Annotated in this window: 49 protein-coding genes and 7 tRNA genes (2 of these 56 running past the window's edge); 21 read left to right on the plus strand and 35 right to left on the minus strand. The window is 63.9% G+C overall.

Annotation, left to right across the window (positions count from 1 at the left end; genetic code table 11):
- Positions 1-1,258, plus strand: partial view of an EAL and GGDEF domain-containing protein gene (locus GV002_RS01035; protein ID WP_160016670.1) — the 3' portion only. Its footprint begins 2,030 nt before the window's first position; the window shows 1,258 of its 3,288 coding nt (coding positions 2,031-3,288); its start codon lies off the left edge, out of view; it ends in the stop codon at positions 1,256-1,258.
- A gap of 118 nt (positions 1,259-1,376) precedes the next feature.
- On the opposite strand, the gene GV002_RS01040 is transcribed toward GV002_RS01035, so the two are convergent.
- Both GV002_RS01040 and GV002_RS01045 read right to left on the minus strand, forming a co-directional pair.
- Positions 1,377-1,826 carry an Hsp20 family protein gene (locus tag GV002_RS01040; RefSeq protein WP_160016671.1) on the minus strand — a complete coding sequence of 150 codons (450 nt, stop codon included), beginning with the start codon at positions 1,824-1,826 and terminating at the stop codon, positions 1,377-1,379.
- Positions 1,827-1,997: 171 nt separating this feature from the next.
- Entirely contained in the window at positions 1,998-2,945 is a 948-nt protein-coding gene (locus GV002_RS01045; RefSeq protein ID WP_160016672.1) for a tRNA dihydrouridine synthase, read from the minus strand.
- Positions 2,946-3,041: 96 nt separating this feature from the next.
- On the opposite strand from GV002_RS01045, the gene GV002_RS01050 reads away from it, so the two are divergent.
- On the plus strand, positions 3,042-3,437 hold the full coding sequence (locus tag GV002_RS01050) for a hypothetical protein (protein WP_160016673.1): 396 nt from the start codon (positions 3,042-3,044) through the stop codon (positions 3,435-3,437).
- Positions 3,438-3,443: 6 nt separating this feature from the next.
- Here the strand turns inward: GV002_RS01050 and GV002_RS01055 are convergent, their stop codons facing one another.
- Positions 3,444-3,893 carry an acyl-CoA thioesterase gene (locus GV002_RS01055; protein WP_160016674.1) on the minus strand — a complete coding sequence of 150 codons (450 nt, stop codon included), beginning with the start codon at positions 3,891-3,893 and terminating at the stop codon, positions 3,444-3,446.
- A gap of 203 nt (positions 3,894-4,096) precedes the next feature.
- Here GV002_RS01055 and GV002_RS01060 point away from each other — a divergent pair, with 203 nt between their 5' ends.
- Positions 4,097-5,959: a sensor domain-containing diguanylate cyclase gene (locus tag GV002_RS01060; RefSeq protein WP_256667010.1), complete on the plus strand. Its 1,863-nt coding sequence runs from the start codon at positions 4,097-4,099 to the stop codon at positions 5,957-5,959.
- Here GV002_RS01060 and GV002_RS01065 read toward each other — a convergent pair.
- The 10 genes from GV002_RS01065 to GV002_RS01110 all read right to left on the minus strand — a co-directional run bounded on the left by GV002_RS01065 (position 5,929) and on the right by GV002_RS01110 (position 10,860).
- Complete coding sequence (locus tag GV002_RS01065; RefSeq protein ID WP_160016675.1) at positions 5,929-6,768, minus strand: alpha/beta fold hydrolase; 840 nt, start codon at positions 6,766-6,768, stop codon at positions 5,929-5,931. The genes GV002_RS01060 and GV002_RS01065 overlap by 31 nt on opposite strands.
- Before the next feature lie 23 nt (positions 6,769-6,791).
- On the minus strand, positions 6,792-7,331 hold the full coding sequence (locus tag GV002_RS01070) for a TetR/AcrR family transcriptional regulator (RefSeq protein WP_160016676.1): 540 nt from the start codon (positions 7,329-7,331) through the stop codon (positions 6,792-6,794).
- 184 nt (positions 7,332-7,515) lie between these two features.
- Positions 7,516-7,591: transfer RNA gene (locus tag GV002_RS01075), tRNA-Glu, on the minus strand.
- A 48-nt stretch (positions 7,592-7,639) separates the two neighbouring features.
- Positions 7,640-7,715: transfer RNA gene (locus tag GV002_RS01080), tRNA-Ala, on the minus strand.
- Between the two features lie 47 nt (positions 7,716-7,762).
- A tRNA-Glu gene (locus GV002_RS01085) sits at positions 7,763-7,838 on the minus strand.
- 48 nt (positions 7,839-7,886) lie between these two features.
- Positions 7,887-7,962: transfer RNA gene (locus GV002_RS01090), tRNA-Ala, on the minus strand.
- Between the two features lie 49 nt (positions 7,963-8,011).
- Positions 8,012-8,087, minus strand: a tRNA-Glu gene (locus GV002_RS01095).
- A gap of 61 nt (positions 8,088-8,148) precedes the next feature.
- Positions 8,149-8,224 (minus strand) — tRNA-Ala (locus GV002_RS01100).
- Between the two features lie 200 nt (positions 8,225-8,424).
- Positions 8,425-9,906, minus strand: a complete 1,482-nt coding sequence (gene gltX, locus GV002_RS01105) for a glutamate--tRNA ligase (protein WP_160016677.1) — start codon at positions 9,904-9,906, stop codon at positions 8,425-8,427.
- 33 nt (positions 9,907-9,939) lie between these two features.
- Positions 9,940-10,860 carry a LysR family transcriptional regulator gene (locus GV002_RS01110; RefSeq protein WP_059391720.1) on the minus strand — a complete coding sequence of 307 codons (921 nt, stop codon included), beginning with the start codon at positions 10,858-10,860 and terminating at the stop codon, positions 9,940-9,942.
- A 107-nt stretch (positions 10,861-10,967) separates the two neighbouring features.
- Here GV002_RS01110 and GV002_RS01115 point away from each other — a divergent pair, with 107 nt between their 5' ends.
- Both GV002_RS01115 and GV002_RS01120 read left to right on the plus strand, forming a co-directional pair.
- Positions 10,968-12,017, plus strand: coding sequence for an HlyD family secretion protein (locus GV002_RS01115; protein ID WP_160016678.1), 1,050 nt, complete (start codon positions 10,968-10,970; stop codon positions 12,015-12,017).
- A gap of 49 nt (positions 12,018-12,066) precedes the next feature.
- Positions 12,067-13,560 (plus strand): MDR family MFS transporter, encoded by a 1,494-nt coding sequence (locus GV002_RS01120; RefSeq protein WP_178094572.1) that lies wholly within the window; start codon positions 12,067-12,069, stop codon positions 13,558-13,560.
- Positions 13,561-13,914: 354 nt separating this feature from the next.
- On the opposite strand, the gene uvrB is transcribed toward GV002_RS01120, so the two are convergent.
- Positions 13,915-15,930 (minus strand): excinuclease ABC subunit UvrB, encoded by a 2,016-nt coding sequence (uvrB, locus tag GV002_RS01125; protein WP_160016679.1) that lies wholly within the window; start codon positions 15,928-15,930, stop codon positions 13,915-13,917.
- Between the two features lie 245 nt (positions 15,931-16,175).
- Between uvrB and GV002_RS01130 the strand changes: the two genes are divergently transcribed.
- Positions 16,176-17,372, plus strand: coding sequence for an amino acid aminotransferase (locus tag GV002_RS01130; RefSeq protein WP_143509988.1), 1,197 nt, complete (start codon positions 16,176-16,178; stop codon positions 17,370-17,372).
- 215 nt (positions 17,373-17,587) lie between these two features.
- A tRNA-Asn gene (locus GV002_RS01135) sits at positions 17,588-17,663 on the plus strand.
- Positions 17,664-18,083: 420 nt separating this feature from the next.
- On the opposite strand, the gene GV002_RS01140 is transcribed toward GV002_RS01135, so the two are convergent.
- From GV002_RS01140 to GV002_RS01160, 5 genes are all read right to left on the minus strand, one after another.
- Complete coding sequence (locus GV002_RS01140) at positions 18,084-19,691, minus strand: malate:quinone oxidoreductase (RefSeq protein ID WP_160016680.1); 1,608 nt, start codon at positions 19,689-19,691, stop codon at positions 18,084-18,086.
- A 297-nt stretch (positions 19,692-19,988) separates the two neighbouring features.
- Positions 19,989-20,672 (minus strand): LrgB family protein, encoded by a 684-nt coding sequence (locus tag GV002_RS01145; RefSeq protein WP_160016681.1) that lies wholly within the window; start codon positions 20,670-20,672, stop codon positions 19,989-19,991.
- Entirely contained in the window at positions 20,669-21,022 is a 354-nt protein-coding gene (locus tag GV002_RS01150) for a CidA/LrgA family protein (protein ID WP_017674822.1), read from the minus strand. The genes GV002_RS01145 and GV002_RS01150 overlap by 4 nt, the downstream gene beginning before the upstream one ends.
- Complete coding sequence (locus tag GV002_RS01155) at positions 21,019-21,537, minus strand: DUF934 domain-containing protein (RefSeq protein ID WP_160016682.1); 519 nt, start codon at positions 21,535-21,537, stop codon at positions 21,019-21,021. Before GV002_RS01155 ends, GV002_RS01150 begins: the two co-directional genes overlap by 4 nt.
- Positions 21,534-23,201 (minus strand): nitrite/sulfite reductase, encoded by a 1,668-nt coding sequence (locus GV002_RS01160; protein ID WP_160016683.1) that lies wholly within the window; start codon positions 23,199-23,201, stop codon positions 21,534-21,536. The genes GV002_RS01155 and GV002_RS01160 overlap by 4 nt, the downstream gene beginning before the upstream one ends.
- Positions 23,202-23,541: 340 nt before the next feature.
- On the opposite strand from GV002_RS01160, the gene ccoG reads away from it, so the two are divergent.
- Together ccoG and mapR are read left to right on the plus strand one after the other, a co-directional pair.
- Positions 23,542-24,954, plus strand: a complete 1,413-nt coding sequence (gene ccoG / locus GV002_RS01165; RefSeq protein ID WP_160016684.1) for a cytochrome c oxidase accessory protein CcoG — start codon at positions 23,542-23,544, stop codon at positions 24,952-24,954.
- A 283-nt stretch (positions 24,955-25,237) separates the two neighbouring features.
- Positions 25,238-26,650, plus strand: coding sequence for a GntR family transcriptional regulator MpaR (mapR, locus tag GV002_RS01170; RefSeq protein ID WP_160016685.1), 1,413 nt, complete (start codon positions 25,238-25,240; stop codon positions 26,648-26,650).
- 94 nt (positions 26,651-26,744) lie between these two features.
- Here the strand turns inward: mapR and GV002_RS01175 are convergent, their stop codons facing one another.
- The 8 genes from GV002_RS01175 to GV002_RS01210 form a co-directional block, all read right to left on the minus strand.
- Entirely contained in the window at positions 26,745-28,019 is a 1,275-nt protein-coding gene (locus GV002_RS01175) for a maltoporin (RefSeq protein WP_256667011.1), read from the minus strand.
- Between the two features lie 142 nt (positions 28,020-28,161).
- Positions 28,162-29,322: an ABC transporter ATP-binding protein gene (locus tag GV002_RS01180; protein WP_160016686.1), complete on the minus strand. Its 1,161-nt coding sequence runs from the start codon at positions 29,320-29,322 to the stop codon at positions 28,162-28,164.
- A gap of 10 nt (positions 29,323-29,332) precedes the next feature.
- On the minus strand, positions 29,333-30,160 hold the full coding sequence (locus tag GV002_RS01185) for a carbohydrate ABC transporter permease (RefSeq protein WP_160016687.1): 828 nt from the start codon (positions 30,158-30,160) through the stop codon (positions 29,333-29,335).
- 70 nt (positions 30,161-30,230) lie between these two features.
- Positions 30,231-31,139: a carbohydrate ABC transporter permease gene (locus GV002_RS01190; RefSeq protein ID WP_160016688.1), complete on the minus strand. Its 909-nt coding sequence runs from the start codon at positions 31,137-31,139 to the stop codon at positions 30,231-30,233.
- Positions 31,140-31,401: 262 nt separating this feature from the next.
- Positions 31,402-32,655, minus strand: a complete 1,254-nt coding sequence (locus GV002_RS01195; RefSeq protein ID WP_160016689.1) for an ABC transporter substrate-binding protein — start codon at positions 32,653-32,655, stop codon at positions 31,402-31,404.
- 164 nt (positions 32,656-32,819) lie between these two features.
- A complete protein-coding gene (locus GV002_RS01200; protein ID WP_160016690.1) occupies positions 32,820-34,262 on the minus strand; it encodes an ATP-binding protein in 1,443 nt (480 codons plus the stop codon).
- Complete coding sequence (locus GV002_RS01205; protein WP_160016691.1) at positions 34,252-34,986, minus strand: response regulator; 735 nt, start codon at positions 34,984-34,986, stop codon at positions 34,252-34,254. The genes GV002_RS01200 and GV002_RS01205 overlap by 11 nt, the downstream gene beginning before the upstream one ends.
- A 55-nt stretch (positions 34,987-35,041) precedes the next feature.
- Positions 35,042-36,028 carry a glucokinase gene (locus GV002_RS01210; RefSeq protein ID WP_160016692.1) on the minus strand — a complete coding sequence of 329 codons (987 nt, stop codon included), beginning with the start codon at positions 36,026-36,028 and terminating at the stop codon, positions 35,042-35,044.
- Positions 36,029-36,357: 329 nt separating this feature from the next.
- Between GV002_RS01210 and ubiM the strand changes: the two genes are divergently transcribed.
- Complete coding sequence (gene ubiM / locus GV002_RS01215; protein WP_160016693.1) at positions 36,358-37,527, plus strand: 5-demethoxyubiquinol-8 5-hydroxylase UbiM; 1,170 nt, start codon at positions 36,358-36,360, stop codon at positions 37,525-37,527.
- 67 nt (positions 37,528-37,594) lie between these two features.
- On the opposite strand, the gene GV002_RS01220 is transcribed toward ubiM, so the two are convergent.
- The 3 genes from GV002_RS01220 to GV002_RS01230 form a co-directional block, all read right to left on the minus strand.
- Positions 37,595-38,251, minus strand: coding sequence for a TIGR04211 family SH3 domain-containing protein (locus tag GV002_RS01220; RefSeq protein WP_160016694.1), 657 nt, complete (start codon positions 38,249-38,251; stop codon positions 37,595-37,597).
- Positions 38,252-38,480: 229 nt separating this feature from the next.
- Complete coding sequence (locus tag GV002_RS01225) at positions 38,481-39,842, minus strand: putative bifunctional diguanylate cyclase/phosphodiesterase (RefSeq protein ID WP_160016695.1); 1,362 nt, start codon at positions 39,840-39,842, stop codon at positions 38,481-38,483.
- Positions 39,843-39,922: 80 nt separating this feature from the next.
- Positions 39,923-40,822, minus strand: a complete 900-nt coding sequence (locus GV002_RS01230) for a LysR family transcriptional regulator (protein WP_160016696.1) — start codon at positions 40,820-40,822, stop codon at positions 39,923-39,925.
- 102 nt (positions 40,823-40,924) lie between these two features.
- Here GV002_RS01230 and GV002_RS01235 point away from each other — a divergent pair, with 102 nt between their 5' ends.
- The 5 genes from GV002_RS01235 to GV002_RS01255 all read left to right on the plus strand — a co-directional run bounded on the left by GV002_RS01235 (position 40,925) and on the right by GV002_RS01255 (position 45,753).
- Positions 40,925-41,788: an MBL fold metallo-hydrolase gene (locus GV002_RS01235; RefSeq protein ID WP_160016697.1), complete on the plus strand. Its 864-nt coding sequence runs from the start codon at positions 40,925-40,927 to the stop codon at positions 41,786-41,788.
- Between the two features lie 273 nt (positions 41,789-42,061).
- Entirely contained in the window at positions 42,062-43,840 is a 1,779-nt protein-coding gene (locus tag GV002_RS01240; protein ID WP_160016698.1) for an acyl-CoA dehydrogenase C-terminal domain-containing protein, read from the plus strand.
- A 130-nt stretch (positions 43,841-43,970) separates the two neighbouring features.
- The gene (locus GV002_RS01245; protein WP_160016699.1) at positions 43,971-44,516 is read left to right on the plus strand and encodes a chalcone isomerase family protein; all 546 of its coding nucleotides are present in this window, start codon (positions 43,971-43,973) and stop codon (positions 44,514-44,516) included.
- An 8-nt stretch (positions 44,517-44,524) separates the two neighbouring features.
- Positions 44,525-45,058: a DUF3833 domain-containing protein gene (locus GV002_RS01250; protein WP_160016700.1), complete on the plus strand. Its 534-nt coding sequence runs from the start codon at positions 44,525-44,527 to the stop codon at positions 45,056-45,058.
- A complete protein-coding gene (locus GV002_RS01255) occupies positions 45,055-45,753 on the plus strand; it encodes an SDR family NAD(P)-dependent oxidoreductase (RefSeq protein ID WP_160016701.1) in 699 nt (232 codons plus the stop codon). The genes GV002_RS01250 and GV002_RS01255 overlap by 4 nt, the downstream gene beginning before the upstream one ends.
- A gap of 27 nt (positions 45,754-45,780) precedes the next feature.
- On the opposite strand, the gene GV002_RS01260 is transcribed toward GV002_RS01255, so the two are convergent.
- The gene (locus tag GV002_RS01260) at positions 45,781-46,332 is read right to left on the minus strand and encodes a TetR/AcrR family transcriptional regulator (RefSeq protein ID WP_160016702.1); all 552 of its coding nucleotides are present in this window, start codon (positions 46,330-46,332) and stop codon (positions 45,781-45,783) included.
- A 172-nt stretch (positions 46,333-46,504) separates the two neighbouring features.
- Between GV002_RS01260 and GV002_RS01265 the strand changes: the two genes are divergently transcribed.
- Genes GV002_RS01265 through GV002_RS01275 form a run of 3 tightly spaced genes read left to right on the plus strand, consistent with a single transcriptional unit; the run spans position 46,505 to position 52,232 of the window.
- A complete protein-coding gene (locus GV002_RS01265) occupies positions 46,505-47,677 on the plus strand; it encodes an efflux RND transporter periplasmic adaptor subunit (protein ID WP_160016703.1) in 1,173 nt (390 codons plus the stop codon).
- Between the two features lie 15 nt (positions 47,678-47,692).
- Positions 47,693-50,827 carry a multidrug efflux RND transporter permease subunit TMexD gene (tmexD, locus tag GV002_RS01270; protein WP_160016704.1) on the plus strand — a complete coding sequence of 1,045 codons (3,135 nt, stop codon included), beginning with the start codon at positions 47,693-47,695 and terminating at the stop codon, positions 50,825-50,827.
- 4 nt (positions 50,828-50,831) lie between these two features.
- On the plus strand, positions 50,832-52,232 hold the full coding sequence (locus tag GV002_RS01275) for an efflux transporter outer membrane subunit (protein ID WP_218580330.1): 1,401 nt from the start codon (positions 50,832-50,834) through the stop codon (positions 52,230-52,232).
- Between the two features lie 73 nt (positions 52,233-52,305).
- Here the strand turns inward: GV002_RS01275 and GV002_RS01280 are convergent, their stop codons facing one another.
- Positions 52,306-52,707 carry a hypothetical protein gene (locus tag GV002_RS01280; protein ID WP_160016705.1) on the minus strand — a complete coding sequence of 134 codons (402 nt, stop codon included), beginning with the start codon at positions 52,705-52,707 and terminating at the stop codon, positions 52,306-52,308.
- Positions 52,708-52,823: 116 nt separating this feature from the next.
- Here GV002_RS01280 and GV002_RS01285 point away from each other — a divergent pair, with 116 nt between their 5' ends.
- Positions 52,824-53,501: a DUF4197 domain-containing protein gene (locus tag GV002_RS01285; RefSeq protein WP_116618157.1), complete on the plus strand. Its 678-nt coding sequence runs from the start codon at positions 52,824-52,826 to the stop codon at positions 53,499-53,501.
- 33 nt (positions 53,502-53,534) lie between these two features.
- Here the strand turns inward: GV002_RS01285 and GV002_RS01290 are convergent, their stop codons facing one another.
- Both GV002_RS01290 and GV002_RS01295 read right to left on the minus strand, forming a co-directional pair.
- The gene (locus GV002_RS01290) at positions 53,535-54,890 is read right to left on the minus strand and encodes an ATP-binding protein (protein WP_160016706.1); all 1,356 of its coding nucleotides are present in this window, start codon (positions 54,888-54,890) and stop codon (positions 53,535-53,537) included.
- A complete protein-coding gene (locus tag GV002_RS01295; protein WP_160016707.1) occupies positions 54,887-55,600 on the minus strand; it encodes a response regulator in 714 nt (237 codons plus the stop codon). The genes GV002_RS01290 and GV002_RS01295 overlap by 4 nt, the downstream gene beginning before the upstream one ends.
- 167 nt (positions 55,601-55,767) lie before the next feature.
- Between GV002_RS01295 and GV002_RS01300 the strand changes: the two genes are divergently transcribed.
- Positions 55,768-56,568 carry a VacJ family lipoprotein gene (locus GV002_RS01300; protein ID WP_256667012.1) on the plus strand — a complete coding sequence of 267 codons (801 nt, stop codon included), beginning with the start codon at positions 55,768-55,770 and terminating at the stop codon, positions 56,566-56,568.
- Positions 56,555-56,815, plus strand: a complete 261-nt coding sequence (locus GV002_RS01305) for a hypothetical protein (RefSeq protein WP_160016708.1) — start codon at positions 56,555-56,557, stop codon at positions 56,813-56,815. Before GV002_RS01300 ends, GV002_RS01305 begins: the two co-directional genes overlap by 14 nt.
- 87 nt (positions 56,816-56,902) lie before the next feature.
- Here the strand turns inward: GV002_RS01305 and GV002_RS01310 are convergent, their stop codons facing one another.
- Positions 56,903-56,995: the 3' portion of an EAL domain-containing protein gene (locus GV002_RS01310; RefSeq protein ID WP_160016709.1), read on the minus strand. It continues 687 nt past the right edge of the window; 93 of the gene's 780 nt are visible here — the last part of the coding sequence; the start codon falls outside the window, past its right edge — the gene reads right to left on this strand; it ends in the stop codon at positions 56,903-56,905.

Raw genomic sequence — 56,995 nt, forward strand, 5'->3', positions numbered from 1 at the left:
CCTGACCCAGCAGATCGCCCTGCTCAAGCGCCATGATCTGCGCGGCGCCCTGCTGTTTCTCGACCTCGACCACTTCAAGCACATCAACGATTCACTCGGCCACCCCGTCGGCGACTCCGTGCTGCGTCTGGTCACCGCACGCCTGGAAGCCAGCGTGCGCCTCGAAGACACCGTGGCCCGCCTGGGCGGCGACGAATTCGTGGTGCTGCTCTCCGGCCTGGAGGGCAAGCGCTCGGAGGTCACCCGCCATGTCCGCCAGGTCGCCGACAAGCTGCGCCAGTTGCTCGCCGAACCGATGCTGCTGGACGGCCACCGCCTGCAGGTGACCCCGAGCATCGGCGTCGCCCTGATTCCCGATCACGGCAATACTCCGGCGGATCTGCTCAAGCGCGCCGATATCGCCCTCTACCGCGCCAAGGATTCCGGACGTAACGCCATCCAGCTGTTCCGCACCACCATGCAGGAAGCGGCCAGCGCACGTCTGCGTCTGGAGAACGATCTGCGCCTGGCCCTGGCACGCGGCGAATTCGAACTGCACTTCCAGCCCCAGGTGGACGCTCGTGATGGCCAGGTGGTCGGCGCCGAGGCACTGCTGCGCTGGCAGCATCCGCAACTGGGCCCCCAGTCGCCCGCGCAGTTCATCCAGGTGCTGGAAGAAAGCGGGCTGATCGTCGAAGTCGGTGGCTGGGTGCTGGCCGAGGCCTGCCATTTCTGCTCCCAGCTACTCGCGGGTGGCTTGATCGACAGCGAACGCTTCAGCCTGTGCGTCAATATCAGCCCTCGCCAGTTCCGCCAGCACGATTTCGTCGAACGGGTCGCGACCAGCCTGCGCGACAGCCAACTGCCCAACGCAATGCTCAAGCTGGAGATCACCGAAGGCATCGTCATTCAGAACATCGATGACACCGTCGGCAAGATGCTGCGCCTGAAGAAGCACGGCGTCAGCTTCGCCATGGACGATTTCGGCACGGGCTACAGTTCGCTGACCTATCTCAAGCGCCTGCCGGTGGACATGCTGAAGATCGACCAGTCCTTCGTGCGTGACGCCACCAACGACCCCAACGATGCCGAGATCATCCGAGCAATCGTCGCCATGGCGCGCAGCCTGGGCCTGGCGCTGATCGCTGAGGGCGTCGAGCAGCAAGATCAACTGGACTTCCTGCAGGCGCAAGACTGCCATCTCTATCAGGGCTATCTGTTCAGCAAACCATTGCCGCAGGAAGCCTTTCGTGAACTACTGGAAAGGCAGCGACCGTAACCGGACAGCACTCTCGGTGCGCACAGCGCATCTTACCGACGAAACAGCCGGAACCAGACTTTTGCCTGAAGTGAAAAAGGCGCCCCAAGGGGCGCCTTTTTCATCACCAGCTATCGACTCAGCTTTCCAGCGCCGGACGCTGGCTGCCGATAGGAATGCGCTTGGCCTTGGCCTCTTCCGGCACGATGCGCTCCAGCTCGACATGGAGCAGGCCATTGGCCAGGTTGGCGCCCTTGACCTCGATATGGTCAGCCAGGCGGAACGACAGCTTGAATGCACGCTGGGCGATGCCCTGATGCAGGTAGCTGATGCTCTCGGCGCTGCGGTCACGCTTGTTGCCGACCACGGTCAGCACGCCACGCTCGACCTGCAACTCCAGGTCGTCTTCCTCGAAGCCGGCAGCCGCGACCACGATGCGGTAGTGGTCCTCGCCATGCTTCTCGACGTTGTAGGGCGGGTAGGAACTGCCGGCGTCATTGCTGCGCAGGGCAGATTCGAAAAGATCGTTGAAACGGTCGAAACCGACAGACTGGCGAAACAGTGGGGCCAGAGACAGTACGTTGCTCATGAGTAATCTCCTGAAATTTCAGCAAGTGTCATATCGCGGAACCCGACTTCGGCATCCCGCAGTCACTTATCTGAGGTCACTCGGACATTTTTCAAGAGCTGGAAAATTGCTCACGACCAACAGGGCAAGAGGCACACATTCATGCCTGGCAGGCGGTGCGCACAGCGCACCCTACGGAGATGGCGCAAGCAGTTGATCGATACGCTCGCAATCCTGTTCGCGGCGCACCTCGGCGAACAGCGCGACAGCTTCCGGATAGGTACGGGTGAGCATTGCCAGCCACTGCTTCAGCCGCCCAGGCGCATAGCGTGGCGCCAGCTTGCGCCGCGCCTGCTGCCAGAAGTCGAGCAGCAGCGGCTGCAGCTCGACCCAGCTCATTTCCTCAGGCTCTTCGCCAGCTCTGACCGCCGCGATCTGCCGCGCCAGGCCTGGACGGGACACCAGGCCACGGCCCAGCATGATGTCATCCACGCCGCTGATCTCGCGGCAGCGGCGCCAGTCGTCCAGCGTCCACACCTCGCCATTGGCGAATACCGGTACGCCGACCACCTCCTGCACCCGCGCCACCCACTCCCAATGCGCTGGCGGCTTGTAACCCTCGACCTTGGTCCGTGCATGCACGACGATCTGGCTCGCCCCGCCCTCGGCAAGCGCTCGCGCGCAGTCCAGCGCACCCTCCTTGCCCTCGAAGCCCAAGCGCATCTTCGCCGTCACCGAAATCTCGGCCGGCACCGTGCGCCGCACTTCACGGACGATGGCGTGCAGCAACTCCGGCTCCTTGAGCAGCACCGCGCCGCCCCGCGACTTGTTCACCGTCTTGGCCGGGCAACCGAAATTGAGATCGATCACTGGCGCACCGAGCGTGCAGGCGAAGGCAGCGTTATCCGCCAGGCACTGCGGATCCGAGCCAAGAAACTGCACACGCATCGGCGTGCCGGCCAGGGTGCGCGCGCCGTTGAACAGCTCAGGCGCCAATTTGTGATAGGTGGCAGCCGGCAACAGCCGCTCGCTGACGCGAATGAACTCGGTGACGCACCAGTCGATACCGCCGACACGAGTCAGTACGTCGCGCAGAATCTCGTCGACCAGCCCCTCCATGGGCGCCAGGGCGATTTGCATGAGGTTGTCCGGAAAAAGGGGGCGCACAGTTTAAGGGGTCGCGCGCGGCGCGCAAGATGGGCGACACTGGTTCCTCGCCAAACAGGGAGGCTCGCCATGCGTTATCTCGCGCTGATCGTAGTGGGTATGTGCTCTTTGGGGACACAAGCCAACGAGGCTGTGCCCAGCGACATCGCCCCAATGCCTGCAGACCCGGTTGCCGATGCGCCAGCTCGCCTGATATTCAGTCGCGACAACAATGCGCCGAATGCCTGCGATGTAGAGCTCTACGTCAACCAGCAGGTAGTGGCGAAACTCGGCCCCGGCGAGCACACCAGCCTGGACCTGCCCAGCGGCGAACTGAGCGTCGCGGTGGCCATGTCGCCAGATGGCTATTGCGCTGGCCGCGGGCCGGATGTGTCGCAATCGGTACTGCTGCGCCCCGGTGAAACCCGCCAGTTCGAGGTCATGGTCGAGCCAGAGCAGGTATTTCTCGCACCAGTGATCGACTGAGCGGGCTTACAGCTCCAGCGGATAGGGCTGCATCAGCGCCTTGCCATAACCTTCGACGAACTCCGTTGGCATACGCTTGGGGCGACCGCTGGACAGTTCGATGCAGACAAAGGTGGTCTTGGCACGCAGCAAGGTCGCGCCATCTTCCGGGCGCACCAGCTGGAAGCGCCGATCCATCTTCAGACGCTGGTCGGACTCGACGATCCAGGTCGCCATCTGCAGATGCTGCCCGTCATAGGCACTGGCCAGATAATCGATCTCATGACGCACCACGGCCATGGCCCGGTCCAGGCGGCGATACTCGACCAGATCCAGCCCCAGGAACTGCGAATGCCGCCAGGCGCAGCGCTCCAGCCAACTGACGTACACCGCATTGTTGGCATGACCGAGGCCGTCGATGTCCTCGGCGCTCACTTCGATATCGATGACGAAGGGACTTGGTAGCTCCCAGTTCATGACTGTACCTCCAGGTTTGCAGCCAGCACGCGGCAAGCTGATCGATCCGATTCAAGAGCGTGGCCGCCAGCATCCCGGGCGACCGTTCGGCCAGGTGCCGCATGATACGCCGCGTAGCCTTTCCATGCAGCGCCGAGCTTTCATCGCATCATCGCCGCGCGCCATAATGCAGCGCACTCGCCTGAGAGCCCGAGAACGAGCAATTGACTGCCATCCTGCGCCTATTGATGCTTTTGCTGCTGCCAGCGCTGACCTGGGCAGAAAGCCTGCCGCTGCCGATCGGTCAGGCGCAGACACTGCCCGGTCCCTATATGCACGTCTGGGAGGACCCGGACGGCCAGGCCGACTTCATGGATGTCAGCGCACTCCCCGACTCCGCCTGGCAGGTCGTCGCCCGGCGCGATGCCAGCTTCGGCTACAGCGGCAACACCTATTGGCTGCGTCTGGATGTGCACAATCCGCACAACCGCTCGTTTGGCTGGGTCCTGCTGATCGGCAATCCCTTGCTGGATCAACTCGACGCCTACGGCCTGGACGGCAAGCGCATCTACCGCGCCGGCGACCAGCGCCCCTTTGACTGGCGCTGGGTCGCACACCGGCAACTGGTACTCCCCCTCACCCTGGAGTCTGGCGAGCAGCAGCGCATCTGGCTGCGCATGCAAACCGATGGCTCGGCGAACCTCAGCGCCAGCCTGATGACGCGCGAAGCCTTCGACCTCCAGGAACAGCGCAGCCTGTTGCTACAAGGCCTGTTCTTCGGCGCCCTGATCGCGATGCTGATCTATAACCTGAGCATTTTCTGCATCACTCGCGATCGCAACTACCTCTGGTACAGCCTGTTCGTCGCCAGCTTCAGCCTCTACCAGTTCATTCAACTCGGCTTCGCCCTGCAATGGCTGTGGCCCAACGCCCTGAGCTGGCATCAACTGAGCTTCCCGCTCAGCTCGGCACTGGCGACACTGTTCGGCATTCACTTCACCTACGGCGTGCTGGAACTGGACAAGGCCGCGCGGCCTTACCGCTGGGTCGCCAACACACTCAAGGCATTCGCCTGGTTGGTGCTGGGCATGGCGCTGTTTGGCCCCTACGCACCAGCCCTGATCGGCAGCTTCGTGCTGGTGGTCGCCTGCGCCGTGGCTGCCTTCATCATCACCCTGCTGCGCTGGCGGGGCGGTTACGCGGCCGCGCGCCTGTTCGCCCTGGGCTGGTTCGTGCTGATTGCTGCCAGCCTTGCCAGCATCCTCACCGGCACAGGGCTGCTGCCTTACTCGCTGCTGACCCTGCATGCCCAGCAGATCGGCGGCCTGATCGAGATGACAGTGTTCTCCATCGCCCTGGCCTCACGTATCCGCCACGCGCAGGAAGCAGAACGCCTGGCCCAGGCCAAACTGATCGACCAGGAACGCCGCCTGCGCACCGAGCAGACCAGGCACCTGGAACTGCAGACGCAGATCAGCGAAAGCCTGGAACAGCGCGTACAGGAGCGTACCGCGACCCTGCAGGACACCCTGCATCAACTGTCCAGCGCCAACCTGCGCCTGGCCGAACTGAATCGTCGCGACGGACTCACCGGCCTGTTCAATCGCCAGACACTCAGCGAAGAACTGGCACGCGCCTGCGCCCGCGCCGAGCGCAGCCGACAGTCGCTGGCGGTATTGATGCTGGATCTGGATCACTTCAAGCAGGTCAATGATCGCTACGGCCACCTGGCTGGCGATGCCTGCCTGCGTCATGCGGCCCAGCGCATTCAACAACGCCTGCGCAGCAGCGATCTGCTGGCACGCTTCGGCGGCGAAGAGTTCGCCGCCCTGCTCGACAGCACGGATCTGACCGGCGCACTCGATCTGGCCGAGCGACTGCGCGAGGACCTCGCGCAAAACCCTTGCATCTATCAACAAACGCCGATAGCGCTGAGTATGAGTATCGGCCTGTACGCCGGAGTACCGAGCGACCCCGGCTGCGGCGAGCAATGGCTGGAACTGGCAGACCGTGCCCTGTATAGCGCCAAGGCAAGCGGTCGCAACCGTGTAGTCAGTTACGAAGCCAGCGCCTTCAACGACGTCTGAGGCACCGTATCCAGCAACTCGAGCACGGCCTGCAGAAGCAACGGATCGCTCAGCAGACGCTGATGCCCACCCGCAGGCAGGCGCAGCAGCTGGCTGTCGAACCAGGCCTTGTGGATCAGATCGGCTTCGCTCGCCGGCACCACCTGATCATCCGCGGCATGCACGATCAGACCCGGCAGTTCCAGCTGATAACGCTGCACGTCGAGATGCGCGGCCGGGATGCCGGCGGTCTTTTCCACCTGATGCACGAAATGCGCACGCGCTTCGGCAGGCAACCCCATGAATCGAGCGAAGCCGCGCAACAGCCCCAGGATACGGCTCGGCGCGGCGATGGTCACCAGGGTCTCGCTGCGCAAGCCCATTTGCGTGGCCAGCAGCGCGCTGGCCCCTCCCATCGAGTGACCGATCACGGCGCGTAGCGGCGGCAACTCACTGGCCGCCTCGAGCAGCGCACGTGCGAACAGCACCACATTGGCCTCACGCCCCGGCGATTGACCATGGGCGGGCGCGTCCAGTGCGACGACACCATAACCCGCATCGACAAGGCCGCGAATCAGCAGCGCGAACTGGGTCGGGCGCCCCTCCCAGCCATGCATCAGCAACACTGTAGGGCCGCTGCCCCAACGCAACGCAGAGAGACCGAAACGCAGAGTAATGCGCTCTGAACTTGCCAGCAGCGGCAGCTCCCAATCTCGCGGCGACGAAGTGCGCGGCGTCATGAAACGTTCGCGCAAACGACTGGCGATCAGTTGCGGCGCCACTCTACCCAGCGTTGCATTGACACCACGGACCCAGGTCATCTGGTTCATCACCCTCTCCTTCACGCTTGATTTCACACAACTGCCGACTTGGCAGCACGCAACACCCGGTCGGACAATTCGCCAGGCCCCAAGGCCCGCGCCAGCGCCAGACCACCTATCATCAGCGCCAAGTCAGCCAGCGCCACATCGCCCTCTTCCGGCGCCCCGCTCATTTGCGCGGTCATCAACTCGATGTGTTCAGCCAGGGTCTGGCGAAAACCATCCGGCAACCGCGCAATTTCCGCCAGCGAACTCGGTAGCGGGCAGCGCTCGTCATTGTCGTCACGGTGCCTGCGCGAAAGGTAGAACGCGGCCAAGAGCACTCGGCGCTCTCTACCTGTCAGGCTCTGATCGACCTGCGCCAGTCGCTCGCGCCGCACCCGCAGCAACAGGCGAAAGGCCTCGAGCATCAGCGCGTCCTTGCTGGCGAAGTGCGCATAGAAGCCGCCGACCGTCAGACCCGCTTCCGCCATGACCTCAGCCACCGCCGGGTCACCAGGCCCGCGCTCTGCGAGCACTCGCCCTGCCGCAGCGAGAATGCGCTTACGAGTTTCACTCTTGCGTTCGCTCATGATCGCGCCCTTGATATGATGAATACAATATTACGACCATCATATTAATTTGCAAGTCAGCTGTTCGACCGCCGGTCAGCATTACCAGGCAGCCGCACCAGCATCGGAAAAAGAAGGGGCGAAAACAAAAAGGGGCCACTTCCGAAGAAGTGACCCCTGGGTCCCGCAAACGCGGCAAGAAAAATGGCGTCCCCTAGGGGACTCGAACCCCTGTTACCGCCGTGAAAGGGCGGTGTCCTAGGCCACTAGACGAAGGGGACGAAACCTTCGAACGACAAGGCCAGCACTAGGCTGGCCTTGAGTGTGATTGGTGGAGCTAAACGGGATCGAACCGTTGACCTCTTGCATGCCATGCAAGCGCTCTCCCAGCTGAGCTATAGCCCCGAAACCTTGCGGTCGGTTCGCAACACTTGAGCGCTGCGACTGGAAAATGGCGTCCCCTAGGGGACTCGAACCCCTGTTACCGCCGTGAAAGGGCGGTGTCCTAGGCCACTAGACGAAGGGGACAAAACCTTCGAAGAACAAGGCCAGCACTAGGCTGGCCTTGTCAGTGTTTGGTGGAGCTAAACGGGATCGAACCGTTGACCTCTTGCATGCCATGCAAGCGCTCTCCCAGCTGAGCTATAGCCCCGAAACCTTTCGGTCTGGCTGTAGCGCCTGAGCGCTACGGCTGGAATAATTGGCGTCCCCTAGGGGACTCGAACCCCTGTTACCGCCGTGAAAGGGCGGTGTCCTAGGCCACTAGACGAAGGGGACGCAAAACCCCTGATCGTGAACCGACTTACATCGATTCTGGCACTCCCGAAGGAGCCGAGATTGGTGGAGCTAAACGGGATCGAACCGTTGACCTCTTGCATGCCATGCAAGCGCTCTCCCAGCTGAGCTATAGCCCCATCTCGAGGACGGGGCGCATGTTAAGAGCGCCCCGAATGGCTGTCAACAACATTTTTCCTGCCAGCCCAAAGTTTTTGCCACTAGAACAATTACTTAGAGCCAACCCGACAATCAAACGCCGACCTGACCCTAGGGTACGCCGCGCGCACCGATGCTCAACGGCACGACACCTGGCGCACACAGCGCCCCTACAAAGCCATCAACCGATGGCGGCCAGCAGCTTCTCCCACTCCTTGGCCTCTTTCTTCGAGGTGCCGCCGAGCAACTCCAGCGCCTGACGCAGGCGGAAGCGCGTCAGGTCAGGGCCGAGGATTTCCATGGCGTCGAGCACGGAAACCGAGCTGGCCTGGCCGGTGATCGCCGCGAACATCAGCGGCATGGCATCACGCAGCTTCAGCTCCAGATGCTCGACCACCGCCTGAATGCAACCGGTGATGCGATCCTTTTCCCACTGACGCAGCGACTCGAGCTTCCACAGGATCAGTTGCATCAGCTGGCGCACCTGATCGGCCGAGAGTTTCTTGTGCTCGAACAGCTTGGCGTCCAGATTCAGGCCACCGGAGAAGAAGAAGCCCGCCAGCGGTGCGATCTGGCTGAACGTCTCCACCCTGCCCTGAACGTGCGGCGCGATCTTCATCAGGTAGTCGGGATTGAGCGCCCACTTCTGCACTTCGGCAGCGAAGGTTTCTACCGGCAGCTCGCGCAGCCATTGGCCGTTGAGCCAGGACAGCTTCTCCAGGTCGAAGATCGGCCCGCCCAGCGACACGCGGTTGATGTCGAAGTGCTCGATCATCTCGGCGAGCGAGAACTTCTCGCGCTCGTCCGGCATCGACCAGCCCATGCGGCCGAGGTAGTTGAGCATGGCCTGCGGCAGGTAGCCCATGCGCTCGTAGAAGGTGATGCTGGTGGGGTTCTTGCGCTTGGACAGCTTGCTCTTGTCCGGATTGCGCAGCAGCGGCATGTAGCACAGCGCCGGCTGCTCCCAACCGAAGTATTCGTAGAGCTTGATCAGCTTGGGCGCCGACGGTAGCCACTCCTCGCCACGCAGCACATGGGTGATGCCCATCAGGTGGTCATCGACCACGTTGGCCAGGAAGTAGGTGGGCAGGCCGTCGGCCTTCATCAGCACCTGCATGTCCATGCGATCCCATGGGATCTCGACGTTGCCACGCAGCATGTCCGGCACCACGCAAACGCCTTCGCTCGGTACCTTCATGCGCACCACATGGGACTCGCCTGCGGCGATGCGGCGCTGCGCCTCGGCCGGCTCCAGATGCATGCAGTGACCGTCGTAGCGCGGGGTTTCCTTGTTGGCCATCTGCTGCGCGCGCACTTCGTCGAGGCGCTCGGCTGAGCAGAAGCACGGGAAGGCATGGCCTTTGCCGACCAGCTCGTCCGAGTATTTCTTGTAGATCTCGCCACGCTCGCTCTGCCGGTACGGACCGTGCGGGCCGCCAACATCCGGGCCCTCGTCCCATTCGATGCCCAGCCAGCGCAGTGCATCGAAAATCTGCTGTTCGGACTCACGAGTCGAGCGAACCTGGTCGGTGTCTTCGATGCGCAGGATGAACTGGCCACCGTGCTGACGAGCGAAGCACAGGTTGAACAACGCGATATAGGCGGTGCCGACATGGGGGTCGCCAGTGGGCGATGGCGCGATACGGGTACGGACGGTGGTCATGAATGCTCTCGGAAGGAAGACACGAGGTTTGAATCAAGCGGGCGATGTTAGCAGGCCGACGGCCCCCGGCTCCAGCAACCCGCCACGGGTGATCGGCAAGCTGGCGATGAGGAAGTCGAGAAAGGTCTTGACCTTCATCGCCTGGAAGCGCCGCGAAGGGTAGATGGCGTACACCTCTCCCACCGGCAGGCGCGCCTCGGGCAGCAGCTCGACCAGACGCCCGCTGCGCACCGCCTCCTCACTGATCATCACCGGCAACCCGCAAATCCCGGCTCCTGCCAGCGTCGCCTCACGGGCGAAGGTGATGTTGTTGCAGGTCATCACCCGCTGGCACGGCAGATGCTCGCCCAACAGCGGCCAGTAACGCGGAGCGTCATGCTGCAGGAGTATCGCCCGATGCCCCTCCAGCCCGGCAACGCTGCGCGGCGTCCCGTGCGCAGCGAGATACGCAGGACTGGCGCACAGACGCCGGCCACTTTCGAACAACTTGCGCGCGATCAGCGTGGAGTCCTGCGGCTGGCCGACCTGGATGGCGATATCCACGCCCTCCTCCAGAGGGTCCACGGATCGCGAAGTCAGCTCCACCTCGGCGTCGATCTGCGGGTACTGACGCATGAACTCGCCCAGCACTCGCCCGAGAAACAGCTGGCCGAACTCGATCGGTGAAGTGATGCGTAGCAGTCCGGACGGCTCGCGCTGCAGTTGCATCACTGCCTGCTCGGCCTCGGCGAAGTCGAGCATGATCTGCCGGCAACGCTCGTAGTAAGCCTGCCCCACCTCGGTCAGGCGCAACTTGCGCGTGGTGCGATTGAGCAGACGTACGCCAAGACGCTCTTCCAGCAACGCGATACGCCGGCTCACCGTCGATTTCTGCATCCCCAGGCTGGTCGCCGCCTGCGTGAAACTGTGGCACTCCACCACCCGGGTGAAAATCAAAGCATCATCCAGCCCCATGATTGTTCCTCATACGCAACAAAGCATGCCAAGCCGAGAGTCTACTAGCGAAAAGGGAACGCTGTTAAATTTACTTACATTTCTCCGACGCATCCCGAGCCTCAAGCATGCCCGCCAAACTGCAACGCCGCCTTCTTGTATTCGTGATCCTGCTGGCGTTGATCGCCGGCGCCCTGCTCGCCCACTGGCTACTGATCGGTCGCTACCACGAGAGCACGGACAACGCATACGTGCAGGGCGAGATCACTCGCGTCTCCAGCCAGTTGAACGCACGAATCGAGAAAGTACTGGTACGTGACAACCAACACGTGGAGGCCGGCCAACTGCTGGCCGTTCTGGAGGACGCCGACTTCCGGCTGGCTCGCCAGCGCGCCCTCGCGGCTCTGCAAACCCATCAGGCCGAGCGCGCCCAGGCGCAGAGCAAACTCGACCAGCAGGCCAGCCTGATTGCCGCCAGCCAGGCCGACGTCGCCGCCAGCCAGGCCACACTGGACCGCTCCAGGCTCGATCTCGGCCGCGCACAGGCCCTGCGCAAACCGGGTTACGTCTCCGAAGAACGCGTCACTACCCTGGCCGCCGACAACCGCGTAGCCCGCTCGCAAGTAGCCAAAGCCCAGGCCGACCTACAGGCTCAGCGTCAGCAGATCGCCAGCCTGGAAGCCGAGCTCAAGCGCCTGGACGCACTGATTCTTTCCGCCCAGGCCGACCTGGAACAGGCCGACCTCAACCTCTCGCGCACGCAAATCCATGCGCCAATCAGCGGCCTTGTCGGCCAACGCTCCGCGCGCGAAGGCCAGGTGGTGCAGAGCGGCGCCTACCTGCTGTCGCTGGTGCCGGATCAGGACATCTGGATCCAGGCCAACTTCAAGGAAACCCAGATCGGCCGCATGCGCCCGGGACAGAAAGCCCAATTGTTGTTCGACAGCTACCCCGATACGCCGATCGAAGGCCGCATCGACAGCCTGTTCGCCGCCTCCGGCGCGCAGTTCAGCCTGCTGCCGCCGGACAACGCGACCGGCAACTTCACCAAGGTGGTGCAGCGCATTCCGGTCAAGCTGACCTTCGCCGCCGACAATCCGCTGCACGGTCTGATCCGCCCCGGTATGTCGGTGGAAGTCAGCGTCGACCTGCGTGGCGACGAACACCATGGCGGGTGATGCGCTGACCCGCCCCACGGCGGAACCCAGCCGCCGCGACTGGATCGCAGTGATGAGCGCCATGCTCGGCGCCTTCATGGCGGTGCTGGATATCCAGATCACCAACTCCTCGCTCAAGGACATCCAGGGCGCGCTGTCCGCCACGCTGGAAGAAGGCTCGTGGATATCCACCTCCTACCTGGTGGCCGAGATCATCATGATTCCGCTGACCGCCTGGCTGGTGCAGCTGCTCTCGGCGCGGCGCCTGGCGGTTTGGGTGTCGGTGGGCTTTCTGATCGCATCCTTGCTCTGCTCCCTGGCCTGGAGCCTGGAGAGCATGATCGTGTTCCGCGCACTGCAGGGCTTCACTGGCGGCGCACTGATCCCACTGGCGTTCACCATGACGCTGATCAAACTGCCCGAGCATCACCGCGCCAAGGGTATGGCCCTGTTCGCCATCACAGCCACCTTCGCCCCCTCCATCGGCCCGACGCTGGGCGGCTGGCTGACCGAGAACTGGGGCTGGGAATACATCTTCTACATCAACGTGCCGCCCGGCCTGATCATGATTGCCGGCCTGCTCTATGGCCTGGAAAAGAAGGCGCCGCACTGGGAACTGCTGAAGACCACCGACTACGCCGGCATCGTCACCCTGGGTCTAGGCCTGGGCTGCCTGCAGGTATTCCTCGAGGAAGGTCATCGCAAGGACTGGCTGGAGTCGCAGCTGATCGTGGGGCTCGGCAGCGTCGCGCTGGTCAGCCTGATCCTGTTCGTGATCCTGCAGCTCTACCGCCCCCACCCGCTGATCAACCTCGGCGTACTGCGCGAACGAAACTTCGGCCTGGCCAGCATTTCCAGCCTGGGCCTGGGCGTCGGTCTCTACGGCTCGATCTACGTACTGCCGCTGTACCTGGCGCAGATCCAGGGCTACAACGCCATGCAGATCGGTGAAGTGATCATGTGGATGGGCGTGCCGCAGCTATTTCTGATTCCGCTGGTGCCCAAGCTGATGAAGATCATCTCGCCGAAATGGCTGTGTGCCCTGGGTTTTGCCCTGTTCGGCGCGGCGAGCTTCTTCTCCGGGGTACTCAACCTGGACTTCGCCGGCGAACAGTTTCAGCACATCCAGATCATCCGCGCCCTGGGCCAGCCGTTGGTGATGGTCACGGTTTCACTGATCGCCACCGCCTACATCCTGCCGCAGGACGCCGGCTCGGCCTCCAGCCTGTTCAACATCCTGCGCAACCTCGGCGGCGCCATCGGCATCGCCCTGCTCGCCACCTTGCTCGACGCACGCGCCAAGGTCTACTTCGACTACCTGCGCGAATCCATCGTGCCGACCAACCCGCAGGTCGAAGAGCGCCTGCACCTGCTGACGCAGACGCTGGGCAGCGAACAGGCCGCCCTGGCCAAACTCAGCCAGATCGTGCACGAACAAGCGATCATCATGGCCTACAACGACGCCTTCCATTTCATCGGCATCGCCCTGGGCGTGAGCATGCTGGCAATCCTGCTGACGCGAAAGCTGCCGCAGAACATGGCAGGCGGTAGCGCGGCGCATTGAACCTACTTTGCAGGAGCCGCGCCCCGCAGCGAATCGAGAGAACACCGCAAAGCCAAAAGCTTCGCGCCGGGGCGGGGCGGGGCTCGAACAGGACCGTAGCCCGGATGTAATCCGGGGAGCCCGGGCTGCTGGCCCCGGATTGCATCCGGGCTACGCGGTCTGCGGTATCAACCTTTGTGGGAGGCGCTTTAGCGGCGATGGTTTGTCGCGGCTGAAGCCGCTCCTACACACATTCCACAGTCACCGCCCCCTGACGGAGCCGCGCCACGCGGCGAATCGAGAGAACACCGCAGAGCCAAAAGCTTCGCCCCGGGGCGGGGCTCCTACACGGCAACCCCGCGCCACGCGGCAACATCAAACCTGCAACAACCGATCCCTCAGCTTCTGAATCTCGTCACGCAACTGCGCTGCGGCCTCGAACTCCAGGTCGCGCGCCAGGGCGTACATCTTCTCTTCCAGCTGACGAATACGCTTGGTGATCTCGCTCGGCGAGCGCAGCTCGTTCTCGTAACGCGCGCTCTCCTCCGCCGCCTTGGCCATGCCCTTGCGCTTGTTGCTGCGCGAACCTGGCACCACGGCACCTTCGAGGATGTCCTTGACGTCCTTCTGCACGCCCTTGGGCACGATGCCATTGGCTTCGTTGAAGGCGATCTGCTTGGCACGGCGCCGTTCGGTCTCGCCGATGGCGCGCTGCATCGATCCGGTCATGTTGTCGGCGTAGAGAATCGCCCGGCCGTTGAGGTTACGCGCCGCGCGACCGATGGTCTGGATCAGCGAACGCTCACTACGCAGGAAGCCTTCCTTGTCCGCATCGAGAATCGCCACCAGCGACACCTCGGGCATGTCCAGACCCTCGCGCAGCAGGTTGATGCCCACCAGCACATCGAAGGCGCCGAGGCGCAGATCGCGAATGATCTCCACCCGCTCGACGGTATCGATGTCCGAATGCAGGTAGCGCACCTTGACGTCATGGTCACCCAGGTAATCGGTCAAATCCTCGGCCATACGCTTGGTCAGGGTCGTGACCAATACGCGGTCCCCTGCCGCCACGCGCAAACGAATCTCCGAAAGCAGATCATCGACCTGAGTGCGCGCCGGACGCACCTCGATCTGCGGGTCGACCAAGCCCGTCGGTCGCACCAACTGCTCTACCACGCGCCCGGCATGCTCGCCCTCATATGGCCCAGGCGTAGCGGAGACGAAAATGGTCTGCGGGCTGGCCGCCTCCCACTCCTCGAAGCGCATCGGTCGGTTATCCAGCGCAGAAGGCAGACGGAAGCCGTACTCCACCAGCGTCTCCTTGCGCGAGCGGTCGCCCTTGTACATCGCGCCGACCTGCGGCACCGAGACGTGGGACTCGTCGATCACCAGCAGCGCCTCGTCCGGCAGATAGTCATAAAGAGTGGGCGGCGGCGCGCCGGATGGGCGACCCGACAGATAACGCGAGTAGTTCTCGATGCCGTTGCAGTATCCCAGCTCGAGGATCATCTCCAGATCGAAGCGCGTGCGCTGCTCCAGACGCTGCGCCTCCACCAGCTTGTTCGCCCCACGCAGGTACTCCAGGCGCTGCTGCAGTTCGACCTTGATGTGCTCGACAGCCTCCAGCAGCGTTTCACGCGGCGTGACGTAGTGGCTCTTGGGATAGAAGGTGAAGCGCGGCAGCTTCTGGATCACCTCACCGGTCAACGGGTCGAAGGCGCTGATACTCTCCACCTCGTCATCGAACAGCTCGACGCGAATGGCTTCGAGATCCGACTCCGCCGGGAAGACATCGATCACATCGCCACGCACGCGGAAGGTGGCACGAGCGAAATCCATATCGTTGCGCGTGTACTGCAGCTCGGCCAGGCGCCGCAGCAGCGCGCGCTGATCCATCTTGTCGCCACGGTCGAGGTGCAGCACCATTTTCAGGTACTCCTCGGGGCTGCCCAGGCCATAGATAGATGACACGGTGCAGACCACGATGACGTCCTTGCGCTCGATCAGTGCCTTGGTCGCCGACAGGCGCATCTGCTCGATGTGATCGTTGATCGAGGCATCCTTCTCGATGAAGGTGTCCGAAGACGGCACATAGGCTTCCGGCTGGTAGTAGTCGTAGTAGGAGACGAAGTACTCCACCGCATTGTTCGGGAAGAACGCCTTGAACTCGCCATAAAGCTGCGCAGCCAGGGTCTTGTTCGGCGCCAGAACCAGCGTCGGGCGCTGCACTTGAGCGATCACGTTGGCGATGGAGAAGGTCTTGCCCGAGCCGGTCACGCCCAGCAGGGTCTGGTGCGACAGACCAGCCTCCAGCCCCTCGACCATCTGCCGGATCGCCTCGGGCTGATCGCCGGCAGGTTTGAAGCGGGTCACCAACTGAAACTCGGACATGCAGTACCTCGACAAATGGCTGTGACGCATCCTCTCGGACTGCGTCAAAAGCCATGAATTGCGGGGCGATTCAGCGATAGTTCCAGGTAGAGTCAAATTACCTGGCAAAAGGCCTTAATTCAGGGCTTTGCGCTGTCGCCCCCTGGATTCAGGGCCGTTATACTAACGCCCCGTTTACGCGCCCCCTAGCGCTTTTGTCGGGGACGCCTGGCCACCCACCCCTCACTCGAGTTGCCGCACCCATCATGAGTCTCTTCTCTGCCGTCGAAATGGCTCCGCGCGATCCCATCCTGGGCCTCAACGAAGCATTCAACGCTGACACCCGCACCACCAAGGTCAATCTTGGCGTGGGCGTCTACTACAACGAGGAGGGGCGAATTCCGCTGCTGCGCGCCGTCGCAGAAGCCGAAAAAGCGCGTATCGAGGCCCACGCGCCGCGTGGCTACCTGCCGATCGAAGGCATCGCCGCCTATGACAAGGCCGTGCAAGAACTGCTGTTCGGCAAGGGCGCTGCGCTGATCGAAGCCGGCCGTGTGATCACCACCCAGGCCCTGGGCGGTACTGGCGCACTGAAAATCGGCGCCGACTTCCTCAAGCGCCTGCTGCCGGACGCCACCGTGGCCATCAGCGACCCGAGCTGGGAAAACCACCGTGCCCTGTTCGAGTCCGCCGGCTTCCCGGTGCAGAACTACCGCTACTACGATCCGTTCAGCAACGGCGTGAACCGTGGCGGCATGCTCGAAGACCTGCGCAACCTGCCGGCCCGCTCCATCGTCGTACTGCACGCCTGCTGCCACAACCCGACTGGCGTCGACCTGCAGCTGGAAGACTGGAAGGCCGTGCTGGATGTGCTGCGCGAGCGCGAGCACGTACCCTTCCTCGACATCGCCTACCAGGGCTTTGGTGACGGCATCGAGCAGGACGCCGAAGCCGTGCGCCTGTTCGCCGAGTCGGGCCTGGAGTTCTTCGTCTCCAGCTCCTTCTCCAAGTCGTTCTCGCTGTACGGTGAGCGTGTCGGCGCCCTGTCGCTGGTCACCAGCAGCCGTGAAGAGTCGACTCGCGTCCTGTCGCAGCTCAAGCGCGTGATCCGCACCAACTACTCCAACCCGCCGACCCACGGTGCCACCGTGGTCGCCAGCGTACTCAACAGCCCCGAGCTGCGCGCCATGTGGGAAGCCGAGCTGGGCGAAATGCGTGACCGCATTCGCAGCATGCGCCTGGCCATGGTCGAGCAACTGGCCGCACTGGGCGCCAAGCGCGATTTCGGCTTCGTCGCCGAGCAGCGCGGCATGTTCTCCTACTCCGGCCTCACCGTGGAGCAGGTAGAGCGCCTGAAGGAAGAGTTCGGCATCTACGCCGTCGGCACCGGCCGCATCTGCGTCGCCGCGCTGAACAAAGGCAACCTGGACAGCGTTACCCGCGCGATCCACGCCGTGCTGTAAGCCCTAGTGATAAACAAAAACGCCGGCCCATGAGCCGGCGTTTTTGCATGCCCCAACAGTCACTGTAGGAGCGGCTTCAGCCGCGATCCACCACTGCTGTCGCGGCTAAAGCCCCTCCCACGACACCACCGCTGAACACCCCGAATTCTGACCACATAGATATCGCGGCAAAGTGTTGACTTCTCTTTTTTAATCAGTAACATACGCGCCGTTGTTCCGCGATAGCTCAGTCGGTAGAGCAAATGACTGTTAATCATTGGGTCCCTGGTTCGAGTCCAGGTCGCGGAGCCAAATTCAAGAACCCAGCCTAACCGCTGGGTTTTTTATTGCCTGCGGACTCTCACCAGGGACCATGTCCCAGGTTATTCGCTTCGCTCACCCCTCCGGGGCCGCGCTGAAGCGCGTTCAGTTGCGCTGTCGAGTCCAGGTCGCGGAGCCAAATTCAAGAACCCAGCCTAACCGCTGGGTTTTTTATTGCCTGCAGACTCTCACCAGGGACCATGTCCCAGGTTATTCGCTTCGCACACCCCTCCGGGGCCGCGCTAAAGCGCGTTCAGCTGCGCTGTCGAGTCCAGGTCGCGGAGCCAAATTCAAGAACCCAGCCTAACCGCTGGGTTTTTTATTGCCTGCGGACTCTCACCAGCCTGCGAAAAACCAGAAAAAACCCGCCGAGCGCAGGACGCAGGGCGGGTTCTTGTGCAACGTGAGGCCTTACAGCGTCACGGCAGCCGGCTCGGGCTCGGCGGCCATTTCAACGTCCGGCGCGACTTCGATGTGCTGCAGCTCGAGACGCTCGCTGCTCCACTGGCGAATGCGGTTGGTCAGCGCCAGGTCATCGTTCAGCTTCTGCCCGTAGGACGGGATGATGCCCTTCAGGCGCTCCTGCCACTCAGGGGTGGCGACCTTGTCGGCGAACGCCTTCTCGATCAGGTGCAGCATGATCGGCGCAGCAGTGGACGCACCCGGCGAGGCGCCCAGCAATGCGCTGATGCTGCCATCGGCAGAGGTCACCACTTCGGTGCCGAACTGCAGCACGCCACCCTTCTCGGCATCCTTCTTGATGATCTGCACGCGCTGGCCAGCATTGATCAGTTCCCAATCGGCATCCTGCGCCTGTGGGAAGTACTCGCGCAGCGAGGCCATGCGGTCTTCCTGGCTGAGCATCAGTTGACCCATCAGGTAGGTGCTCAACGACCAGTTGTCCATGCCGGCGTTGGCCATCGGCATGAAGTTGTCGGTGGTCATGCTGCTGAACATGTCGAGCAGCGAGCCGTTCTTGAGGAACTTGGTGGAGAAGGTGGCGAACGGGCCGAACAGCAACACGTTCTCGCCGTCGATCACACGGGTGTCCAGGTGCGGCACGGACATGGGCGGCGAGCCGACCGAAGCCTTGCCGTAAACCTTGGCCAGGTGCTGAGCCACGATGTCCTGGTTGCGCGTCATCAGGAACTGGCCACCGACCGGGAAGCCCGCGTAGCCCTCGGCTTCTTCGATGCCGGACTTCTGCAGCAGCTTGAGCGCGCCACCACCGGCGCCAATGAAGACGAAGCGCGCGTTGATGCTCTGCTCGGCGCCGTCCTTGGCCAGGTCGGCCACGGTCACGCGCCAGGTGCCGTCATCGTTGCGCTGCAGGTCGCGAACTTCGTGCTCCAGGTGCAGGCTGGCCTGCTCCTTGCCGATCAGCGAGTCGATCAGCTGACGGGTGATTTCGCCGAAGTTGACGTCGGTACCAATGGCCATGCGCGTGGCAGCGACCTTCTGCTGCGGATCACGACCTTGCATGACCAGCGGCACCCACTGCGCGATCTGCGCCTGGTCCTCGGTGAACTCCATGCCACGGAACAGGTTGCTATGCTGCAGCGCAGCATGGCGCTTGCGCAGGTATTCGACGTTGTCGTCACCCCAGACGAAGCTCATGTGCGGAGTGATGTTGATGAAGCTCTTGGGCTTGCTCAGCACCTCGCGTTCGACCTGAGTGGCCCAGAACTGCTTGGAGATCTCGAACGACTCGTTGATGGCGATGGCCTTGCTGATGTCGATGCCACCGTCGGCGGTTTCCGGGGTGTAATTCAGCTCGCAGAACGCCGAGTGGCCGGTGCCGGCGTTGTTCCAGCCGTTGGAGCTTTCGGCGGCTACCTTGTCGAGGCGCTCGTAGATTTCGATGCTCCAGTCCGGCTGCAGCTCGTGGAGGTAGGTGCCGAGGGTGGCGCTCATCACGCCAGCGCCGATCAGCAGCACGTCGACGGTTTTCTCGGGCTCGCGGGGCTTGGAGCAACCGATCACGCTGAGACAAAGCAGCGTCAGCAGGATTTTTTTCATGGGACAGTCCAGTTCATCGCACGACGACAACAGCCGTGCAGGCAAGGTTTCGGGCAGCGGCCGTTTGGGCCGCACATGGGCGATAGCCGCAGATCTGCGGCGCGGCGGGAGGAAGGGTGTTTCCAGGCCTCTTGGCGGGCGTATTCCGATCGCGCCGCGGACTGGAGCAATATGCGTGCCGCTGAAAGGATTCAGCAGCCCCGATGCGGCTTTCTGCCACACAGCAGATTCCAGGCTGGCGGGAACTCGCCAGATCCACGGGAGGAGCCCCCTGGAAATGGCGGAATCCCGCCCGAATCAGGCCAACAGCAGTGGCAATAGCAAGGCGGTGCCGATCCCCAGCAGGCTCATCGCCAGGGCGGCGAAAGCGCCGCACTCCTCGCCTTCCTGCAAGGCATGCGCGGTGCCGATGGCATGGGCGTTGATACCGTAACTCAGGCCACGAGCCGCCGGGTGATCCACCCCGGCCCAGCGCAGCAGCAGCGGCCCCATGGCCGTGCCGATCACGCCGGTAAGCATGACCATCACCGCCGCCAGCGAAGCGACACCGCCAATCTGCTCGGCCACCGGCATGGCAATCGGCATGGTCACGAACTTCGGCGCCAGGCTCATCACCACGCTCCAGTCGGCGCCCAGCGCCCAGCCGATGGCCAGGGTCAGCGCCACCGACAGTGCACCACCGGCCGTGAGGGTGATCATCACCGGCCAGAACAGTTGCCGGATGCGCTTGATGTTGTGCTGCAGCGGCACTGCCAGGGCCACGGTGGCCGGCCCCAGCAGCCAGGCCACGGGCTCGGCGCCGGCGCGGTAGGTGGCGTAATCCACCCCACAGAGCAGCAAGGTGGCGACGATCAGCGTCACCGATACCAGCACCGGCTGCAGCACCAGCCAGCCGCTGCGGCGATAGAGCCAGGCGGCGATCAGAAACGCCGCCAGCGTGAGGGCGATGGCGAACAGCGGATGATGAGTCAGCAGCGTCATCCCTTGCGCTCCTGACGGCGGATCAGCGTCTGCAGCAGCCAGCCGCAGAACGGCACGGTCACCAGCAGCGACAGCACCAGCGCCGTGGCGATCACCGGCAGCTCGCCGAGCAGCAGGTCACTGCTGGTCATGATCCCCGACGCCGGCACGGCCAGCAGCAGCGGCAGGTAAGGCAGCAAACCACCGGCGGCCTGCTGCAGCGGCTCGGGCACGGCGCCGCGCCACATCAGCCAGACCGAGAGCAGCAGCAGACCGATGATCGAGGCCGGCAGCATCGGCAACAGCCAGTGATTGAGAGCTACGCCGAACAACTGCAGCAATACCAGCCAGAACAGGCCACGCACCATCATGATCTCGACTCCTCCTTATGGCGCCCCCGACGAAACAGCGGACGCGGCTCGATAACCGAGCGACCATACAACACACTGAGCCCTTGCAGGCCCTTGAGTGCATCCTCCAGCGATTTGTCGGCGCGCACGGCGAAGGCATCGAAGCCGCACTGGCGCATGTGCGCCAGTTGGTCACGCAGCACATCGCCCACCGCGCGCAACTCACCGCGCCAGCCCAGACGCGTGCGCAGCAGGTAGGCCTGGCTGTAACCACGGCCATCGCGAAAGCTGGGGAAGTCGATGGCGATCAGCGGCAGGCTGGCGAGAAACGGCTGCAGCGCCTCCGGCTCGTCATCCACCTGCAACAGCAGGCCGTCGGCGCTCACCGCCCTGCCCTCCAATACCGCAGCAGGCTGCCGCTCGCGCCAGGCTGCCAACGGCAGGATCAGGGGTCCGTCACCCTCAGCGTCGAGTTGCCAGGGATCGTCGCGAACGATGCAGGCCTGGCCATCGACCAGGCGAATCAGGTTGTTCATGCCACCTCCTCGCGGCTGTACACGCGTTCCTTGAACGGTTCCAGGCCGATGCGCTGGACGGTGTCGAGAAAGCCCTCGTTCACCTCTCGGTAATCGACGTAGGTACGCACGATGCGCTCGATCACCTCGGGCACCTGTTCGGCGGCGAACGACGGGCCGATCACCTTGCCCAGCGCCGCCTGCTGGCCCTGGCTGCCGCCGAGGGTGAGTTGGTACCACTCGCTGCCGTTCTTATCGACGCCGAGGATGCCGATATTGCCGATATGGTGATGGCCGCAGGCGTTCATGCAGCCGGAGATGTTCAGGCTGATATCGCCGAGGTCATGCAGGTAATCGAGGTCGTCGAAACGCTGCTGGATGGCCTGGGCAATGGGGATCGACTTGGCGTTGGCCAGCGAGCAGAAGTCGCCACCGGGACAGGCAATGATGTCGGTAAGCAGGCCGGCGTTGGCCGTGCCCAGCCCCGCCGCCTGCGCCTCGCTCCAGAGCGCATGGAGATCGCTCTTACGCACGTCGGGCAGCACCAGGTTCTGTTCGTGGGCGACGCGAATCTCGCCGAAGCCGTAGCGCTCGCTCCAGTCGGCCAGCGTCTCCATCTGCTCGGCGCTGACGTCACCGGGCGGTGCACTGATGCCTGGTTTGGTCGACAGCACCACGCTGAGGTAGCCAGGCACCTGATGCGCCATGACGTTGCGCGACACCCAGCGGGCGAAGGCCTCGTCGCGCGCCAGGTGCGTGCCGAAGTCGAGGTCGAGGGCGTCCTGCGGCACGTAGGCCGGTTTGTGGAAGGAGGCGGCGACGCGCTGGTACTCGTCATCGGTGAGGCGCGCCGGGCCATCCTTGATCGGCTGCCACTCGCGCTCCACCTCGGCGGCGAAGGCGTCGATGCCGAGGGCCTTGACCAGAATCTTGATGCGCGCCTTGTACTTGTTGTCGCGCCGACCATGGCGGTTGTACACGCGCAGGATGGCCTCGACGTAGGACAGGCAGTCCTGCCAGTGCAGGCCCTCGCGCAGAGTCTGGGCGATGATCGGCGTGCGTCCCAGGCCACCGCCGACCAGCACACGCAGGCGCAGTTCATTGGCCTGGTCGCGGTAAAGCTGCAGGCCGATGTCATGCACCTGCACCGCTGCACGATCCTGTTCGGCCGCGCACAGGGCGATCTTGAACTTGCGCGGCAGGAACAGGAATTCCGGGTTGACCGTCGACCACTGACGGAGAATCTCGGCCAACGGGCGTGGGTCGAGGTACTCGTCGGCGGCCACCCCGGCAAAGGCTTCGGTGGTGATGTTGCGCACGCAGTTGCCGGAGGTCTGGATGGCATGCATGTCGTGCTCGGCCAGCCAGTCGAGAATGTCCGGCACGCGCTCCAGCTCGACCCAGTTGAACTGGATGTTCTGCCGTGTGGTGAAGTGCCCGTAGCCCCGGTCGTACTCACGGGCGATATGCGCCAGCGCGCGCATCTGCCTGGCTGACAACGTGCCGTAGGGAATCGCCACACGCAGCATGTAGGCATGCTTCTGCAGGTACAGGCCGTTCTGCAGGCGCAGCGGCAGGAACTCCTCCTCGCTCAGCTCGTCGGCCAGACGCCGCTGTACCTGGTCGCGGAACTGGGCGACGCGCTCGCGCACCAGCGCGCGGTCATAATCGTCGTATTGGTACATGCCGGCAGGCCTCCTGATCACGGGGCGTCGACTATGCCTGCCTGGGGTGTACCGAAAACAGCGCCAGAAAAGCCTTAAAAAACCGGATCAGATCGAGACGAGAGTGGCCGGCGCAGAGCACTGATTGGCGCGGCGCGATGTCGCAGGGCGATATCTGCATCGCTCGACATGAAGGCTCCTGGCGCCAGAAATGGCGCGGTTCGGCGGCCTGTCAGCGGTTTTACCCGGAGTACCACTAGATCATCTGATCCGCTTTTTTATCGAAAACCTGAGTCTGTTTTGCGAACAGCCCCACTCGGATCATGGCGCCAGCCTGATAAACGCCTGATGAGGGCACGACATGACCGATCTGATCCCCGTGCACAGCGTCGAGACCATCGACCCCGCCAAACCGATTCGCCTGACACCGGCCCAGGCCGGTGGCCCGATCCACACGCGCAGCTTCACCGGGCGCTTTCGCAACCTGCGCCTGCTGGGCGCCGGCCTGCTGTTCCTATTGTTCTTCGGCACCGCCTGGATCGACTGGAATGGCCGCCAGGCTGTGCTCTGGGATCTGGACAACCGCCAGTTCCATATCTTCGGCGCGACCTTCTGGCCGCAGGATTTCATCCTGCTCTCGGCGATCCTGATTATCGCCGCCTTCGGCCTGTTCTTCATCACCGTGCTGGCCGGCCGCGTCTGGTGCGGCTACGCCTGCCCGCAGAGCGTATGGACCTGGGTCTTCATGCGCGTCGAGCAGATCACCGAGGGCGACCGTGGCCAGCGCATCAAACTCGATGCCGCGCCCTGGTCGCTGCAGAAACTGGCCCGGCGCAGTGCCAAGCACGGCCTGTGGTTGGTGGTGAGCGTGATCACGGCGATGGCCTTTGTCGGTTACTTCACGCCGGTACGCCAGTTGACGCTCGACCTGGCGACCCTCGAAGTCGGCGCCACCACGGCGTTCTGGGTGCTGTTCTTCACTGCCGCCACCTACATCAACGCTGGCTGGCTGCGCGAGAAGGTATGCCGCGACATGTGCCCCTACTCGCGCTTCCAGAGCGTGATGTTCGACAGCGATACGCTGGTCATCTCCTACGACGCCGCCCGTGGCGAGAACCGTGGCCCGCGCCGCAAGGACGCCGACTACAAGGCCGAGGGCCTGGGCGACTGTATCGATTGCACGATGTGCGTACAGGTCTGCCCCACCGGCATCGACATCCGCGACGGCCTGCAGCTGGAATGCATCGGCTGCGGCGCCTGCATCGACGCCTGCGACAGCGTGATGGACAAGCTCAGCTATGCTCGCGGCCTGGTGCGCTACAGCTCCGAGAATGAGCTGGCCGGCGGCAAGACCCACTGGCTGCGCCCGCGCCTGATCGGCTATGCGGCGATGCTGGCGGTGATGATCGGCGCCTTCGTCTGGGCCCTGGCCGAGCGGCCGCTGATCTCCCTGGACGTGACCCGCGACCGTGGCCTATTCCGTGAGAACGCCCTGGGCCAGATCGAGAATATCTACAGCCTGAAGATCATCAACAAGACCCAGCAGCCACGCAGCTACGCCATCTCGCTGGCCCAGGCCGGCGACTTCGAACTGCATGGCCCGAGCACACTGAAGCTGGCGCCGGGGGAGATTCGCGACCTGCCGGTGAGCGTCGCGCTGACGGCATCGCACAATGCGGCCGGGCCGCAAACCCTGCGTTTCGAGGTACGCGACCAGGACGATTCACAAAGCCGCGTGAGCACCCAGAGCACCTTCCTGGCGCCGCTGCGCTAGCGCTTCGTCCCGAGGCGAATGGGCCACCCGCGCCGTAGCCCGGATGCAATCCGGGGGCGCACATCGAATCGCCCCGGATTGCATCCGGGCTACGGTTGCTACACACCTTGTAGGAGCGGCTGGGCGGCATTCCGTTTTATCCGCGAAACCGGCGCACCGCATCAATCGCGGATGAATCCGCTCCTACAGCCGCTGTACGTCCCCTTCACGAGGCACTGCCATGTCTGCCGCTCACCCCGTAAAGTGTTCGCCCGTACCCTTTGCGTCGGTGAACCAGGACAGGATGAAACGCTACGAAAAATTCGCCGACGAGATCGCCGAGCTGATCCGCACCGGCGTGCTCGGCCCTGGCGAGAAGGTGCCCTCGGTGCGCCATGCCAGCCGCACCTACGGCGTCAGCCCGTCCACCGTGTTCCAGGCCTACTACCTGCTGGAGGATCGCGGCCTGATCCAGGCGCGGGCGCGCTCGGGCTACTTCGTCCGCGAACACGCCAAACGCCCGCTGCACGAGCCGGAACTGACCGCCCACGCAGCGCAGACCACCGAGGTGGACGTCAGCGAGCTGGTGTTTTCCGTACTCGCTTCGTTGAAAGATCCGCACACCGTGCCCTTCGGCTCGGCATTCCCCAGCCCCGACCTGTTCCCCCTGCCGCGCCTGGCCAAGAGCATGGCGCACGCGCTGCGCAGGCTCTCGCCGCACGAGATCATCGCCGACATGACCGCCGGCAACGCCGACCTGCGCCGGCAGATCGCCCTGCGTTACATGGTCAGCGGCGTGATGCTGCCGATGGAGGAGCTGGTGATCAGCAACGGCGCCATGGAGGCGCTCAACCTCTGCCTGCAGTGCGTGACCCAACCGGGCGACCTGGTGGCCATCGAGTCGCCGACCTTCTACGCCTGCCTGCAGGTGCTGGAGCGGCTAAAGCTCAAGGCCGTGGAGATTCCCGTGCACCCGCGCGAAGGCATCGACCTGGGCGCCCTGTCGGAGAGCCTCAAGCAACTGCCGATCAAGGCCTGCTGGTTCATGAGCAGCCTGCAGAACCCGCTGGGCGCGAGCATGAGCGAGACCAAGAAGCAGGCGCTGTACGAGCTGCTGGTCGAGCATCAGGTGCCACTGATCGAGGACGACGTATACGCCGAGCTTTACTTCGGCAGCCACCCGCCCAAGCCGGTGAAGAGCTTCGACCGTGAAGGGCTGGTGATGCATTGCAGCTCCTTCTCCAAGAGCCTGGCGCCGGGTTATCGCATCGGCTGGGTGGCCGGCGGGCGTTATGCCGAGCAGATCGCCCGACTCAAGCTGATGACCACCATCTCGCCTTCGGTGCCGGCCCAGGCGGCGCTGGCCGATTATCTGCAGCACGGCGGCTACGACCGTCACCTGCGCAAGCTGCGCCACGCCCTGGAAATGCAGCAGAGCGCGATGCTGGCCTCGGCTGCCCGGCACTTTCCTGCCAGCACGCGGGTCACGCGGCCGGCGGGCGGTTACTTCCTCTGGTTCGAATTCCCCGAGCGCCTGGACTCACTGCAACTGCTGCGTCTGGCGCTTGCCCAGGGCATCAGCCTGGCGCCGGGGCCGATATTCTCCGCCAGCCAGGGGTTTCGTCACTGCGCGCGGCTGAACTACGGCCACCCGTGGAGCCCGCGCAGCGAACAGGCCATGGAAGTACTCGGGCGCCTGGTGGCGGGGTTGTTGTAGCCCGGATGAAATCCGGGAGCCGGAGCAAGAATCGCCCCGGATTGCATCCGGGCTACGGTCTTGGTGCGCACGGCGACGCACCCTTACCTTCGGGCTACTTCCACCAGTACTCGACCTGCACGCCGAAATTGGAGCCGTTGCGCGCGCTGCCGAAGGCGCCGTTCTCGGATAATGCCGAGCCGTCGGCCAACAGGTTGGCGGCTTGCTGCGCCGCGCGGTTCCAGCTGGCGTAGGTGTAGTACAGGCGAATTTCCGGACGCGCCCAGAAACCGGGGCCGGCTGGCGACCAGGTCGGCGCGATGGTGAACTTGGTCAGCTTGCGCGTGCCGCCGGGCGCCTCGACCTGATCGCGGCCGATCTCGCCGACCAGCTTGAACTGCTCGGTGAAGGCATAGCTGGTACGCCCGCCGATGGACAGCCAGTTCTGGTCCGCACCGTCCGGGCGCTTGTCCTTCTGATAGACAAGCTGCACCTGGCCGCCAAGGCGCGGGGTCATCTGGAAGTCGAAGAACTCCACCAGGCGCCAGCTGCGGTTGCTGCTGTCGAGGGTCGGATCGCCGGTGTAACCCAGCGCGGTACCCGGCCCACGACCATATTGCAGAGCGACGGTGTTGACCCCACCGAGGAAGCCCTGCTGCTTGTGCTGTGCGGTCACCGCCCAGCCGCTGTGGCTGTCGGTGCTGTCCGGTTTGTCGATGTAGCTGACGCCCACTTCCAGCTCGCCACCCGGGTTGATCTGGAAGCCGCCAACGTTGAAATCGTGGCGGTTGATGTACGGTTCCTGGTCGTAGTTGTCCTTGCGCGAGAACACGTAGCTGTACTTGAGGTCGCCGATCTTCATCTCGTCGATACCGAAACCGGTGGAGCTCTGGTTCCAGTAGTAGAAATCGGTGATGTGGATGTCGTTACGCTTGTAGAAACGCCGCCCGGCCCACAGCGAACCGCCACCCAGCGCCGGCATGTTGCTCCACTCGGCGTACATCTGGTTCATCCGCGCGAAGCCGTAGTCGCCGGTGAACTTGGGCGTGTGGCCGTACTGGTTGTACAACTGCGCCATGCCTTCGACGCTGATCACCGAGCCATCGTCCAGGCGAAACAGATCCTGGCGCAGATCCAGTTCGATGTACTGCTCGCATTCGTTACCCAGGCGGTACTTGGACTGCGCGCCCGGCAACTGGAAACACTGCTGCGTGCCGCCGGTATCCGCACCACCGATGCCGCTGCGCACGTAACCGGTGAACTCGACGGCCTGCACCTGCGGCGTGGTCAAGGCCACGGCAACGGCAACGGCCAGTAGGTAGGGTTTCGCGGGGCCGCCCAGGCGGTGCGCACCAAGGAGTTGAGGGGCAGTTTGCTGTGTGGTCTTCATCGTTGCTCCTGATTGTTTTTATTGTTACGGATGCTGCGCAATAGCCGCCGCAGCGACGGTTTTTTTCGTTTCCTTGGTGCGCATGACGCACCCTATGTGACTGGGTGCGCCGCATAACCTGGATGCAATCCGGGCTACGCGGCTAACCGAGCTTGAACTGGGCCACCTTGTTGTCAGTGGCCTGGCGCTTTCCCGGGCGCAGGCGCTCGCCACTGCTGGCATCGAACAGCAGCACGCGTGCCGGATCGAACTGCAGATCCAGGCTGCTGCCCACTTGCGGCGTGGCATCAGGCGCCAGGCGGCAGCACACCTTGGTCTGGTTGAGGCTGACGAACACCAGGGTGTCCGGCCCCGTCGGCTCGACCACCTCGACCTCAGCGCGCAGGCTCGGCAGCGCTGCTGCGGCAGCGGCCAACTGGATCTGTTCAGGACGCACCCCAAGAATCAGCTCGCGCCCTTCCAGTTCGGCCGCCGCGCCCAGCGGTAGCTCGCAGCACGCCTGCCCCGGAGCGCCGGCCGCCGAATCCAGCCGCCCAAAGCACTGGCCATCGCGCACCTGCACGCGCAGTGGGATGAAGTTCATCGGCGGCGAGCCGATGAAGCTGGCGACGAACTGGTTGGCCGGATCGTTGTAGATCTCTTGCGGGGTGCCGAACTGCTGGATGATGCCGTCCTTCATCACCGCCACCTTGTCGCCCAGGGTCATGGCCTCGATCTGGTCGTGGGTGACGTACACCGTGGTGGTCTTCAGGCGCTGGTGCATCAGCTTGATTTCGGTGCGCATTTCCACGCGCAGCTTGGCGTCGAGGTTCGACAGCGGTTCGTCGAACAGATAGATCTTCGGCCGCCGCGCCAGCGCCCGGCCCATGGCCACGCGCTGCTGCTGGCCACCGGACAACTGGCCGGGCTTGCGACCCAGCAGATGCTCGATCTGCAGCAGCTTGGCCACGCGCGCTACCTCGGCCTCGATCTCGGCCGGCGGCAGCTTGCGCATCTTCAGACCGAAGGCGATGTTGTCCTTCACCGTCATGGTCGGGTACAGCGCGTAGGACTGGAACACCATGGCGATGTCGCGATCCTTCGGGCTCATGCCGCTGATGTCGGCGCCATCGATCAGGATCGCCCCGCCGCTGATGCTCTCCAGGCCGGCGATACAGTTCATCAGGGTGGATTTGCCGCAGCCGGAGGGGCCGACCAGGATCAGGAACTCGCCGGCGTCGATGGCCAGTTCGATGTTCTTCAGGGTGTCCGCCAGGCCGCTGCCGTAGGACTTGTTGACGTTGCGCAGTTCGAGGGTAGCCATGGTTATTACCTCAACCTTTGACGGCGCCGGCCGTCAGGCCGCGCAGGAAGTACTTACCGGCCAGGATGTAGACCAGCAGAGTGGGCAGCCCGGCGATCATCGCCGCGGCCATGTCGACGTTGTATTCCTTGGCCCCGGTGCTGGTGTTGACCAGGTTGTTCAGCGCCACGGTGATCGGCTGGGTGTCGCCGCTGGCGAACACCACGCCGAAGAGGAAGTCGTTCCAGATCTGGGTGAACTGCCAGATCAGGCTGACCATGATGATCGGCACCGACATCGGCAGCAGGATGCGCCCGAAGATGGTGAAGAAGCCGGCGCCATCGAGGCGCGCGGCGCGCACCAGCGCCTCGGGAATACTCACGTAGAAGTTGCGGAAGAACAGCGTGGTGAAGGCCAGGCCGTAGACCACGTGCACCAGCACCAGGCCTTCGGTGGTGTTGGCCAGGCCGAGCTGGCCGAGGGTGAAGGACGCCGGCAGCAGGATCACCTGGAACGGCAGGAAGCAGCCGAACAGCAGCAGGCCGAAGAACAGCTGCGAGCCGCGAAAGCGCCACATGGCCAGCACGTAGCCGTTCAGCGCGCCGAGCAGCGTGGAGATCAGCACTGCCGGGATGGTGATCTTCACCGAATTCCAGAAGTAGCCGCCGACGCCGTCCCAGGCCTTGACCCAGCCGATGACGGTGAACACGTCCGGGATCGACAGCAGGTTGCCGCTGCGGATGTCGTCGGGGGTCTTGAAGCTGGTCAGCAGCATCACCAGCAACGGTACCAGGTACACCGCGCAGGCCAGGATCAGGGTGGCGTGAATGGCCAGGCGGCTGAGGCTAACCGCCCTCATCCGGCGCTTCGCGCCACCTTCTCCCGGAGGGAGAAGGACATCAGAAGATCGTCGCTGCGCGACGCTCACACTAGTCATGGCGTTTGCCTCGCAGTTCGGAATACAGGTAGGGCACCAGGATCGCCAGCACCGCACCGAGCATCAGCATCGCGCTGGCGGCGCCGAGGCCCATCTGGCCGCGGGTGAAGGTGTGGGCGTACATGAACATCGCCGGCAGATCGGAGGCGTAGCCGGGGCCGCCGGCCGTCATCGAGGCGACTAGGTCGAAGCTCTTGATGGCGATATGGGCGAGGATCATCAGCGCGCTGAAGAACACCGGGCCAAGGCTCGGCAGGACGATGCGCAGGTAGATGCTCGGCAGGCTGGCACCATCGACCTGGGCGGCGCGGATGATCGATTGATCGACGCTGCGCAAGCCGGCGAGAAACAGCGCCATGACGAAGCCCGAGGATTGCCACACGGCAGCCATCACCAGGCAGTAGACGACGCGATCCGGGTCCACCAGCCAGTCGAAGCGAAAGCCCTCCCAGCCCCAGTCGCGCAGCAGCTTGTCCAGGCCCAGGCCGGGGTTGAGCAGCCACTTCCAGGCGGTGCCGGTGACGATCATCGACAGCGCCATGGGGTAGAGAAAGATGGTGCGGATAAAGCCTTCGCGGCGGATGCGCTGGTCCAGCAGCACCGCCAGAAACACGCCAATGACCAGGCTGATGGCGATGAACAGGCCGCCGAACAGCAGCAGGTTCTGGCTCGCCACCCACCAGCGGTCGTTGTCCCACAAGCGCGCGTACTGCTGCAGCCCGACGAAGTTGTAGCTGGGCATGAAACGCGAGTTGGTGAACGACAGCAGGAAGGTCCAGCCGATGTAGCCGTAGAAGCCCACCAGCACGATGACCATGCTCGGCGCCAGCACCAGCTTGGGCAGCCAGCGCTGCAGGACGTCCAGCGGTGAGGCTTTGGTGATGACTGCGGTTGAACTCATGGGTGACTCCATTGCGTCAACGGTGGAAACAAGCCCCCTCTCCCTCGGGAGAGGGTTGGGGTGAGGGGCGGCGGTGCGCTGAAAAATCCGAGTTGCCCAAAACCCTCACCCCCGGCCCCTCTCCCAGAGGGAGAGGGGTGGAAAGCACGGCGCGGCCGATCCCGTGGCGCAGGCATGAAGGCATGCGCCAGGGATGGAAGGCTCGGAACCGGCGGGGTTTAAACCCGCACTATGGCAAGGGCCGCCTAGGCGGCCCGCAGACTCACTGCACCGCCTGGATCGCCGCCGCCAGTTGCTGGGCGGCGCGCTTCGGGTCGGCCTCGGGGTCGTTGAAGAAGTTGGTCACCACGTCGAACACCGCACCCTGCACGTAGCTGGAAGCGGCCATGCCGTGAGCCAGGCTTGGCTGCAGGCCGCCACCGGAAGCGGCCGCCTTGAAGTCAGCCATGGACTTCTGCGCGCAGGCGTCGAAGCTGCTCATGTCCTGGTCCATGCGCACCGGGATCGAACCTTTGTTCTGGTTGAAGAACGCCTGGAATTCGTTGCCGATCACCGTGCGCGCCAGGTCTTCCTGGGCCTTGCGGTTATCGGCGTCGTTCATCTTGAACATGGCCAGCGAGTCGATATTGAAGGCGAAGCTGCCCTGGGTGCCGGGGAAGGCCAGGCATTCGTAGTCCTTGCCGGCGACCTTGCCGGCAGCGGTCCACTCGCTCTTGGCCCAGTCGCCCATGATCTGCATGCCGGCCTTGCCGTCGATCACCAGGCCGGTGGCGCTGTTCCAGTCACGCCCGGCGGCGTCGGCGTCGATATAGCCGCGCAGTTTCTGCAGGGCGGCGAACACTTCGACCATCTTGTCGCCGGTCAGGGTGGCGCGGTCCTGCTCGACGAAGGCCTTGCGAAAGCCGTCGGCGCCGAGAATGCTGAATGCCAGGTCCTCGAACACGGTGCCGTCCTGCCAGGGCTGGCCGCCATGGGCGATGGCGATGAAGCCGGCGGCCTTCAGCTTGTCGGCGGCGGCGAAAAATTCGTCGAGGGTGGTGGGCGGCGTGGCGCCAGCCTTGGCGAAGACTTCGGGGTTGATCCACAACCAGTTGACCCGGTGCACGTTGACCGGTACCGCCACGTAGTCGCCCTGGTATTTCATTACCTCGATCACCTGAGGCGGCAGCAGCTCATCCCATTTCTGCTCGGCGGCGACACCGTTGAGGTCAGCGAGCAGGCCCAGCTCGCCCCACTCCTGAATATCCGGGCCCTTGATCTGTGCAGCAGCGGGCGGATTGCCGGACACGGCGCGGGTCTTCAGCACGGTCATGGCCGCTTCGCCACCGCCACCGGCCACGGCGAAATCCTTCCAGGTGTGGCCCTGGGCTTCGACCAGTTTCTGCAGAGTGTCGGCGGCGCGCTTTTCGCCACCGGAGGTCCACCAGTGCAGCACTTCGACTTCACCGGCAGTGGCGGACAGGGGCAGCAGAACAGCGAGGGAGATGGCACAGGACAGGCGAGAGATCGCTTTCATGGGATAAGACACCTTGTTGTTGTTATTCGCGAGCACGTCGTGGTGCTTGCATTGCGAATGAGTCTACCCAGCCCCCATAGCGCTGGGGGTAACAAAGGGTATTGGAACGTCACCAAGCCGTTACAAAGCAGTGCGAGCACGTGACATGGGGCGCAAGGGCGCGTTCAGCGACTCTGACGCGGCAACCAGAGGGTGACGCGCAGCCCACCGTCGCGCAGGTTGCGCAGGCTCAGCTCGCCGCCGTGGCTGTGCGCCAGGTTGCGTGCGATGCCGAGCCCCATGCCGTAGCCCTGCTGCTGGCTGGCCAGGCGAAAGTGCGGCTCGAACACCTGCTCGAGCTTCTGCTCGGGCACACCCGGGCCCTCGTCATCGACATGCAGGACGAACGCCTCGGCGTCGTCCTCGATGTGCAGATGCGCACGCTCGCCGTACTTCAGTGCGTTGTCCAGCAGGTTGCCGATACAGCGACGCAAGGCCAGCGGCTTGCCGGGATACAGATCACGCGCCGCGCCATCGAGGGTCACCCGGCCCGAGCCGAGGTAGGGTTCGGTCAGCCCATGCAGCAGGTGATTGAGGTCAACCGGCTCGATGTTCTCGTGAATGTCGGTGTCCTTCACGCATTGCAGCGCGCCTTTGACCAGCAGCTCGAGGTCGTCCAGATCACGCCCGAACTTACTCTGCAGGCTTTCGTCATCCAGCAGTTCGACGCGCAGGCGCAGGCGTGTGATCGGCGTGCGCAGGTCATGGGAAATGGCGCTGAACAGCTGGCTGCGCTCAGTCAGGTAACGGCTGATGCGCTCGCGCATGGCATTGAACGCGCGGGCCACCTCGACCACCTCGCGGCCGCCGCCTTCGGCCACTGGCTCCACTTCCGCGCCCAGCGACAGGTGCCGCGCGGTACGCGCCAGGCGCTTGAGCGGACGGCTCTGCAGATGCACCAGCAAACCGATGAACAACAGCAAAAACGCAGTGGTCAGCAAGATGAACCACAGCTGCTGGGTCGGCAGGATGGGTTCCTCCAGGCTGGTGTAGGGCTCCGGCAGCAGCGATGCGATATACAGCCACTCCCCCGGCGCCAGCTGGATCTGCGTCACCAGCACGGGTGGATTGACCGGCTCCAGGGTCAACGCGTAATGCGCCCAGGAGCGCGGTAGTTCGTCGAGTTTCAGGCCGCCGTTGAAGATGCGCAGATCATCCGGGCTGACGAAGGTCACCGAAATGTCGGCGGCGCTGCCCAGGGCCTGGCGCAGTACCTCGGTCACCGCCTCGGTCACCGCCTGCTTGCGTGGCGTGGCTGGCAGCAGCTTCATCTGCAATGGTCGGTCATTGAGGCTGACGACGAAGCGTGTGCCGCCCATGCTGCGTAACTGGTCGAGCACCAGCGGCCGGTAATTCACCGGCAGCGAACGAAAGTAACGCACGCTGGCGGACATCGAATGCGCCAGGCTGCGCGCGGTGGTGACCAGTCCCTCGAGCTGGGTGGCGCGCAACTGCGACAGCCAGATCACGCTGGACAGCGTCTGCGCCGCCAATATCGCCAGCAGCGTGAGCAGCAGCATGCGCCCGAGCAACGAACGCGGCAGCCAGCGCCGTGGGTTAACGCCCATCGCCAGCCTGCAGGCTCACCGTGGCCGCCAGTTGGTAGCCGCTGCCGCGCACGGTGCGAATCAGCCGTGGCGGCTTGTCGGTATCGCGCAAGCGCTGACGCAGGCGACTGACGGCCATATCGACGATGCGCTCCAGTGGCATCACCTCGCGGCCACGGGTGGCGTTGCCGATGGTGTCGCGGTCGAGAATCTGCTGCGGGTGATCGAGAAACAGCTTGAGCAGGGCGAAGTCGGCGCCGGACAGCATCACCTCCTCGCCGTCGCGGTGGAACAGCCGATGGCTGACCATGTCCAGGCGCCAGTCCTCGAAAGCCAGCACCTCGCCGCTGCGCTCCTGGGTGAATTGCGCGCGACGCAGCAGCGCCTTGATCCGCGCCAGCAGCTCACGCGGGCTGAACGGCTTGCCGAGGTAGTCATCGGCACCCAACTCCAGGCCGATCACGCGGTCGGCTTCGTCGGAGCTGGCGGTGAGCATGATCACCGGCACCTGGGCGAAGCGCTGGTGTTCGCGTACCCAGCGACACAGGCTGAAACCGTCCTCGTCGGGCAGCATCACGTCGAGGATCACCAGATCGGCCGACTCCGCACACAGACTCTGGCGGAAGGCGGCGCCATCGGCGACGGCGCGCACCTGAAAGCCGACGCGGCTCAGGTAGGTATCGAGCAGTTCGCGAATTTCCTGGTCGTCATCGACCAGCAGAATCGATTTGCCGGGCTGGCTCATGGTCCGCCACCTTTCTTGTTCTGGCTGTGTAACCCGGATGAAATCCGGGGTTCTATTAACGGCTCTCCCGGTTTGCATCCGGGCTATGGTCCGGCGCTTGTTGCAAGGCCACACCAGCCCCCGTCAGGCCGGGGTACTCGGCCGTCACCAGCCACACCGGAATGCCGTGAAGGTAATGGCTCATGCAACCCTTGTCGCGGAAACTCTTGGCAAAACCGCTGGCCAGAAAGCGCTCGGCGAAACGTGGCACCACGCCGCCGACGATATACACCCCACCACGCGCCCCCAGCGTCAGCGCGTCGTTGCCGGCGACGCGCCCGAGCCAGCAGCTGAACTGTTCCAGTACTTCGCCGGCCACAGGCTCGCCCGCCAGGCCAGCGGCGCTGATGGCCGCCGGCGTCGCGTGCTGCAACGGCTGACCGTCCAGCTCGCAGATGGCCCGATACAGCACCAGCAAGCCGTTGCCACTGAGCACGTCCTCGGCGCGCACGTGACCCAGCTGGCGATAGAGGACCTGCCAGAGTGCGGCCTCGCGCGGGCTGCCAATGGGCAGGTCGACGTGGCCGCCCTCGCCCGGCAGCACCCGCCAGCTGCCATCTGCTTGCGCGAGCAGCGTACCGACACCGAGGCCAGTGCCGGCACCGATCACCAGGGCCGGACGGTCTGCCTGCGCCTCCCCCGGACACACCTGCACACGCTCATGCTCGGCGATGCGGGTCATGCCCAGGGCCATGGCGGAGAAGTCGTTGACCATCAACAAACGGTCGATCTGCAACGTTTGGCAGAACGCCGCACGATCGATACGCCAGTGATTGTTAGTGAAGCGAAACAGGTCACCGCTGACCGGTCCGGCGCAGGCCAGGCACACAGAGCCTATGGCGCCCAGCGGCAAGTCCTGGGATTGCAGATAGGCAGCGATGGCCTGTTCCGGCCCTTCGAAATCGGCGGTAGCCAGAACCTGCACCGCCTCCAGTTGTTCGTCACGCCACAGGGCAAAGCGTGCATTGGTACCACCGATATCGCCGACAAGAGCCAGCTTCACGAGAACGACTCCTGAGCGAAGGCCGTTCGCTGATCGGCACCTGCAGAAAAATGAGGATGCATGGCATCGACTCCAAACCCGAATTATTTTTGTAGTTCAGACAACGCGCACCACAGTAAACCCGAAAATTACGCCTATCAACCCGCTAAAAGTTGTAATAACAACAATATTGAATACCCGCTCATAGCCCCCGCTCCGCACAACACATTCAGCCCACGGCATGATCCCGGACAATATCTGCGGCGCTGCTGCGACCTAGACTCGCACTTCGCATCTGCGCACGGCGGGTTTCACCCGCCCTACTGGTCACACGCACGGAGAGCTGCAGCATGTCACCCGATATCGTCATCGTCGGCGCCGGCCCGGCGGGCTTGTGCCTGGCACGTGCCCTGTCCGGGCACGGTCTGTCCATCGTGGTACTGGAACGCCAGTCCGAGCAAGTGCTGGCCGAACCGGCCTTCGACGGCCGCGAGATCGCCCTCACCCACGGCTCACAGGCCCTGCTCGAGCGCCTGGAATTATGGTCACGCCTGCCCACCGAGGAGATCTCCGTACTGCGCGATGCCCAGGTGTTCAACGGCCCCTCGCTGTTCGCCCTGAAGATCCGCGCCGAACAGGCCGGCGCCGAGCGCCTCGGCCATCTGGTAGCCAACCAGGCCATTCGCCGCGCCGCCTATCAGGCGGTAAGCGCATGCGCCGATGTGCAATTGCTGTGTGACACCAGTGTGCGTGCTATCGAGCAGAGCCAGAGCGAGGTGAAACTGGTGCTTCAGGACGGTCAGGTGCTGCAGTCGCGCCTGCTGGTCGCGGCCGACAGCCGCTTCTCGGAAACCCGCCGCCAGCTCGGTATAGGCGCGCAACTGAAGGACTTCGGCAAGAGCATGCTGGTGTGCCGCATGCAACATGAAGAGGATCACCGGCACGTGGCCTGGGAGTGGTTCGGCTACGGCCAGACCCTGGCCCTGCTACCGCTCAATGGCCGGCAATCGTCGACCGTACTGACCCTGCCACCGCGCGAGATCGAACGACTGCAGAAGCTCGATGAAGTCAGCTTCGCCCGCGAGATGGAACGGCGCTTCGACCGCCGCCTCGGCGCCATGCAACTGCTCAGCAGTCGCCACGCCTACCCGCTGGTAGGCGCCTATGCGCGGCGCATGGTCGGTTCCCGCTGCGCCCTGCTCGGCGACGCCGCAGTGGGTATGCATCCGGTCACCGCGCATGGCTTCAACTTCGGTCTGATCGGTGTGCAACTGCTCAGCGATGCACTGTTGGCGGCCCACGCCAAACGCCAGGACATCGGCGCAGCCGCCTCACTGGCCCGCTACGAGCGTCAGCTACGCCTGGCGACCTGGCCGCTGTACCAGGCCACTAACCTGCTGGTAGAGCTGTACACCAACGACCAGTTGCCCGCACGCCTGATGCGCGGTGCCGGCCTGCGCATGGCGCAGGGTCTGCTGCCGTTGAAGAAGGGCATCGCCCGTCATCTCACCGCTCACTAGGAGAGTGAACGAGATTGGTCGCCAATTCTGGACAATGCATCCAGAACCGATGCGCTGAAAACAGGCCCTACACCCACTGATCATTGCGTTTGCGCTTGACCCGCAGCATGGTCGGCAGGATCAGCCCGAGCAGCAGCCCGGCGCCGGCGATGCTGCCGCCATAGGCCATGTAGCGCATCAGCGCCTGCTGCTGTTCGTTGCCCAGTTGCGCCTGGGCATCGCGCAGTTGCGAACGGGTGGTGGTCAGTTCGGCATCCAGCGCGCCGCGGGCAGCCTGCAGCTCGTCGATCAGTTTCTTGCGCGAATCCAGGGTTTCCTGCATGCCTTGCACACGGATTTTCCAGGCGTCGTCGATGCCTTTGAGCTCCGCGCTGAGGTCGGCGACTTTCTGTTCCAGCTGCGGCAGACGCTCGGCCTGGCCTGGTACCGATTGCAGGTCGCGGCTGGGAATCCAGACGCTGGTGCCGCTTGCGCTACGCACCTGGCTGTAGTCGCCCTGAGTGCGCAGCAGCTCCACTTTCTCCCCGGAGACCAGGGTGCCGACGATGCGATAGCCATCGGTGGGGCCGCTGCGCACGTACGTATTCAGGCTGTCGCTGACCCAGCGCTGGTTACCAGCCGTCTCTTCGGCCAGAGACGGCTGTGCGCCGCCGAGCAGGCCACCTAGCAGCAGGCAGGCACCGAGAATGCGGGGTTGGAATGGAGCATGACGAGATAAAAACATGGGCAATCTTCACGTGGCAGTCAGACGAACCCGGCGAACGGGATGGACGTTGCCGGCCACGCGTTCAAAAACACGCTCGAGCATGATGCAGGCAGAATTCGCGACGTAGACGCCACACTAGCGGCCAATAGCCATCTATTCCTGCCGGTACGGGCCGACAGCAGACAGACACTAGCCACTTGCTTCAAGTTCACTCCAGGCAGGAGATGGTAGATGGACGGAGGCGGATTCAGCCGTTGTGGCGCTGAACGAAGGCACAGAAATCCGCCAAGGGCATCGGCCGGCCGAGCAGATAACCCTGGAACTGACTGCAACCGTTGTCAGCCAGAAACTGCCGCTGTGCCTCGGTTTCCACGCCCTCGGCGATCACCGTCATGCCCATGCTCTGCCCCAGGGCGATCACCGTGCGCACGATGGTTTCGCTGTTGGCATCGGTGAGTACGTCGCAGATGAACGAACGGTCGATCTTCAGTTTGCTCAACGGCAGGCGCTTGAGGTGGCTGAGGGAAGAAAAGCCGGTACCGAAGTCATCCAGCGAGAAGCGCACGCCATGCTCGACCAGCGCCATCATCTTGCGCGTGAGGTCCTCCATGTCATGCACGATCAGCGTCTCGGTCAACTCCAGCTCCAGGCGCTGGGCATCGATACCCTGGCGCTCGATGAGGCCGAGAATTTCGGCGACGAAACTGCTCTGCGAGAACTGCTTCTGGCTGATGTTCACTGCCAGGCCCAGGTCGCCGAAGAGCGGGTCATCCGTCCACTGACGCAGGCGCGCAGCCGTTTGCTCCAGCACCCATTGGCCGATGGGGATGATCAGCCCGGTATTCTCGGCGTGATCGATGAACTCGCCGGGCGCCAACAGCCCGCGTTGCGGGTGCTGCCAGCGAATCAGCAACTCGGCGCCGATGACCCGCCCGGCGCCATTGAGCTGCGGCTGGTAATACAGCACGAACTGCTGCTCGCGAATGGCCGCGCGCAGGTCACGATCCAGCTCCGAGCGCTCGGCGGTGTCGCTCTGCAGGATATGCAGAAAGAGGAAGAACAGCGCCATGGCCGCAGCACCCTGCACCCAGGAACCGACGATGCGCACGTCGTCCGGCAGCGCATAAAGATCGGTGGGCCGCCAGTTGGACGCGGCCAGGGCGACGAATAGCAGCAGGCAGAACAGGCACATGCCGTAACGCAGCCACAAGGGTTCATCGCGGAAGGCCATCAACGCGCCGACAGCCACCGGAAGCAGATAGAGATGCGTCGCACGCGGCGCCGTTAGGGTCGGCGGGTCGAGCAGCAGGGTCGAGGCGACGACGATAAGGATCAGCGCACCGAACAAAATCAGGTTGGCGCTGCGGGCCTGGTTGCGCAGGGTCAGCGCGAAGACCGCCACACCGCTGAGGACGATGGTCACATCCATGATGACGATGGCCCAGTAGCCGCGAGAGGAAAAGAACAGCCCCCACAGCAGGCCCATCACGATCATCACCAGGCTCGACAACATGCGCATGCGGCGCTCGCGGCGTTGGCCGACCAGAGCCAGGTCTGCACCATGCCAGAGTTTGCGAACGCGTCTGCCGAAGCTCGAGAGTGATGGCATGGTGAAATCCTGATCCGATCACTTCATTCTTGAAGCTGCGTGGCCGAATGCAAGTTTCCGGCGCAGCTTTTGACAGGCTGTCAATGCTGCCAGTGCGCCTCGCTGGCCAGTCGCTCGGCAATGAAGTCCAGCAACAGGCGCATCGCCGGCAGCATCTGCCGACGCGTGCCGTACAGGGCATGAATGCCCAGTTCAGGCGGCCGATAGTCCGCCAACAGGCGCACCAGCCGTCCTTCACGCAGCGGTGCAGCCGCCGAATACAGCGGCTGCAGGCTGATACCGGCACCAGCCAAGGTCGCTTCCAGCAATACCATCGACTCGTTGGCGCTAAGGCTGCCGGACACCGAAACGGCACTCGCCTCCCCCCGATGCTCGAACTCCCACAGACTGCGGCCGAAGTAGGCGTAGGCCAGACAGTTATGCCGGACCAGATCCTCCGGGCGCTGCGGCGTGCCGTGTCGCGCCAAGTAATCCGGGCTGGCACAGACCACCGAGCGACAAACCGCCAGGCGCCGGGCGATCAGATTCGGGTCGAGCTGATTGGTGATGCGCAGCGCCAGGTCGATGCGCGCCTCCACCAGATTGACCGCCTCACTGCCCACCAGCAGGTCGACACTGACCTGCGGGTAACGCTCGGTGAAGGCCTGCAGCGCATGCACCAGCCAGGCCTGAGCGAAAGACTGGCTGCAGGTAATGCGCAGCGTGCCGCGCGGCGCATCATCCGCACCTTGCCCCATTGCCTGCATGCGCTCGGCCAGCGCCAGCATCTCGCGGCATTGCGGCAGCATCTGTTCACCCGCGCCCGTCAGGCTCAGTCGCCGTGTACTGCGGTGCAGCAAGCGCACGCCGGCCCAGGCTTCCAGCTCGGCGAGGTAGCGCGAAACCATTGCCCGCGACATATCCAGCGCCTCGGCAGCGGCCGTCTGACTGCCCCGCTCCAGCACCTCGACGAACACCCGCGCCGCCGTCAGTCGATCCATTATTCGCTCGATTCATGCAACAAATATGGCCAGCTTACGGGGCTTTTCGCTCGCCAGGTAGCGCATAAGATGCGCCGCACCCTAATCTGCCTGGAGATTGCCATGTCCCACGTTACCCGTTTGCTCGCCGGCCTCGGCCTGCTCGCCGCTGCCAGCGGCGCCCTCGCCCAACCGCTGACACTGGACACCTACAACCCACGCGAAGCCGCTGTATTTCCGGTCAGCTCGACGCTGATCAGCGGCGAGAAGGACGCCATCCTGGTAGATGCGCAGTTCTCCAACAGCGAAGCCCAGGCGCTGGTCGAACGTATCCGTGCCAGTGGCAAGCGCCTGACCACCATTTTCATCAGTCACGGTGACCCGGACTTCTACTTCGGTCTCGACGTTCTGACCCGCGCCTATCCCGAAGCCAAGGTGCTGGCCACGCCGGCCACCGTCGCCTACATCGAGAAAACCCGCGCGCCCAAGCGGGCCTACTGGGGGCCGATTCTCAAGGACAGCGCACCAGCCCGCACCCTTGTACCCGAAGCCCTGCAAGGCAATCGGCTGGAACTAGAGGGCGAGCCTATCGAGGTGGTCGGGCATGACCCGCAGCACACCAGCCTGTGGATTCCCGGCATCAAGGCCGTGGTCGGCGGCGTGCTGACCAGCGCCAATATCCACTTGTGGGTCGCCGATGCACAGAGCGTTGAGGCCCGCCAGCGCTGGCTGAAGTCGCTGGATGAACTCGAAGCCCTGCAACCGGCCACCTTGATTCCGGGCCATTACCTGGGCCAGCCGGCGATGAACATGGCCGACCTGCGCTTCACCCGTGACTACCTGCTGGCCCTGGAGCAGGAACTGCCCAAGGCCAAGGACAGTCAGGCGCTGATCGCCGCGATGAAGGCGCGCTTTCCACGACTGCAGGATGACAGCAGCCTGGAGCTGAGCGCCAAGGTGCTCAAAGGAGAAATGCAGTGGCCGTGAAACGCCTGGTCCTGATTGCCTCTGATTCACGCGGCCTGGCTCGAGTCTTTCCGGACTATCCGGACCAGCGCCCGTGATGCTTACGCCCGACAGCGTCCATGACCTGTCGGGCGTTGCCGTTTCAGGGCCGGCAAAACCTGTACAGCCTGCACAACCGACGGCGTGACCCGACAGCCATTGCACGAACGTGCACGAAAGGGCTTGCAAAGAAGGGCAAACGGCTATACAAAAACTGTACATAAATAAATCTTGTACAGCTTTAGGTAAATCGACATGCCGTCCTACCGTGCTCCGCTGCGTGACATGCGCTTCGTGTTCGAAGAACTGCTCGACGCCTACACCCTGTTGCAAACGCTGCCTGAACAGCGTGAATTCACCGCCGATCTCGGCGGCGCAATCCTCGAAGAAGCGGCCAAGCTGGCCGAGAACGTGCTGGCACCACTCAATGGCCCCGGCGACAAACAAGGCTGCCAGTACGATCCGCAGACACGCAGCGTGCGCACCCCGGACGGCTTCAAGGCGGCCTATAAGCAGTTCGCTGAAGGCGGCTGGACGGCACTGGCCTGCACCCCGGAGTTCGGCGGCCAGGGCCTGCCGCATGTACTGAACATGCTGGTCGAGGAAATGACCTGCTCGGCCAACCTGTCGCTGGGCATGTACCCCGGCCTGACCCACGGCGCCATCAACGCCCTGACCAGCCATGGCACGCCCGAGCAGCAGGAAAAGTACCTGCCGCGCCTCATCAGCGGCGAATGGACCGGCACCATGTGCCTGACCGAACCGCAATGCGGCACCGACCTCGGCCTGATCCGCACCCGTGCCGTACCGCAGGCGGATGGCAGCTATACCATCACCGGCACCAAGATCTGGATCACCGGCGGTGAGCACGATCTGGTCGACAATATCGTGCACCTGGTGCTGGCCAAGCTGCCGGACGCACCGGACAGCGTCAAAGGTATCTCCCTGTTCCTCGTGCCCAAGGTGCTGGAGGACGGCAGCCGCAACCCGGCCTTCTGTGGCGGCCTGGAGCACAAGATGGGCATCAAGGGCTCGGCCACCTGCGTGATGAATTTCGAAGGTGCCAAGGGCTGGCTGATCGGCGAGCCGAACAAGGGCCTGAGCTGCATGTTTACCATGATGAACTCGGCACGCCTGATGGTCGGCATGCAGGGCCTTGGCGTGGCCGAAAGCGCCTACCAGATCGCCCTGGGCTTCGCTCGAGAGCGCCTGCAGAGCCGCTCCATCTCCGGGCCGAAGGCCGCCGACAAACCGGCTGACCCGATCATGGTGCACCCTGACGTGCGGCGCATGCTGCTGCGGCAGAAGGTGATGATCGAAGGCTGCCGCGCCCTCGCCTACTTCGCCGGCCTGCAGCAGGACATCGCCCACGGCGCCGAAGATAGCGAGACGCGCAGCCGCGCCGATGATCTGGTGCAGTTGCTCACGCCGGTGGTGAAAGCCTTCCTCACCGATGAAGGCTTCACCTGCGCCAACGAGGGCCTGCAGGTGCTGGGCGGCTCGGGCTTCACCGAAGACTGGGGCATCGAGCAACTGGTGCGCGACAGCCGCATTACCCGCATCTACGAAGGCACCAACGGCATCCAGGCGCTCGATCTGGTGGGCCGCAAGCTGTCCCTTGGTGGCGGTCGCGCCGTGCGCGCGTTCTTCGCCCTGGTCGAGGGCTGGCTCAAGAACAACGCCGAAGTCCCGCACGCAGCGGCTGTCACCCAGGCACTGAAACAACTGCAGCAAGCCACCCTGTGGCTGGCCAGCGAAGGCAGCAAGGATCCGGAGCAGGCAGCTGCAGCGGCTACGCCCTACCTGCGCCTATTCGGCCTGACCAGCCTGGCCTGGCTGTGGTCGCAGCAGGCCCAGTTGGCGCAGCGCCAACTCGATGCCGGCAGTTCGGAAACCCATTTCTATGCGGCCAAGATCAAATCCGCCGATTTCTTCATGGCCCGCATCCTGCCAGAAGCCGACGCCCTGCTCAGCGAGATCAAGGCAGGCAAGGCGACGCTGATGGCCTTCACTGACGAGGAGTTCGCCGCCTGATCGCAGGCGGCACCCACAAGCTGCGCAATCCGACAACCCACCTCTCCCCTTTTTGGTTGTCGGATTTTTTTATTCAATACCCGTGGCCAAACGCTGGTCACGGTCAACATCAACTGCGGAGTGATGGCTCATGGCAACCCTGACATCGCGACTCTGTTCGACCCTGCTACTGACGCTGGCGTTGGTCAGCGCCACAGTGCAAGGCAACAGCCAGGCCGACTGGCGTGAGCAGTTGCCACAGGTCAGCCTGGTTGGCAGTGGAGACTTCAGTTGGTTCGGTTTCTCGGTCTACAACGCCAAGCTATGGAGCCCGGTGCAGCAGGTGGACTTCACCCAGCCCTTCGCTCTGGAACTGACCTACAGGCGCAACATCAGTAGGGAAACCCTGGTCGACACCAGCCTCGACGAAATTCGCCGGATCAACGGAGAACCCCTCGACCGCGAGCAGCAGGCCGAGTGGACGCAGCAGATGAGCCAGGCGTTCGTCGACGTGACGGATGGCACGCGCATCACCGGCGTATTCCTGCCCGACCAGGGCTGCCGCTTCTACGTCGACGGCAAACTGCAGCACGTCATCGATGATCAAGAGTTCGCCCGCGCCTTCTTCTCCATCTGGCTCGATCCGCAGACCCGCAGTCCGAAGCTGCGCGCGGCATTGCTCGGTCTCAACCCCTGAGGTATTGCATGAAAACCCTGTTGATTGTGCTGAGCAGCCTGCTGCTGATCAGCTGTGGCCAGGTACCGGTAGAACGCTACGCCAACGAAAAACCCGTGCTGGATCTGCCCACTTACTTCTCCGGGCCGGTGCAGGCCTGGGGTATGTTCCAGGATCGCTCTGGTGAGGTGATCAAGCGCTTTCACGTCGATATCCAGAGTCGCCGCGAGGGCGACAAGCTGATCCTCGACGAACGCTTCCTGTACAGCGACGGAACTCGCCAGCGCAGGGTCTGGACACTGACGCCCGACGGCGCCGGCCGCTGGATCGGCACCGCCGACGATGTGGTTGGCGAAGCCATCGGTGAAGTGGCCGGCAACGCCTTGCGCTGGCGTTACCACCTCAATCTGCCGGTGGATGACAGCACCTACGTCGTCTACTTCGACGACTGGATGTACCTGATGGATGACGACACCTTGATCAACCGCTCGGTCATGAGCAAGTTCGGCATTGAACTCGGTCAGGTCACGCTGTTCTTCCGCCGTGGCGCTGCCACGCCATGACCCTGCACAGCCTGGGCAACGGCTACAAGGTGCTGGTGATTGGCGCCAGCGGCACCATTGGCCAGGCCTTCTGCCAGTTGCTGCGTGCAGACCCCAACTGCGCCGGCGTGCGTGAGCTGAGCCGTAGCAGCTCACCCGCGCTCGATCTCGAAGCCCCCACCAGCATCGCCGAAGCCGCCACTGCACTGGCCGGCGAAGCACCGTATCAGTTGATCCTGCACACGGCCGGTCTGCTGCACCGCGACCGTATCGCGCCGGAAAAAAGCCTGGCGGCGATCGAGGCCGATGCGCTGCAGGCAGTCTTTCAGGTCAACGCACTGGGGCCAGCGCTGGTGCTGCGCCACTTCCTGCCCCTGCTGGACAAACAGGGCGCCATGGCGATGCTTTCGGCCAAGGTCGGCAGCATCGGCGACAACCGCCTCGGTGGTTGGTACGCCTACCGTGCGTCCAAAGCGGCGCTGAACATGCTGATCAAGACCGCCGCCATCGAGCTGGCACGCAGCAAACCCAGGGCGCGATTGCTCAGCTTGCACCCCGGCACGGTGATTTCACCCTTGTCGCAGCCCTTTCGCGGCGCTGCTGCGGCGCGACCCGCCGAGCAAGCCGCCGCTGAAATGCTGCAGGTGATCGACAGCCTTGGGCCCGAGCACAGCGGTAGCTTCCACGCCTACGACGGTCAGCTCTTGCCGTGGTGACAGCAGCCAGGCAACGGGGCTTGGGCATCAGGGGCGCGGCTGCCCGGCGCCCTTGAGAAAGAACTGCTCCAGTATCGCCAGCGAACGCGCACTGGCGGCGCGGCCACGGCGCTCGGCATCGACCATGCCATAGATCAGCGACACGAACAGTTCGGTCAGCAGCTCGGCGGTGATGTCGATGCGGAAGTATCCCTCCTGCTGTCCGCGCAGAAAGAAGCTGTCCAACGCATCGGTGTAGGCGATCCAGCGCGCACCGTCCTTGTCCGGGTCGAGGCTGTCCGGGCGGTACTGGAAGATCATGAACACCAGCAATTCGCGGTGTCTGAGGTGATTCTCGATCAGATTACGCAATGCCTGCGCCACATCGGCGACCTGCAGGTCGGCGTCCTCTATCACCTGATTGAGCGCTGCCTGGCTGTGATTCATCAGGCGCTCGACCAGGCTGTCACGCGTACCGCAGAAACGATGCAAGGTGGCCTTGCTGACGCCCGCGGCTTCGGCCAGATCTTTCAGCGTCGCCCGCGGGCGGTCGACGATGGCAACGGCCAGGGCCTTGAGCAGTTTTTCATCATTGGACATCGAAGGCCCTCCGCTTGAGCAGCGCGCATTGTGCAGAAAAAGTCCCCAGACTCAACGGGGACTTACAATTTTGCTCACAGAAGATCCATATGAGTCAATATTGACTCATTTTAGCCAAAGTATGATCATTCGCGCCTTTCAGGGAAAATGGATCTCACTCCAGGTGACAGGCATGAGCAGAATTCGCGGACGTTACGTTTTTTCAGTGGTCGCTCTACTGGCGGCAATCGGCCTGGCCGGCTGCGACCAAGGCGAGCAAGGATGGGGTGAGTCGCCACCACGCGAGGTCGACGTGCTGACCGTCAAGACCGAGCCGTTCACCGTGATCGCCGAACTGCCAGGCCGTATCGAGCCGGTGCGGGTGGCCGAAGTACGTGCCCGGGTCGCCGGCATCGTGCTCAAACGCACCTTCGAGGAAGGCGCCGACGTCAAGGCCGGCGACCTGCTGTTCCAGATCGACCCGGCGCCGTTCAAGGCCGCCCTGTCCCGTGCCCAGGGCGAACTGGCCCGGGCCGAGGCGCAGCTGTTCCAGGCGCAGGCCACGGTCAAGCGCTACGAGCCACTGGTGAAGATCGATGCGGTCAGCAAGCAGGACTTCGATGTGGCCAAGGCTGCCCTGCAAAGCGCCCAGGCCGACAAGCGCTCGGCCCAAGCCAGCGTGGAAACCGCACGCCTGGACCTGGGTTACGCCGAAGTGCGCGCGCCCATTGCCGGGCGCATTGGCCGCGCCCAGGTGACCGAAGGTGCACTGGTCGGCCAGGGTGAAGCCACCCTGCTCGCCCGCATTCAGCAGCTCGACCCGGTCTACGCCGACTTCACCCAGCCGGCCGCCGATGCCCTGCGCCTGCGCGCAGCCATCGCCGATGGCAAGGTTGCCGGTGCAGCTGATCAGCCCTTGTCGTTGCGCGTCGATGGCACCGATATCGAGAGCAAAGGCACCCTGCTGTTCACCGATATCTCGGTAGATCGCAGCACGGGCCAGATCGCCCTGCGCGGGCGCTTCGACAACCCGCAAGGCGTGCTACTGCCCGGCATGTACGTGCGCGTGCTGACGCCGCAGGGGCTCAATCAGAACGCCATCCTGGTACCGCAACGCGCCGTGCAGCGTGCCGCCGACGGCCAGGCCAGCGTGATGCTGCTGGGCGAAGACGACACCGTCGAGGTTCGCCAGGTCACCACCGGCGCCATGCACGGCTCACGCTGGCTGATCGCCGAAGGCCTCGAGGCCGGCGACAAGGTGATCACCAGCTCGCTGGCCGCCATCAAGCCGGGCGCCAAGGTCGTGCCGCGCGGGGAAGCTGCCGCAGCATCCGACGCGAACGCTCCACAACCCCAGGCGCAGTAAGCCGGAGAGAACCTCATGTCCCTGTTTTTCATACGGCGCCCCAATTTCGCCTGGGTGGTCGCCCTGTTCATCTCGCTGGCCGGCCTGCTGGCCATCCCCTTCCTGCCGGTGGCGCAGTACCCCAACGTGGCGCCGCCACAGATCACCGTCACCGCCACCTATCCCGGCGCCTCGGCGCAGGTGCTGACCGACTCGGTGACCAGCGTCATCGAGGAAGAGCTCAACGGCGCGAAGAACCTGCTGTACTTCGAGTCCACCAGCAACGCCAACGGTATCGCCGAGATCACCGTGACCTTCCAGCCGGGCACCGATCCTGAGCTGGCTCAGGTCGACGTGCAGAACCGCCTGAAGAAAGCCGAGGCACGCATGCCGCAGGCCGTGCTCACCCTGGGTATCCAGACCGAGCAGGCCACGGCGGGCTTCCTGCTGATCTACGCGCTGAGCTACAAGGATGGCGGCAAGGACGACAACACCACGGCGCTGGCAGACTACGCCGCGCGCAACATCAACAACGAAATCCGTCGCGTCCCTGGTGTCGGCAAGCTGCAGTTCTTCGCCTCCGAAGCCGCCATGCGGGTGTGGATAGACCCGCAGAAGCTGGTCGGCTATGGCCTGTCGATCGACGATGTGAACAACGCCATCCGCGCGCAGAACGTGCAGGTGCCGGCCGGCGCCTTCGGCAGCACGCCAGGCTCCAGCGAGCAGCAACTGACCGCGACACTGGCGGTCAAGGGCACCCTGGACAACCCGGATGAGTTCGCCGCCATCGTGCTGCGCGCCAACCAGGACGGCTCGCGCCTGACCCTGGGCGACGTGGCGCGCATCGAGGTCGGCAGCCAGGACTACAACTTCGGCTCGCGCCAGGACGGCAAGCCCGCCGTCGCCGCCGCCGTGCAGCTGTCGCCCGGTGCCAACGCCATCCAGACTGCCGAGGCGGTGAAACAGCGCCTGACCGAGTTGTCGGTGAACTTCCCGGACAACGTCGAGTTCTCGGTGCCTTACGACACCTCGCGCTTCGTCGACGTGGCCATCGACAAAGTCATCATGACCCTGGTCGAGGCCATGGTGCTGGTGTTCCTGGTGATGTTCCTGTTCCTGCAGAACGTGCGCTACACCCTGATCCCGTCCATCGTGGTGCCGGTGTGCCTGCTCGGCACCCTGACCTTCATGTACCTGCTGGGCTTCTCGGTGAACATGATGACCATGTTCGGCATGGTGCTGGCCATCGGCATCCTGGTCGACGACGCCATCGTGGTGGTGGAGAACGTCGAGCGGATCATGGCCGAGGAAGGCCTGGCGCCAGTGCCGGCGACCATCAAGGCGATGGGCCAGGTGTCCGGGGCGATCATCGGCATCACCCTGGTGCTGTCGGCGGTGTTCCTGCCGCTGGCCTTCATGTCCGGCTCGGTCGGTGTGATCTACCAGCAGTTCTCGCTGTCGCTGGCGGTGTCGATTCTGTTCTCCGGCTTCCTTGCCCTGACCTTCACCCCGGCGCTGTGCGCGACGATTCTCAAGCCCATCCCAGAGGGGCATCACGAGAAAACCGGTTTCTTCGGCGCCTTCAACCGCCTGTTCACTCGCCTGACCGGACGTTACACCGCGCTCAACGGCAAGCTGGTGCCACGCGCAGGCCGCCTCATGTTCGTCTACCTGGGCATCGTGGTGCTGATGAGCTTTTTCTACCTGCGCCTGCCGGAATCCTTCGTGCCGGTCGAAGACCAGGGCTACATGATCGTCGACATCCAGCTGCCACCGGGCGCCACCCGTGAGCGCACCTCGGCTGCCGGCGAGGAACTGGAAGAGTTCCTGATGGGCCGCGACGCCATCGAGACCTCCTTCCTGGTGCTCGGCTTCAGCTTCTCCGGCATGGGTGAGAACGCTGCCATCGCCTTCCCGCTGCTCAAGGACTGGTCGGAGCGTGACTCAACCCAATCACCGGAAGCCGAATCGACAGCGGTCAACCAGCACTTCGCCAACCTCGACGACGGCGCCATGATGGCCGTACCACCACCACCAATCGAAGGCCTGGGCAATTCCGGCGGCTTCGCGCTGCGCCTGCAGGATCGCGCCAGTCTCGGTCGCGACGCCCTGCTCGCCGCACGCGACGAGGTGCTGGGCAAGGTCAACGGCAACCCGAAATTCCTCTACGCCATGATGGAAGGTCTGGCCGAGGCGCCGCAGTTGCGCCTGGTCATCGACCGCGAACAAGCGCGTACCCTCGGTGTGAGCTTCGAGTCGGTGAGCAGCGCACTGTCTACCGCCTTCGGCTCCTCGGTGATCAACGACTTTGCCAACGCAGGTCGCCAGCAACGCGTGGTTGTGCAGGCCGAGCAGGCCGAACGGATGACCCCGGAAAGCGTGCTCCGGCTGCACGTGCCCAACGACAGCGGCGGCCTGGTGCCCCTTAGCGCCTTCGTCACCACCCAGTGGGAAGAAGGCCCGGTGCAGATCGCCCGCTACAACGGTTATCCGTCGATCCGCATCGCTGGCGACGCCGCCCCTGGGGTGAGCACCGGCGAGGCCATGGCCGAACTGGAGCGCATCGCCGCCGAGCTGCCGGAAGGCATCGGCTACGAGTGGACCGGCCTGTCGTATCAGGAGCGCGTCGCCAGCGGCCAGGCAGTGATGCTCTTCGCCCTGGCCATCACCGTGGTGTTCCTGCTGCTGGTAGCCCTCTACGAGAGCTGGGCGATCCCGCTGAGCGTGATGCTCATCGTGCCGGTCGGCGCCCTCGGCGCAGTGCTGGCGGTGACCGCAATCGGCCTGCCCAACGACGTTTACTTCAAGGTCGGCCTGATCACCGTGATCGGCCTGGCTGCGAAGAACGCCATCCTCATCGTCGAGTTCGCCAAGGATTTGTGGGAAGACGGCTACTCGCTGCGCGATGCCGCCCTCGAAGCCGCACGCCTGCGTTTCCGCCCGATCATCATGACCTCCATGGCCTTCATGCTCGGCGTGGTACCTCTGGCCATCGCCACCGGCGCCGGCGCCGCCAGCCAGCGCGCACTGGGTACCGGCGTACTGGGCGGCATGCTCAGCGCAACCCTGCTCGGGGTGATTTTCGTGCCGATCTTCTTCGTCTGGGTGCTGTCGCTGCTGCGTACCAAGCCTCAGCAAACCGACAACCATCCCCTGCACAAAGCGGAGTAATGCGATGACCTCTCACCTCATGCTGCGCCCCGCTCTGCTGACCCTGGCCATCGCCCTTGGCGGCTGCTCCCTGGCGCCTCATTACGAGCGGCCAGAGGCGCCGGTCGCCGCTGACTGGCAGGTGGCCGACGCCAATGGCAGCCGCGCGCAAGCGCTGGACTGGCAGATCTTCATCGTCGATGCCGACCTGCGCCGCGCGGTGGATACCGCACTGAACAACAACCGCAGCCTGCGCCAGGCGCTGCTGGACATCGAGGCGGCGCGCGCGCAGTACCGCATCCAGCGCGCCGACCGTCTACCGTCGCTCAATGCCAATGTCAGCGGCAACCGCCAGCGCTTGCCGGCAGATCAGTCGCAAACCGGCCGCTCGGAGGTCACCAGCGTCTATCAGGTCGGCCTAGGCCTGGCCGAGTACGAAGTCGACCTGTTCGGCCGCGTGCGCAATCTGTCAGAGTCTGCACTGGAAACCTACCTGGCCACCGAGGAAGCGACCCGCGCCACCCAGATCAGCCTGATTGCCGAGGTGATCCAGGCCTACCTGACCCGCGATGGCGCGCTACGCCGCCAAGTGCTGGTGGAGCAGACCCTGGAAAGCCGCCTGGCCTCGCTGGAGCTGGTCAGCAGACGCCGCGAAGTAGGCGCCGCCACCGCCCTGGATTATCAGGAAGCGGTCGGCCTCGCCGAGCAGGCCAAGGCCGAACGGGAAAGCACCGAGCGCCAGCTGCGCCAGGCGGACAACGCCCTGGCGCTGCTGCTCGGCACGCCAGACGCCGGGCAACTGTTGCCGTCGACCCCACGCGACGAGCTGATGGTGCTGCAAGACATCGCCCCCGGCACCAGCTCGGAACTGATCGAACGGCGCCCCGACATTCTTGCCAGCGAACATCGCCTCAAGGCGCGCAATGCCGATATCGGCGCGGCCCGTGCGGCGTTCTTCCCGCGCATCACCCTGACCGGGTCGGTGGGCAGCTCCAGTACCGAGTTGTCCGGGCTGTTCGAGGGCGGCTCGCGGGCCTGGAGCTTCGCCCCGACGCTGTCGCTGCCAATCTTTGCCGGCGGCCGTAACCGCGCCAACCTGGATCTCGCCGAAGTGCGCCAGGACGCCGCTGTGGCCGACTACGAAGGCACCATCCAGACCGCCTTCCGCGAAGTCGCCGACGCCCTCGCCGCCACCGACACGCTGCGCCGTGAAGAAGCCGCGCGGCGCGCCCTGGCCGAGTCCAGCCGAGCGGCCGAAGCCCTGGCCGAAGCTCGCTACAGAGGTGGTGTGGATGACCACCTGCGCTACCTGGATGCCCAGCGCAGCAGCTTCAACGACCAGACCACGCTGATCCAGATCAGCACCGAGCGCCAACTGGCGCTGGCCGATCTGTTCCGGGCACTGGGTGGCGGCTGGCAACGCTAGCCTACTCACCACAACAAACGACAAGGCCACGCATCAGCGTGGCCTTGTCGTTTTCGATCAATGCGTACTCGACCTAGCCAGCTCCCAGCAAATCGTTGGCATCGAGCAGACGCCAGGCGATTTCCGGCCTTTTCTCCATCGCCCGTCGGATCGCCGCCGGAATGCTCTGCCGGGTCTTGCGACACAGTCCCGGGTGGGCATCGAAATGCATGTGGATACCACGCATGCTGCGCACCTCGCCATGGGCCGGCTCGATATGCAGGCGAATGCCCAACTGCTCGAACATACGCTGCCGCATGCGCTCGAGATCATCCAGGCTCTGCAGGTTTTCCAGACGCTCGAGCAGGCGCTGCTCCTCGCTGCGGTTCAGCAGCAAAATGCGCGTGTCGGCGCCAGGCCTGTCCAGCAGCTCGTCACGCTGACAATCGCAGGCACCCGGTGGGCAGGGAGTACGCAGGGGCAATGGTGAATTCATGGTCCTGATCATAGCCATAGCCAGGCGCGCTGCCCATCCACTCCCATCGCTTGGCTTGCCTACGCTGCAGACTCCGTTAAGCTCACAGCATTCCCCCCGATGCAAGGATGAACACCATGCTGCGCCTCACCACGTTCGCCGCTGGCCTGCTGCTTTCTGCCAACGTCTTCGCCCTGTCCCTCTCCGACCTGAGCCAGCAGGACGCCAGTGGCGGCCTCAAGGATGCCCTGATCCAGGGCGCCCAGGTGGCCGTCAAGCAACTGGGTACGCCCGGCGGTTTCAGCAACAACCCGGACGTGCGCATCGAGCTGCCCGGGACGCTCGGCAAGGCCGCCAAGACCATGAAGATGATGGGCATGGGCGCCCAGGTCGATCAGCTCGAAGCGAGCATGAACAAGGCCGCCGAGGCCGCCGTACCACAGGCCCAGGCGCTGCTGGTCGACGCTGTGAAGAAGATGACCGTGGCCGACGCCAAGTCGATTCTCAGCGGCCCGCAGGACTCGGCCACCCAGTACCTGAACAAGAGCAGCCGCGAGCAGATCCGCGCCAAGTTCCTGCCCATCGTCAAGCAGGCCACCGACCAGGTCGGTCTGGCCCAGCAGTACAACGCCTTCGCCGGCCAGGCCGCCAGCTTTGGCGTGGTCGACGCCAAGAGCAGCACGGTGGAAAGCTACGTCACTGAACAGGCGCTCGACGGCCTATTCGAGATGATTGCCAAGCAGGAGGCCAGCATTCGCCAGAACCCGGCCGGTGCCGCTACCAGCCTGGCGAAGAAGGTATTCGGCGCGCTCTGAGTGCCCTGGCGGCAGATGCTCTCCGCCGCCACGCTAGGCGAATGGCAGCATCACCCGCACCTCCAGCCCGCCCTCCGCTCTATTGCCGAGGCTCAGCCGACCGCCATGTTCCAGCACCGTGGCGCGCGCAGCCGATAACCCCAGGCCGACGCCGCCAGTGTGTTTGTTGCGTGAGGCCTCCAGACGGTAGAACGGCGCGAATACCGCCTCCTGCTGCTCCACGGGGATACCCGGCCCACGGTCGAGCACGCGGATTTCGACACCCTCATCATCGGCCTGCAGCATCACCTGTGCTTCACGTCCGTATCTGACGGCGTTCTCCAGCAGGTTGACCAGCATGCGCTTGATCGTGATCGGCCGACCGACATAGACCTGGCGCCTGGGCACCTGTATCGCCACCTCAACGCCGGAATCCCTGAAGTCGTCGACGATGGTGCGCAGCAGCTCACTCAGGTCGAAAGCCGTCGCCGTTTCGAGGCGAGCCTCATCACGAAAGAAATCCAGCGCCGAGTTGACCATCGCCTGCATTTCGTCGACATCGCTGAACAGCTTCGCCTGCTGCTCCGCATCCTCGATGAACTCGCCACGCAGCCGCATGCGTGTCAGCGGCGCCCGCAGATCATGGGAGATGGCTGCCAGCATCTGCGTACGATCATCGAGAAAGTGCCGTAGCCGCGACTGCATGGCATTGAACGCGACGATGACCTGACGGATTTCCTGAGGCCCCTCTGGCGTTATCGGCGGCGCCCTGAAGTCCACCCCGAAACGCTGCGCGCCCTGCGCGAAACGCTCCAACGGAGCAGCCAGGTAGCGGGTGGCAACCAGTGCCACGATGATGGTCGAGATCATCATCAAGACCAGATACACCAGACTGCGCGGTACCCTCTCCAGCCCCCAGATGCGAGACGCCGTGGAGAACTCCATCCAGCTGCCATCGGCCAGTTCGATCATCAGCACATAACGGCTTTCATCGCGCGGCGACGGCCAGTCCTTCGGTTCATAGGCCTCGATCCTGGCCTGCGGCCGCTGCAACAACTGCTGCAACACGTCAGCGCCGTAACGGAAAACAGAATCATCGATCGCCGGGACCTGAGCGTCACTGTGCTGCCGTAACCAGCGAGCGTTGAAGGACTCATCGCCAGCTGCATCAGCCGCCTTCTGCCTCTGCTCGGGCGGTAGCGCATCTGCAATCCGGGCAATGCCGGCCATGCGCTCCATCAATCCCGCCTCCAGCAATGGCGGTCGCGCCCATACGCCTGCCAGCAGACTGAGCAGCGAACTCAGCAGCAAGGCGGTCAGCATCGAAGCCAGGGTGGTCAGGGCGATCCAGCGCGCGACGGTGTCACGCGTCAGCCAGATACCGCCCTTTAGTCGCGACAACCACCTCATCGTTTCACCACTACACAGGGCGTGAAGAGATAGCCGATATGACGGATGGTACGAATCATCGAACTGCGCGTGGGCTCGGCATCGAGCTTGCGCCGTAACCGACTGACCTGCACATCGACGCTTCGATCGAAAGCGTCATAGGCTTCACCGCGCGCCATGTCGAGCAGCTGCTGACGACTCAGCACACGCTGCGGATGCTCGGCGAGTACCAACAGCAGTTCGAACTCGCCAGCCGAAAGGGGAATCAGGACTTTGTCTGGTGAGCGCAGCTCGCGGCGGGTCACGTCGAGCTGCCAGCCAGCGAACTCCAGGATCGGCCGTGGCCGCTCATGCAGCACGCTGCGTACCTCGCCTGTACGACGCAACACCGCACGCACCCGCGCCAGCAATTCGCGGGCATCGAAGGGCTTGCTCAGGTAATCGTCTGCGCCCAGTTCCAGCCCCACTACCCGATCACTCAGCTCGCTCATCGCCGTCAGCATGATGATCGCCATCGAGTGCTCGGTGCGCAGGCGCTGACACAGCACCAGGCCACTGTCGCCGGGTAGCATCACGTCGAGGATCACCAGATCCGGCAGTTGCCGCTCGAGCGCGCGCCACAGCGCCTGTCCGTCGGTGGCAACGTCCACGCTATAGCCGTGCTGCTCGAGAAACCTCTTCAGCAGAGCAAGAACTTCGGTGTCGTCGTCCACCAGCAACAAGCGACTCACGGCCAGCACACCCTCGATGCATTTGCGAACGCCTATCTAAAACCATCGAACGCCTGCCGTCATATATTTCAATCCGGCAACAAAGCTTCCTGTTGGCAACAGAGCGGACATCCCCGGGCAAAAATGTCTTGGCAACCTCGGCGCAGTTTCCTATCGAGGTGTTCCGCATGTCCGTCACAGCATTCGCATCCCCTGCCGTGCGTCCTCTCACGCTCGCCATGACCCTGCTGCTGGCCAGTGGTTGTGCCAGTAACCCGCCACCTGTCATCGACTCGGCGGGCTGCATCGCCACGCCGGACCATGTGGTGAACGACCCAGCCGAATCGATCAACCGTGGCATATTCGTGTTCAACCGAGCGCTCGACGACTACCTGCTCGCCCCCGTTGCCCGCGGCTACCGACAGCTGCCTGACTTCGCCCGGAGCGGGGTGCACAACTTCGCGGCCAACTTCGGCGAGCCGATGGTGTTCATCAACGATCTGTTGCAGGGCAACCCCAAGCGCTCGATGGTCACGGCCACGCGGTTCATTACCAACAGTACGGTGGGTGTGGTGGGGCTGGTCGACGTGTCGAGCCGATTTGGCCTGGAGCGTCATCGAGCCGATTTCGGCCAGACCTTCGGCGTGTGGAATATCGCCGACGGCCCAATCATCGAACTGCCGCTGTTCGGTACGGCCAACCTGCGCGACGCCACCGGACGTGTACTGGGTTTTGCCATAGACCCGTTCGGCAGCAACAGCGATACCCTGGATACGCTAGGCACCATCAGCACTGTCGGCGGCACGGTCGACGGTCGTGCGCAGCTTCTGCCCATGACCGACGCGCTGCAACAGCAGCCTGACTACTATGCGGCACTGCGCGATACCGTGGCCGAACGCCGCGCGCAGTTCGTCGCAGAAGGCAAGCTCGGTGCGGCACTGGACGCTTCGATTAACTGCGAAGCGGAAATGGCTGATGAGCAGAACTGAAGACTCGCTGCTGCTCTATCAGCGGATCAGGAATCCCGACTCGCTATCGCTGCATTGCCGGGAGATCGAATTGCGCCTGAGCGATGACCGCTGCCACCTGGTGCTCAGTCGTTACGTCGAGCTCTACGTCAGCGAATGCACGCAATGGGAAATGGTCAGCCATCACCAGGTCAGGCTCACTGATCTGCTGCGCTGGATGATTCTGCACAGCCAGCGCGTGCCGCCACGGGCTAATCCCGACGGGTGAAACACTGCTGTCCCATAAACTCGCAGGACGAAAGCCAAGCGGCCGGGCAGGTACCGCAAGACCTGCCCATGCCCATCTCACGACTCATCAGACGCCGCAGAGCCTGTCCGCTTCCGGACGCGCGAAGAAAAAACCCTGCATGTAGCGGATACCAAGCTCGATCAGCGCATCACGCTCACC

It is taken from the genome of Pseudomonas sp. 8O, from assembly GCF_902506495.1.
In the GTDB taxonomy this organism is placed as follows: domain Bacteria; phylum Pseudomonadota; class Gammaproteobacteria; order Pseudomonadales; family Pseudomonadaceae; genus Aquipseudomonas; species Aquipseudomonas chaetocerotis.

Excerpts from the sequence above, each read along its gene's own strand:
- GV002_RS01040 (WP_160016671.1), bottom strand. The coding sequence starts at position 1,826 with ATGAGCAACGTACTGTCTCTGGCCCCACTGTTTCGCCAGTCTGTCGGT.
- GV002_RS01045 (WP_160016672.1), bottom strand. The coding sequence starts at position 2,945 with ATGCAAATCGCCCTGGCGCCCATGGAGGGGCTGGTCGACGAGATTCTG.
- GV002_RS01050 (WP_160016673.1), top strand. The coding sequence starts at position 3,042 with ATGCGTTATCTCGCGCTGATCGTAGTGGGTATGTGCTCTTTGGGGACA.
- GV002_RS01055 (WP_160016674.1), bottom strand. The coding sequence starts at position 3,893 with ATGAACTGGGAGCTACCAAGTCCCTTCGTCATCGATATCGAAGTGAGC.
- GV002_RS01065 (WP_160016675.1), bottom strand. The coding sequence starts at position 6,768 with ATGAACCAGATGACCTGGGTCCGTGGTGTCAATGCAACGCTGGGTAGA.
- GV002_RS01070 (WP_160016676.1), bottom strand. The coding sequence starts at position 7,331 with ATGAGCGAACGCAAGAGTGAAACTCGTAAGCGCATTCTCGCTGCGGCA.
- gltX (WP_160016677.1), bottom strand. The coding sequence starts at position 9,906 with ATGACCACCGTCCGTACCCGTATCGCGCCATCGCCCACTGGCGACCCC.
- GV002_RS01110 (WP_059391720.1), bottom strand. The coding sequence starts at position 10,860 with ATGGGGCTGGATGATGCTTTGATTTTCACCCGGGTGGTGGAGTGCCAC.
- GV002_RS01115 (WP_160016678.1), top strand. The coding sequence starts at position 10,968 with ATGCCCGCCAAACTGCAACGCCGCCTTCTTGTATTCGTGATCCTGCTG.
- uvrB (WP_160016679.1), bottom strand. The coding sequence starts at position 15,930 with ATGTCCGAGTTTCAGTTGGTGACCCGCTTCAAACCTGCCGGCGATCAG.
- GV002_RS01130 (WP_143509988.1), top strand. The coding sequence starts at position 16,176 with ATGAGTCTCTTCTCTGCCGTCGAAATGGCTCCGCGCGATCCCATCCTG.
- GV002_RS01140 (WP_160016680.1), bottom strand. The coding sequence starts at position 19,691 with ATGAAAAAAATCCTGCTGACGCTGCTTTGTCTCAGCGTGATCGGTTGC.
- GV002_RS01145 (WP_160016681.1), bottom strand. The coding sequence starts at position 20,672 with ATGACGCTGCTGACTCATCATCCGCTGTTCGCCATCGCCCTCACGCTG.
- GV002_RS01150 (WP_017674822.1), bottom strand. The coding sequence starts at position 21,022 with ATGATGGTGCGTGGCCTGTTCTGGCTGGTATTGCTGCAGTTGTTCGGC.
- GV002_RS01155 (WP_160016682.1), bottom strand. The coding sequence starts at position 21,537 with ATGAACAACCTGATTCGCCTGGTCGATGGCCAGGCCTGCATCGTTCGC.
- GV002_RS01160 (WP_160016683.1), bottom strand. The coding sequence starts at position 23,201 with ATGTACCAATACGACGATTATGACCGCGCGCTGGTGCGCGAGCGCGTC.
- ccoG (WP_160016684.1), top strand. The coding sequence starts at position 23,542 with ATGACCGATCTGATCCCCGTGCACAGCGTCGAGACCATCGACCCCGCC.
- mapR (WP_160016685.1), top strand. The coding sequence starts at position 25,238 with ATGAAACGCTACGAAAAATTCGCCGACGAGATCGCCGAGCTGATCCGC.
- GV002_RS01175 (WP_256667011.1), bottom strand. The coding sequence starts at position 28,019 with ATGAAGACCACACAGCAAACTGCCCCTCAACTCCTTGGTGCGCACCGC.
- GV002_RS01180 (WP_160016686.1), bottom strand. The coding sequence starts at position 29,322 with ATGGCTACCCTCGAACTGCGCAACGTCAACAAGTCCTACGGCAGCGGC.
- GV002_RS01185 (WP_160016687.1), bottom strand. The coding sequence starts at position 30,160 with ATGAGGGCGGTTAGCCTCAGCCGCCTGGCCATTCACGCCACCCTGATC.
- GV002_RS01190 (WP_160016688.1), bottom strand. The coding sequence starts at position 31,139 with ATGAGTTCAACCGCAGTCATCACCAAAGCCTCACCGCTGGACGTCCTG.
- GV002_RS01195 (WP_160016689.1), bottom strand. The coding sequence starts at position 32,655 with ATGAAAGCGATCTCTCGCCTGTCCTGTGCCATCTCCCTCGCTGTTCTG.
- GV002_RS01200 (WP_160016690.1), bottom strand. The coding sequence starts at position 34,262 with ATGGGCGTTAACCCACGGCGCTGGCTGCCGCGTTCGTTGCTCGGGCGC.
- GV002_RS01205 (WP_160016691.1), bottom strand. The coding sequence starts at position 34,986 with ATGAGCCAGCCCGGCAAATCGATTCTGCTGGTCGATGACGACCAGGAA.
- ubiM (WP_160016693.1), top strand. The coding sequence starts at position 36,358 with ATGTCACCCGATATCGTCATCGTCGGCGCCGGCCCGGCGGGCTTGTGC.
- GV002_RS01220 (WP_160016694.1), bottom strand. The coding sequence starts at position 38,251 with ATGTTTTTATCTCGTCATGCTCCATTCCAACCCCGCATTCTCGGTGCC.
- GV002_RS01225 (WP_160016695.1), bottom strand. The coding sequence starts at position 39,842 with ATGCCATCACTCTCGAGCTTCGGCAGACGCGTTCGCAAACTCTGGCAT.
- GV002_RS01230 (WP_160016696.1), bottom strand. The coding sequence starts at position 40,822 with ATGGATCGACTGACGGCGGCGCGGGTGTTCGTCGAGGTGCTGGAGCGG.
- GV002_RS01235 (WP_160016697.1), top strand. The coding sequence starts at position 40,925 with ATGTCCCACGTTACCCGTTTGCTCGCCGGCCTCGGCCTGCTCGCCGCT.
- GV002_RS01240 (WP_160016698.1), top strand. The coding sequence starts at position 42,062 with ATGCCGTCCTACCGTGCTCCGCTGCGTGACATGCGCTTCGTGTTCGAA.
- GV002_RS01245 (WP_160016699.1), top strand. The coding sequence starts at position 43,971 with ATGGCAACCCTGACATCGCGACTCTGTTCGACCCTGCTACTGACGCTG.
- GV002_RS01250 (WP_160016700.1), top strand. The coding sequence starts at position 44,525 with ATGAAAACCCTGTTGATTGTGCTGAGCAGCCTGCTGCTGATCAGCTGT.
- GV002_RS01255 (WP_160016701.1), top strand. The coding sequence starts at position 45,055 with ATGACCCTGCACAGCCTGGGCAACGGCTACAAGGTGCTGGTGATTGGC.
- GV002_RS01260 (WP_160016702.1), bottom strand. The coding sequence starts at position 46,332 with ATGTCCAATGATGAAAAACTGCTCAAGGCCCTGGCCGTTGCCATCGTC.
- GV002_RS01265 (WP_160016703.1), top strand. The coding sequence starts at position 46,505 with ATGAGCAGAATTCGCGGACGTTACGTTTTTTCAGTGGTCGCTCTACTG.
- tmexD (WP_160016704.1), top strand. The coding sequence starts at position 47,693 with ATGTCCCTGTTTTTCATACGGCGCCCCAATTTCGCCTGGGTGGTCGCC.
- GV002_RS01275 (WP_218580330.1), top strand. The coding sequence starts at position 50,832 with ATGACCTCTCACCTCATGCTGCGCCCCGCTCTGCTGACCCTGGCCATC.
- GV002_RS01280 (WP_160016705.1), bottom strand. The coding sequence starts at position 52,707 with ATGAATTCACCATTGCCCCTGCGTACTCCCTGCCCACCGGGTGCCTGC.
- GV002_RS01285 (WP_116618157.1), top strand. The coding sequence starts at position 52,824 with ATGCTGCGCCTCACCACGTTCGCCGCTGGCCTGCTGCTTTCTGCCAAC.
- GV002_RS01290 (WP_160016706.1), bottom strand. The coding sequence starts at position 54,890 with ATGAGGTGGTTGTCGCGACTAAAGGGCGGTATCTGGCTGACGCGTGAC.
- GV002_RS01300 (WP_256667012.1), top strand. The coding sequence starts at position 55,768 with ATGTCCGTCACAGCATTCGCATCCCCTGCCGTGCGTCCTCTCACGCTC.
- GV002_RS01305 (WP_160016708.1), top strand. The coding sequence starts at position 56,555 with ATGAGCAGAACTGAAGACTCGCTGCTGCTCTATCAGCGGATCAGGAAT.